Source organism: Rhodopseudomonas sp. G2_2311, from assembly GCF_047501505.1.
GTDB lineage: Bacteria > Pseudomonadota > Alphaproteobacteria > Rhizobiales > Xanthobacteraceae > Rhodopseudomonas > Rhodopseudomonas palustris_H.
Map to the genome: position 1 here is coordinate 63,738 of NZ_JAZDRK010000016.1, position 56,467 is coordinate 120,204.

A 56,467-nucleotide genomic window follows, 5' to 3' on the forward strand; every position below is an offset into this window, starting at 1 on the left:
GATGTCCATCGCGTCCTGATCGACAAACTGCGCGAGCATTCCCGTCTGTCGGCCGATGACCTCACCGCAATCCGCAATTTGAGTTTTACGCTGCGGGAGCTCGAGAGCAGCGAGGATCTGATCCGCCAAGGCGAAACGCCGAAGGGCGCCGCACTCGTCGTCGAAGGCATGGTCGGACGGTACCATTTGCAGCGAAACGGCCGCCGCCAATTCCTGTCGTTTCACATGGTCGGCGACCTGCCGGATGCGCAGGGGGTTTTTTTGGAGCGGATGGATCATTCGCTGTGTGCGATTGGGCACGCGGTGACGGCGATCATCCCGCATCGGGAGATCCTGCGGATGTTCGAAGCCCGGCCCGGTCTCGGCTTTGCGATCTGGCGCGAAACCCTCGTGGACGCGGCGATTTTCCGCGAAGCGATCACCAACAATTCGGCCCGGACGATGAAGGCGCGGATGGCGCATCTGTTCTGCGAATTGTTCTACCGTGCCGAGGTCTCGAAGCTGACCGACGGTAACTCGATGCAGCTCCCGATCAGCCTCGCCCAACTCGGCGACACGCTGGGCATGGCGATCGCCACCGTCAATCGCACGATCTCGTCGCTGCGGGCGTCGAAGACGATGGACTTCCGCTATGGGGTGCTGACGATCCGCAACTGGCAGGGGCTCGCCAAGATCGGCGAATTCGATCCCGGCTACCTGCACCTGAAGCGCGCACCGGCGCGCTGAAGCTCTCCGAAAGCTACGCGGCAGCGTCGTCCGGCTCGGGATAGACCCCGCGCAGCACCACGTCGAAGTGCTCCTTCACCGCATCATTGCAGCGGCAGGCCCGCGACCGCAGCTTGTCGGCATCGTCGACGATCAGGGCGCCGCGCCGCGTCGTGAGAATGCCCTCCTGGCGAAATGCCTGCAGCACGCGGCTGGTGTAGCTGCGGCCGACGCCCATCATCGCGGCGAGCTGTTCATGGGTGAGCGGCACCATGCTGTCGCCGGTGCGGTCCATCGCCGCCGCGATCCACTTCGCGGTGCGCTGCTCGATCGAATGGATCGCGTTGCACGCGGTCGATTGAAACATCTGCGCCATCAGACAGTCGGCGTAACGCGCGAAAAAGGCCTTGAAGCTCGGCGACCGATCCTTGGCGGCCTGAATGTTGAGGATCGGCATGCGGACGAACGGGCCCTCGAACTTGACGACGATCAGGCAATACGCCGGCAGGAAACCGGAGCTGACGATGCCGCCGACCGCGCCTTCGCGCCCAACCAGCACCGTCTCGACGCCGCGGCCGTCGCCGTCGGTCACCTCATAGGAGACGAGGCTCGGCCCGCACGGGAAGAACGCGCTGCCGACGTGATCGCCGGGGCGATACAACAGATCGCCGGCGGCCCGGGTCTCGCACCTCAGATGCGGACGCACCAGCTCGAAATCGCTCGGGCTCAGTGCTCGCAACAAGTTGTTGTTCGGTCGCTCAGAAGAGGCGATCACGGCTGTTCCTCTGTCTACTAGTGAACGGAACAAATAATGCGCTGCGGCTACATTGGTTCCAGCGTCCAAGCGAGGCACGTTGCGAGTGTCTCCAGCCTTAGCCCGGTGGACGGCTTGTCAGCTCGCCCCTCCCCACACCGTAAGGCACCCATTGGCTGTAGGCGCAACGATCCTATCGACGACGGCTTCTGCTCATCGCTCAAATGAGATCAGGTGTGTAGCAACGTGCGCCGCGACGACGCGGAGGGCACGCCGTGCCGCATAAGGTCGATCTCACCTCTTGCGATCGCGAGCCGATCCATATTCCCGGCAGCATTCAGCCGCGCGGCTGCCTGCTGGCGTGCGACTCGCAAGCGGTACGGATCACGCGCATCTCGGAGAACGCCGGCGCGATCCTGGGCCGCGAGACGCCGCGGGTCGGCGAGCTGCTGGCCGATTACTTCGGCGAGACCGAAGCCCATACGCTACGCAACGCGCTGGCGCAGGCCTCCGATCCGAAGCGGCCGGCGCTGATCTTCGGCTGGCGCGACGGCGGCACCGGACGCACCTTCGACGTCTCGCTGCATCATCACGACGGCACCTCGATCATCGAATTCGAGCCCGCGGCCGCCGACCAGGCCGACAACCCGCTACGGCTGACGCGGCAGATCATCGCACGCACCAAGGAGCTGAAGTCGCTCGACGAGATGGCGGCGCGGGTGCCGCGCTATCTGCAGGCGATGCTCGGCTATCACCGGGTGATGATGTATCGCTTCGCGGCCGACGGATCCGGCAAGGTGATCGGGGAGGCCAAGCGCAGCGACCTCGAGAGCTTTCTCGGCCAGCACTTCCCGGCCTCCGACATCCCGCAGCAGGCGCGACTGCTGTATCTAAAGAACGCGATCCGCGTGATCTCGGATTCGCGCGGCGACAGCAGCCGGATCGTGCCGGAGCGCGATGCTTCCGGCGCCGCGCTCGATCTGTCGTTCGCGCACCTGCGCAGCGTCTCGCCGATCCATCTCGAATATCTGCGCAACATGGGCGTCAGCGCCTCGATGTCGCTGTCGATCATCATCGACGGCACGCTGTGGGGGCTGATCGCCTGCCATCACTACGAACCGCGTGTAGTGCCGATGGCCCAGCGCGTCGCCGCCGAAATGTTCGCCGATTTCTTCTCGCTGCATTTCACCGCGGTCCATCACCAGCGCCGTTTCCAGTCGTCGCTGCGCACCCGCCGGACGCTCGATGCGCTGACCAGCCAGATGTCGTTCGATGCCTCGGTCGACGACTTCCTGCGTGCGAATCTCCCGCGCATTGCCGACCTGATTCCGAGCGACGGCGTCGGGCTGTGGATGAACGGCGTCTGGACCGCGCATGGCTCGACGCCGCCGGCGAATGCGCTGCCGTCGATCATGTATCTGCTCACCGGCCGGGCCGGCAACGAGATCGTCGCCACCCATGCCCTCGCCGATCGGATCGTGGCGGCGACCGACTATACGGGTGCGGCCGCCGGCATGCTGGCTATCCCGTTGTCGCAGACCGCCGGCGATTACTTGCTGTTTTTCCGCAAGGAGCAGGTGCAGACGCTGAACTGGGCGGGCGATCCGAACAAAACTTACGACACTGGGCCACTGGGCGACCGGCTGACGCCGCGTAAGAGTTTCTCGATCTGGAAAGAGCAGGTCGAAGGCCAGTCGATCCCGTGGAGCGCGGATGATCGCGACACTGCGGCCACCGTCCAGGTCGGCTTGCGCGAAGTGCTGCTGCGGCAGAGCGAAATTCTCTCGGCCGAGCGCAAGAAGGCCGAAGTGCGCCAGCGCGTGCTCAACGAGGAGCTGAACCACCGCGTCAAGAACATCCTGGCGCTGATCAAATCGCTGGTGAACCAGCCGGCCGGCGAAGGCAAATCGCTAGAGGAGTTCGCCTCGGCCTTGCGCGGGCGGATCATGGCGCTGTCGTTCGCGCACGATCAGGTGGTGCGGTCCGACGGCGGCGGGGCGCTGCTCGATCTGATCCGCGCCGAACTATCGCCCTACCCGGCCACGCAGATCACGCTGGATGGTCCCGACGTCGGCCTGGATTCCCGCGCCTATTCGGTGCTGGCGCTGGTGCTGCACGAGTTGGCCACCAATGCGGCGAAGTACGGTGCGCTGTCGCGATCATCGGGCCGGCTGCGGGTGAGCTGGTCGGTGCGCGACGACGGCCGCTGCGACATCGAATGGACCGAGAGCGGCGGCCCGCCGGTCCGGCCGCCGACCCGGCATGGCTTCGGCACGGTGCTGCTGAGCCGCAGCATTCCGTTTGATCTCGGCGGCTGGAGCGAGATCGACTACACGCCGGGCGGTGTTGTGGCGCGGCTCGGTATTCCCGGCCAGTTCGTCACCGAGTCGCTGCAGCGGCAGTCGAGCCCGCAGCCGAACAATGCGAGCGTCGACAGCAGTTCGTTGAATATCGCCAATGCGGCGATCCTGCTGGTCGAAGATCAGCTCGTGATTGCGCTCGATGCCGAGGAAATGCTCGGGGCGATCGGTGCGAAGTCGGTGATCTCGGTCGCGTCCGCCGAAGAGGCGCTGCTGACGATCGCGCAGCGGCCGCCGACGCTGGCGATCCTCGACGTCAATCTCGGCAGCGGCAGCTCCCTGCCGGTCGCCGACGAGCTGGAGCGACTCGGAATCCCATTCATGTTCGCGACCGGCTACGGCGACACCGCGATGATCCCGGAGCGGATGCGCGACCTGCCGATCGTGCGCAAGCCATATTCGATCGAGTCGCTGCGCGGCGCCCTGTCGGCGATGCTCGACGCCCGCGGCTGACGAGCTCCCCGCCCCGGCCTCAGCCGATACCGACACCGAGCAGGCGGTCGGCCAATTCCCGATCGGCCCTGAACTCCGCCGCCTGGCCACGCCAGACGATCCGGCCGCGCTCGACCACCAGCACGTCGTCGGCGAAGTCGAGCGCGCGCTCGATCTGCTGTTCGACCAGCACCACGGTCATCTCGCCGGACTGTGCCAGCCCGACGATGGTCTCCATCAGCTGATCGCAGATCACCGGCGCGAGGCCTTCGAGTGGCTCATCGAGCAGCAGCACGGTCGGCTTGCCGAGCAGCGTGCGCGCCAGCGACAGCATCTGCTGCTCGCCGCCGGAGAGCTGCATGCCGCCGTGGTTGCGGCGCTCCGCAAGCCGCGGAAACATCGCGTAGACCGAGTCGAGTTCGGACCGCGGCCGGCCCTTCAGTCCGGTGAACAGATTTTCCTCGACGGTGAGCGAGCGAAACACGTCGCGAGTCTGCGGCACGTAGCCGAGGCCCGCGGCAGCCCGCGCATAGGTCTTCAGCCCCGTCACCTCGCGTTCGCCGACCCGAACCGCCCCACCTTTGTGGGTGGTCAGTCCCATCAGCGTCGCCAGCAGCGTGGTCTTGCCGACGCCGTTGCGGCCGAGCACGGTCAGCCGCCCGCCTGCCGGCACCGCAAAGCTGATGTCGCTCAGGATGCTCACCGAGCCGTAGCCCGCCGCGAGACCTTGAACCTCAAGACGTGCGGCGGGCATCGGCATAGTTTCCCAGATAGGCCGCACGGACGGCGTCGTTTTCCTTCACCTCGGCAGGCGTGCCTTCGAAGATCAGCGCGCCATTCGCCAGCACCAGCACGCGCCTCGCAAATTTGAACACCAGATCCATGTCGTGCTCGATCATCAGGATCGCGATCTCCGGCGACATCCGGCCGATCGCCTCGAGAATCCGCGGCGACTCGTCGTGCGGCACGCCGGCCGCCGGCTCATCCAGCACCAGCACCCGCGGCTTCATGGCGAGACCGATCGCCAGGTCGAGCAGCCGCTGCTGGCCGTAAGCCAGCTTGGTCACCGGCGTCGCGGCCAGATGGCCGATGCCGAGCAGGCTCAGCACACTCTGCCACTCGTCGCGGACGTCGGCCTTATCCATCACCGAGGAGAACATCCGCCTGGTCAGGCCGCGGCGCTGCATCACCGCCAGCGCGACGTTCTCGGCGACCGTGAGGCTGGTGAACAGCCGCGTCACCTGGAAGGTGCGTACCAAGCCGCCGCGGACGCGCTCGGGGATTGACGCGGTTGTGACGTCCTGGCCCGCCAGCAGGATACGGCCGTCGGACGGCGCCAAATCTCCGGAGAGCTGATTGACCAGCGTGGTCTTGCCGGCACCGTTCGGACCGATCAGCGCGACCCGGTCGCCGCTCGACAGCGAGAAGGAGACGTCGTCGGTGACGCGCAAGCCACCGAACGATTTCGACAGGTGCTGGACTTCGAGCAAGGTCGTCATCGCGCCGCCCTCGCCTGCCTGAAATCGCTGATCCGCCGGGTCACTTCGTTGACCAGCCCCTTGGGGAAGAACAGCACCACCACGATCAGCAACACGCCGACCAGGATCATCCAGTGGAACGGGCTGGCGGTCGAGACGTAGTGGTGAAACAGCTCGAACAGGATCGCGCCGATCAACGCGCCCCACAGATTGCCGGCGCCGCCGAGGATCAGCATGATCAGGGCTTCGGCGGAGCGTTCGAAGCCGACGCTGTCGAGCCCGACCACGCCGGTATTGATCGCCGTCAGCGCACCGCCGAGACCCGCGACTGCGCCGGCGACGCAGTACATCACCACCAGCCGTGGATACACCGAGACGCCGATCATCCGCGTCCGTAGCGTGTCGTCCTTGATGGCACGGCACATCAGCGCGAACGGCGAGCGCGCGAACCGCAGCAGCGTTACCATCGTGACCAGCAGCACGATCACCGAGAAGACGTAGCCGGTGCGACCGAACATATCGAAGTTGAAGATGCCGAATACCGGGCTCGGCGAGATGCCGGCCAGGCCGTCGCTGCCGCCGGTGATCGACGACAGCTTGTTGGCGAGCGCGGCGACGAGCTGGCCGAACGCGATCGACAGCACGAGCTGGGGCAGACCTCGGAAGCGCGTGACCAGCAGGCCCGAGACCAGCCCGGTGGCCGTGCCGGCCAGCGCGCCGATCAGCAGCATCAGGATCGGATCGGTGACGCCGGCAAGACAGAAATTCCCGGCCGCATAGGCCCCGACGCCGAACAGCGCCGCATGGCCGAGCGTGGCGACGCCGCAATAGCCGGTGACGAGATCCAGCGAGATCACCAGGAATGCGAGGCCGATCACCCGGATCAGGAAGGCGAGGTCGTCGGGATAGACGAAATACCCGATCGTCCCGAGCACGGCGATCACCGCGGCGGCGATCAGGTCGTTGCGAAGACCGGCCCAGGCCGACGGCGCAGCGGTGACGGACAAGGTCGCCATCTTAGTGCGCCTTTCCGAACAGGCCGTGCGGGAACACGTAAACGATCACGATCACCGCGACATAGAAGAAGAACTCACCAAACTCCGGCGCCAGATATTTGCCCGTAGTGTCGGCGAGGCCGAGCAGCAGCGATGCCGCCATCGCACCGGTCACGGAGCCGGCGCCGCCCACAGAGACCACAACCAGGAACGTCACCATGTAGCGCAGCGCATAGAACGGCTCGACCGGCAGCAGCTCGGCGCCGACCACGCCGCCGAATGCCGCTAGCCCGACGGCGAGCGCGAAGGTTGCCGAATAGACGATCTGGGTGCGGATACCGAGCGCCTCGGCCATGTCACCGTTGTCGACCGCCGCGCGCAGCCTGACGCCGAATTCGGTCTTCTCGATCATCAGCCACAACGCCACCGCAGTGACGACACCGCAGCCGATCACGAACAGCCGGTGCGCCGGGATCATGCGAAAGCCGAGATCGAACGGTCCCTTCAGCATCTCCGGCAGCGGGATCGGCTTCGAGGTCGGACCGAAAATGTAGTTGGCGATGCCGACGATGAAGAAGGTGATGCCGATCGTCAGCAGGATCTGGGTCAGTTCATCGGAGCGACGATAGATCCGCCGGTACAGCAGAAACTCGAACGGCACCGAGATGATCACGGCACCGATCACCGCGATCAGGATGGCGATCGGATAGGATACGCCGAGCGAGGTCAGCGCGAACGAGGCGAGGTAACCGCCGATCATCGCGAACGCGCCGTGTGCGAGATTGACCACCCGCATCAGGCCCATCATGATCGACAGGCCGATCGAGATCGTGAACAGCACCATGCCGTAGGCCAGTGCGTCCGGCAGGATTCCGAGAATCGTCCTCATCACAGGGCCGCTGGCGCGGACGCCGCCGATTGCGTTCGATTGGATCCAGCCTTCACAATCTCACTCCCGACTCACTGGGCGCGCTAACCGTTGAACGTCAGGCGCTTTCTTCAAGAGGACCACGATCCGCTTTGTTCGAAAACGCTATAGTCGACCGGAGCCCTCCGCGCCAAGTCACGAACGAAGGCGCGAAGGGCTCAAAGTTTCGGCTTACTGCTTAACAAGTCCCCAGTCCGGCTGATCCTTGAAGGTCTCGATCTCCTTATTGATCAGCTTGCCGTCCTTCTTTTCCACTTCGCGCAGATACACGCTCTGGGTGATGTGGCGGGTGGTCGGATCGATCGACACCGGGCCGCGCGGGCTGGTCCACTTCATGCCTTCGACAGCCTTGACCGCCTTCTCGGGTTCCTGCTTGCCGCCGGTAGCCTCGATCATCTTGTAGATCAGACGGGCACCGTCATAGGCCGCAACCGAGGTCATGGTGACGTCGCTGAGCTTGGCGCCACCCTTTTCGAGCTGGGCCAGGAACGCCTTGTTCTCGGGCGAGTCGTGCGACACCGCGTAGTGGTAGGTCGACAGGATGCCGATGCCGGAATCGCCGATATTCGGCAGATCGGGCTCGGTCACCACGTCACCGGTCGACATCAACTTGACGCCGCCCGCCTTGAGGCCGTTGTCGATGTAGGCCTTGACGAAGCCGAGGGTCGGCGGACCGGCCGGCAGGAAGGTGAAGATCATGTCGGCGCCGGAATCCTTGATCCGCTGCATGATCGGACCGAAGTCGGTGGTGGCGAGCGGCATCCGGATCGCCTCGACGACGCTGCCGCCTTCGGCCTCGAAGGTCTTCTTGAACGCGGTCTCGGCGTCGATACCCGGACCGTAATCGCTGACCGCGATCGCAACCTTCTTGGCGCCCTTCTGCTTGGCGACCTTGGCGGCCGGCACCGTGTTCTGGAACATCGTGAAGGAGGTGCGGACGATGTAGGGGCTCTTTTCGGTGATCGAGGAGGTCGCCGCGTTCAGCACCACCATCGGCACCTTGGCTTCCTGCAGCAGCGGCGCCACCGCCATCGCGTTCGGCGTGAAGTACAGGCCGGCGATATACTGCACCTTCTCCTTGACGATCAGCTCCTGCGCCAGCGCCTTGGACTGCGCCGGATTAGGCGAGACCTCATCGCGATAGACGAACTCGACGGTGTGGCCGCCGACCTTGTTGCCGTGCTCGGCGACCCAGGCATCGATGCCCATCTTGAAGTTCTGGCCGAACAGCGCGTACGGCCCGGACATGGTGCCGATCACGCCGACCTTGATGGTGTCGGCGTGGGCGCCTGCCGCGACGAACGACAAGGCCGCAGCCGCGCAGACCGATCGAAGTCCCTTCATGTTGTGCTTCCTCTCCTCTGGCTGACGAAATTGGTGCCGCTGATCGCTAGAACATCTCGAAATATTCGCGCTGCTCCCACTCGGTGACTTCCGCCTGGAAACGCTCGATCTCGGCATTCTTGATGAAGGTGTAGTAGTCGATGAACCCGTCGCCCATCGTGGTGCGGAAGAACGGATCGTCGCGCAGCGCGAAGATCGCCTCGCGCAGCGACTTCGGCAGCAGGTCCGCCTGGGTCTCGTAGGGCGTGTCCGCCGACGGACCCGGATCGAGCTTGCGATCGACGCCGTCGAGGCCGGACAGGATTTGCGAGGCCATATACAGATACGGATTGGCCGCCGGCTCGCCGACCCGGTTCTCCATCCGGGTGGCGCGGTCGCCGGGACCGCCGAGGACGCGGATCATCACGCCGCGATTGTCGCGGCCCCAGATCGCCCGGTCCGGCGCCAGCGAATACGAGCGATAACGCTTGTAGCCGTTGATCGTGGGCGTAGTGAACACCGTAGCGGCGCGGGCATGATGCAACAGACCGGCGAGATAGTGCCTGCCGAGATCGGACAGCACCTCGGTCTGCGACACAAAGGCGTTGCTGCCGTCGGTGCGCGACACCAGCGACTGATGCAGATGCCAGCCGGACGACACCACGTTGGGAATCTTCGGCCGGCACATGAAGGTGGCGTGATAACCATGGCGCCGGCAGATCTGCTTCACGGCGCTGCGGAACAGCACCATCAGGTCGGCAGGCATCAGCCCGACGGTGGGCTGGAAGGTGAATTCGCACTGGCTCGGCCCGAACTCGACTTCCATCGAGCGCAGCGGCAGGCCGAGCGCCATCACGTCGTGACGGATCAGGTCGAGCACCGGCTCGATCTGATCGTAGCGCTGCTCGGTGAGATACTGATAGCCGTGCGACAGCAGGCTGACGGCCGGCGGCTCGCCGGGCTGCCCGGCATGTTCCGGCGACATCATCACGTCGTCGAGCTTGAAGACGTGGAATTCGACTTCGAGCCCGGCCATGTAATCGTAGCCGCGATCGGCGAGTTGCTTCAGCACCGACCGGTAAAGGCCCCGCGTTGCGAACGGCACCGGCTGACCATTGCCGAAATACAGATCGCACAGCACCCAGCCGGTCTTCGGCGCCCAGGGCAGGACACGGAAGGTGGTCGGATCAGGCAGCATGATGGCGTCGGCGCCGCCTTCCATCTCCTTGATGCCGAAGCCGCCGCCGGCCTTGAACACCGGGAACACGGTGCGGTGCGAGGTGTCCTTGCACAGCATCGTGGTGGTGATCGAAGCGCCGCTGTCGAGACAGCTCAGCGCTTCGGCGGCGATCAACGTCTTGCCGCGCAGGATGCCGTGCTGATCGGGGAACGAGAACCGAATGGTCTCGAGCCCCTGTTCTTCGGCGATCCGCCGTACCCGCGCCGCTGCTTCGATCTGCTCGTCGGACCAGAGGCCGTACTTCTCAACCAGACTCAACGTTCGATCCTCGATCCGTTGCCGCGCCGTCTCATTCCGCTGCCGTCAGATGCGGCACCTTGGCCGCAATCTCGGACGGCACTGGCGCAGCCCACGGCGCGCCGCGGCGACGCTTGACGTCGACCTCCATCCAATAGGTTTCCCAGCCGCGGCTCGGGCCGATGCCGTCCATCGTGGCCGGCCCTTGGATCGCGCGGGCCGCAGCCTCGTCGAGCGCCAATAGCGGCTTGGCGCCGGAGGCGGCCTTTTCGATCTCCTGTCGCAGCAGCCGGCGATACTGAATGATCGCCTTGTCGCTTTGTCCGAGATGTTCGCGGGTGCGATCCTGGATCGCCCCCATCGACTCCACCGCCCACTGGTCGTGAACGTTGATATCGAGACCCATGCCGGTGTAGGTCGCGGTCGCCTGCTCGTGCGGATCGAAACCGTAATCGTTGGTCTTGTTGCGGCGCGACTTGTAGTCCGGCAGTTCGTACAGTTCGAGGCGCTGATCGCGCATCTTCACCTTGTCGACCGGCGCGGCGTAGCTGGTGAAAATCGCGTACCAATAGCAGTGGGTGTCGTCGACCGGGACGTGCCACTGCGTGATCGTCATCTCGGTGCTCATCGGGATGACGAAGCCGTGCGGGAACAGCTGATTGGTGACGCGAACGTGGGTGCGTTCGTCGTCGATCTCGCGCAGCGCGATCAGCCGCAGGCCGTATTCGGTGTGCTCGACATTGATGATCGGGCGATCGTATTCGCGCAGCACCTTGGTCATCGGCAGATCGCTGCCGGCGGATGCGCCGCGGAATTGCTTGCCGTAGGCCTGCGAGGTGTCCTCATCCTCGAAGAAGCGATGCAAGAACGAGGCGTGCGCCGGATCGATGCCGACCTCCAGCGCCTGCAGCCAATTGCATTCCATCAGCCCCTTGAATGCGAACACATGGGTGTCGGGCGCGATGAAGCAATCGATCTCCGGAAACGCCGGCGGCTCGCCCGCGCCGAGATAGGCCCACAGGATGCCGCCCTTGGCGACCACCGGAAACGCACGCTGCTTGATGTTCTTGCACAGCGGCGAGCCGGCCGGCTCGGCGGGGGTGTCGATGCAGTTGCCGTCGACGTCGAACAGCCAGCCGTGGAAGGCGCAGCGCAGGCCGCCGTTCTCCAGCCGGCCGAACGCGAGATCGGCGCCGCGATGCGGGCAGTCGCGATCGATCAGGCCGTAGCGGCCGGTCTCGTCCTTGAACAACACGAAGTCTTCGCCGAGCAGTCGTACCGGCTTGATCGGCCGCTCGCCCTCCAGCTCGTCGACCAGCGCCGCCGGCTGCCAATAGGCGCGCATCAGCTTGCCGCAAGGCGTCCCCGGTCCGACCCGGGTGATCAGATCATTCTGTTCCTGGCTCATCATGGCGTTGGCCTCCTTCGCGCAGCCTCGGCGGGCCGCTTGTTGTGAGCGCAGGAGCGATCGCGGGTCAGCGAGCGCAGCAGCTGGCCGGTGCCATAGCCGCTCGAATTGATCCTGACCATCATCCGCCCTGCGCGACAAAACGTTCAATAGACGAACATTCGTTCGTTTAGAATGAAACTGCCTCTAAAGAGCATTTCAGGCAAGAACAAATTCTCCGCGTTACGTGCCTATGAGGATGGCAGCCGCCTAAGTCGCCGGCGAACTTGTGTTCGTTGAGCGAACAATCGTATAGCTCAGCGCTCAAAGGTCGCGGCGCCTGCCGTTAGCGCCTCGCCCCATCCCCATACCGAAGTACCCGCATGCCCAAACTGAAACGAACTGCCGACGATGCGCCAAGCGAGGGTGCCGAGTTCATCGAAAGCCTGTCGCGCGGCCTGCGGGTGATCGAGGCGTTCGGTTCCGAGAAGCGGCCGATGACGCTGAGCGATGTCGCCAAGGCGTGCGGCCTGCCGCGCGCGACGGCGCGGCGCATCCTGCTGACGCTGCAGAGCGCCGGCTATGTCAGCAGCGACGACCGGCTGTTTGCGCTGACGCCGCGCGTGCTTGGTCTCGCGTCGGCGTATCTGGCATCGAACCAGATCAGCGCGGTGCTGCAGCCGCTGATGGATCGGGTGTCGGCCAGCGCCAAGGAAGTTTGCTCGCTGGCGATTCTCGACGGCGACGACGCGGTGTTCGTGGCGCGGGCCAGCCCGGCGCGGGTGTTCTCGGCCGGCATCGATCTCGGCTATCGGCTGCCGCTGTTCTGCACCTCGGTCGGACGCGTGCTGCTCAGCCGGCTTGATAATAACGAGCTGACTGCAACGATCAACGCGATGACGCTGACCAAGCAGACCGAAGACACCATCACCGACAAGCAGACGGTGATCGCCACCATCATCGCCGATCGCACCAAAGGCTACTCGCTGGTCGATCGCGAAGCCGAGCCCGGCTTCCGTTCGGTCGCGGTGCCGATCCGGCGCTACGACGGCACGATCGTCGCCGCCGCCAATATCGGCGCCCATGTCGACCGCATCACCACCGGTGAGATGATCGACCGCTTCCTGCCGCTGCTGCAGGCGATGGCTGAAAAAGCCAAGCCGCTGATGATGTGAGGACGCCGACCGCGTATTTGTATCATCCGGTCGGCCGCGTCCGGCGCTCGGAAATCGCCCGCCGCAGCACGCGCGAGATCGCCTCGACTGAATACGGCTTCTGCACCAGTTCGAAGCCCTGATGCGCGTTCTCGGCGAGCACGCTGCTGTAACCGCTGGTCAGCACCACCGGCAGGCCGGGATAACGCTCGCGGATGATGGTCGCAAGTTCGACGCCGTTCTTGCCGGGCATGATCACGTCCGAGAACACCAGGTCGAACGCGAACTCATCCTCGGCCAGCGCCGCCAGCGCTTCGTCGGCGGATTTCGCCCATTTGATGGTGTAGCCGAGATCCTGCAGCAGCTCGGTCGAGAACTTCCCGACCTCGACATTGTCCTCCACCACCAGGATACGATGGCCGAGCCCGCCGGCCGGATCGGCGCGCGACAGCGTCGCCGCCGCGGTCTGCTCCGGGGCCTGCGCCTGCGGCAGGTAGATGGTGAACGTCGCGCCCTCGCCCAGCGTACTGTGCACGCTGATCTCGCCGCCGGACTGTTTGGCGAAACCGAATGCCTGGCTGAGACCAAGCCCGGTGCCGCGACCGACTTCCTTGGTCGTAAAAAAAGGCTCGAAGATCACATCGAGATTGCTCGGCGCGATGCCGCTGCCGCTGTCGGTGACCGAGATCGCCACGAACTCGCCGGGCCGCGTCGGTTGCGACCGCACCGGCGGAATCTCGTCGACGCGGCGGAGCGCGATCGACAGCCGGCCCTCGCCATTCATCGCGTCGCGGCCGTTGACGGCGAGATTGACCAGCGCCGTCTCGAACTGGCCGACGTCGGCGATGGCGTAGTTCGGCCCCGATCCGGTGTCGACGTCGATCTCGACCCGGCTGCCGACCAGCGGGCGGATCAGATTAGCGATGCTCTGGATCTGCGCCGCGACGTCGAACACCACCGGCGACAGCGGCTGCCGCCGCGCAAACGCCAGCAACTGCCCGGTCAGCTTCGAGGCGCGATCGGCCGTATCCGAGATCGCATCGACATAGCGGCGGCGGCGCTCCTCGGGCAGATCACGCCGGCGCAGGAAGTCGACTGCGGAGCGGATGATGGTGAGCAGGTTGTTGAAGTCGTGCGCGACGCCGCCGGTGAGCTGCCCGACCGCCTCCATCTTCTGCGCCTGCCGCAGCGCCTCTTCGTTGCGCCGGCGTTCGGTGGAGTCGATGCCTTCCGCCAGCACCGCCATCACGCCGCCTTGCTCATCCGACACCGGTCGCAGCGAGAAATCGATGTGCCGCGGCCCGGCCGGAAGCTGCAGCTCCAGATCGAGCTTGACGATCTCGCCCGCCCGCGCCGCGCGGAACGCTCGTTCGATCACCACCGGCGCTTCGGGCGTCGCATCGAACCACGGTGTGTTCCAGAACAGCGCACCCAGCACCTGCGCCGGCTCGGCCCCGATGCCGGCGAGCGCGGTGCCGTTGACGTAGAGCAGCCGGCCCTTGAGATCGAGCAGGCCCTGATACTGGTTGGTGGTCTCCAGGATCGCGCGGAGTTGCGACTCGCTGGAATGCAGTTGCGCGGTGCGCTGCGCGATCAATCGCTCCAGCACGTCGTTGACATTGCGCAGATCGATTTCCGCCTGCTTGGCGCTGGTGATGTCATGAGCGACGCCGATGAAGCCGATGTGGCGGCCGGCCGGATCCCAGCGCGGCTGAGACTCCGACCTGATCCACCGCCATTTTCCGTCGGCGCGGCGGTAGCGGCCCTCGAGCACGAACGGCTGCAGCGAGGCTTCCCCGGCGACGCTGTTACGGACCACTTCGGCGACATCGTCGGGATGGATGATGCTGCGCCAGTCGAACACCAGAGCTTCCTCGTAGGGCAGCCCGATGAAGTCGCAATAGGCACGGTTGGCGAAGCTGCGGGTGCGGTCGAGCCGCGTCACCCAGATCGGCACCGGCGCGCTGTCGGCGATCAGCTTGAAGCGCTGCTCGCTCTCGCGCAGCATCTCGCGGGCGACGGCGCGATCGGTGATGTCGATATGCGCACCGACCATCCGCACCGCGCGCCCCGACGCATCGCGCTCGATCCGGCCCTCGGCCGCGATCCAGCGCACCTCGCCGTCGTTCGGGCGAATGATGCGATACTCGGCCGAGTAGCGCTCGGAGGTGCTGTTGACCAGATCGAGAAACTGCCGCTCGGCGCGCTCGCGATCCTCCGGGTGCAGTCGGCGCACCCAATCTTCATGCGTCTCGTTGACGGCCTCGGGCGGCAGGCCGTGGATCGCCAGATACTCCGGCGAGCGGTGATTGCGGAACCCGGCGGTCAGATCCACCACCACACCGCCGACTTTGGCGATGCGCTGAACCTCCGCGAGTTCCCTTTCCCGATCGATGAGCGCCTGCTCGGACGCCGACAGCTTGTTGGTCACCTGCAGCCTCTTGGGGCCTTGTTGCGCCAAACCTAGCGCAATCATCGGTGACGAGTCGACCTGGGGACGCTCCAATCGCGATGGAACTGATCGGTTCCATCGCGCAGCTCACGGCGCAGGTAGCATCAGGGTGAAGACCGCGCCGCCACCGCTGCGGTTCGCTGCTGCCAGCGTGCCGCCATGTTCGCGCGCGATGCCGTAGCTGATCCACAAGCCGAGCCCGGTACCTTCACCGACCGGCTTGGTGGTGAAGAACGGCTCGAAGATCTTGTCGATCAAACCGTCCGGCAGACCGGCTCCGTTATCCGAGATGGTGATGACGATCTGGTCGCCGTCGCGGCGCGCGACGATCTCGATCCGCGGCGCGGCCTGGCCGCGCACCGCGTCGAGCGCGTTGTCGATCAGATTGACGATAATCTGGTGGAACTGGCCTTCATTGCCGAGGATCTGCAGCTCCGGCGCGATATCGAAAGCGAAGTCGACGTGATGCGGCTTGGCACGCGCCGCCCAGCGCACCGCGGTGCGCACCACGCGATCGACATCGACGCGCAGGCTCTCGCCGCTCTTCGGGAAGCTGAGCCGCCGCAGATTCTTGACGACGTCGGCAACCCGCATCGCGCCTTCCAGCGTGCCTTCGATCAGCGAGCCGTAATCAGCCAGCAGCGCGTCGATCTTCAAGTCGCGGCGCAGCCGTTCGATCTCCGCAGGATCGGCGCCACGATGGATCGCGCCGAGATACGCCGACATCCGGTCGCGATAACGATCGAGCGTATGGATGTTGCCGTAGATGAAGCTGATCGGATTGTTGAGTTCGTGCGCGACGCCGGCGACCAGCCGGCCGAGGCCCGCCATCTTTTCTTGCTCGACGAGCTGGCGCTGCGCGTGCTGCAGCTCGCTGTGCGCGGCATGCAGCGCCTCGTAGGCGCGGCGCAGCTCGCCGATCGGCCGCCCGGTCAGCACCGCACCGAGCCGGTGCCCCGCCGGATCGCAGCGGGTGGCGCCGTTGATCGCATAGAGATCGGATAGCCCGCGCTCGGTGACGAAGCGGATTTCGAGGTTGCTGATTTCGCTCGGACACTGCGCCTGCAACAGCGCATCGATCCGGCCACGATCGGCGGGGTCGACGAGATCCGTGAGCGACCGATGCAGCAGCGTGCCGGTGCTGTCGCCGAGCAGCCGCACCGCCGCCGGATTGACCTGCAGGATGCTGCCGTGGCGGTCGCAGACGATCAAAATGTCCGACACCGACTCGATCACGCTGGAGATGAACGCCTGCGCTTCCTCCAGCGCTGCGTTCTTCTCTTCCAGATCGGTCTCGTAGCGCAGCAGGTCGGCGTAGACCTCGTCCATCTTGCGGATCACTTCGATCCAGGCCGCCTCCTGGTCGCCAGCAAACGGCGACGGCAGTTGCGAGCCGACCCGGTCGATCAGACTCTCGCGACCGCCGCGATCAGACCTCATCGGCGAGGCCCTTGCGCAGATCGTAGCGGCCGAGCTTGTTGCGCAGCCCGACGCGCGACAGCCCGAGTTCGCCGGCGACGCGGCTGATGTTGCCGCCATGGCGATCGAGCGCCTCGGCGATCATGTGCCGCTCGAGCGCTTCGATGTTGGTCTTCAGCGTCGCGCAGCCGTTGCGCACCGGTTTGAGCTGGATCGGCTCGCCGCCCTGCCGCACCCGCGGCGACAGATCGCCTTCCTGCAGCCGATCCTCGGTCGCCAGCACCACCATGCGCTGGATTTCGTTCTGCAGTTCGCGCACGTTGCCCGGCCAGTCGTAGTGCCGCATCCGGTTGAGCGCCGCTGGCGCGAAGCCTGCGACGTTGCGGCCGTAGGACTTGGCGACGTCGGCCAGCACCTTGGCGGCGATCAGCGGAATGTCCATCGGCCGCTCGCGCAGCGCTGGCATATGCAGCGGGAACGCCGCCAGCCGGTAGTACAGATCGCGCCGGAAACGGCCGGCGCGCACTTCGGCTTCCAGATCGCGGTTGGTCGCCGCGACGACGCGAACGTCGACCTTGCGGACCCGCTGCGCGCCGAGCGGACGGATCTCGCTCTCCTGCAGCACGCGCAGCAACTTCACCTGAAATGCCGGCGAAGTCTCGCCGATCTCGTCGAGGAAGATCGTGCCGCCATCGGCCACTTCAAACAGACCGATGCGGTCCTGATACGCGCCGGTGAACGCACCCTTCTTGCAGCCGAACAGTTCACTTTCGAGCAGCTCATCCGGCAGCGCTCCGCAGTTCTCGACCACGAACGCCTTGCCGGCTCGCGCCGAACCGTAATGGATCGCGCGCGCCAGCAGCTCCTTGCCGGTGCCGCTCTCGCCGGTGATCAGCACCGAAATGTCGAACTCGGCAGCGCGCTTGCCGAGCTCGATGACCTCGCTCAGCGGACTGTCCGGCGCATGCACGATGCGGTCGAACTCGTACAGCTTGCGGGCGGCACCGCGCTTTTCGGTGACGACGCGCTGCGCCCGCTCCGGCGTCAGCTTGATGTCGATGCCGGCGGTCTCGGTTTCCTTCTGCAGCATAAATAGCTGCACCGCGCCGCGGACGATATCGAGCAGCCGGTCCGGGTGCCACGGCTTGGCGATGTACTGATAGATCCCGGCTTCGTTGATGCCGGCGATGATGTCTTCGCTGTCGGAATAGCCGGAGATGATCATCCGCACCGGGTCGGGCCAGGTTTTGCGCACGTCCTTGAGAAAGTCGACGCCGGTCTCGTACTGCATCCGCTGATCGCACAGGATGGCGTGAACGATCTCGCTTTCCAGCACCCGCCGCGCCTCACCGGCATCGCGCGCGCAGATCACTTCAAACTCGTCGCACAGCACCCGCTTCAGCGATTCGAGCGACCGGATCTCGTCGTCGACCACCAGCACTGTCGCCTGTCCACTCATCCCCGTCGTCCCGTCACGCAACGAATTGAACCAAACACCATCAACAAATCCGCGGCAACTGCTCACCGGCCAGCCAATCGACGATCCGGCCGCCGCCGAACGCCGTGGTCATCTGCACAAAATGATGATCGTCCTCGATCACCTCGCCGATGATCGCGGCATCGCGCCCGAGCGGATGCGTCTGCATCGCGCCGAGTAACGCATCGGCCGCCTCGGGCGCCGCAACCGCCACCAGCTTGCCCTCGTTGGCGACGTACAGCGGATCGAGCCCGAGCAGTTCGCACGCCGCCGCCACTTCGGGCCGCACCGGCACTGCATCCTCATCGAGCCGGAAGCCCACTGCGGATTGCTGCGCCAATTCGTTCAGGGTCGCAGCGAGCCCGCCGCGGGTCGGATCGCGCATCACCCGCAGGCCCTGCGGTGCAGCCGCCACCATCGCGGCGACCAGCCCGTGCAGCGCGGCGCTGTCCGATTGGATTGACGTTTCGAACGCGAGGTTCTGCCGCTGCGACATCACCGCGACGCCGTGGTCGCCGATGAAGCCCGACAGCAGCACCTTGTCGCCCGGCCGGGCCTGTTCGGCGGACAGCACCAGGTCGCGCGGCGCGATGCCGACGCCGGTGGTGGTGATGAACACGCCATCGGCCTTGCCGCGCTCCACCACCTTGGTGTCGCCGGTGACGATCGGCACACCGGCTGCGCGCGAGGCGGCCGCCATGCTGTCGGCGATCCGCTTGAGGTCGGCGAACGCAAAGCCCTCCTCGATGATGAAGCCGGCGGACAGATACAGCGGCCTCGCGCCAGCCATCGCGACATCGTTGATGGTGCCGTGGACGGCGAGCGAGCCGATGTCGCCGCCCGGGAAGAACAACGGCGACACCACATAGCCGTCGGTGGTCATCACCATCCGCCCGGCCGCGACTTCGAACGCTGCCTGGTCGTTGCCGGCGCGCAGCATCGGGTTGTCGAAGGCGGCGTGGAAGATCTCGCTGATCAGATGCGCCATCGCGCGGCCGCCGGCGCCGTGCGAGAGGTCGACGCGGCCGTGGGCGAGATCGAGTTTGCGCCGCCTGATCCGATCGCTCATGCCACGGCCCTCCGTGCGTGGTCGCGGAAGCGACCATAGGTCCAATGCGCCGCGCAGGCGCCTTCCGACGACACCATGCACGATCCCATCGGCGTTTCCGGCGTGCACAGCGTGCCGAACAATTTGCAGTCAGTCGGACGCTTGATGCCGCGCAGGATCGCGCCGCAGTCGCAGGCCGGATTGTCGGCGGCGGAGATCTCAGTCATCGCGAAGCGGCGCTCGGCGTCGAAGGCTGCGTAAGCTTCGCGCAACTGAAGGCCGCTCGCCGGCACGCGGCCAAAGCCGCGCCATTCGAAGCTGTCGCGCAGATCGAAGATCGCCGCGACTTCGGCCTGCGCGATGCGGTTGCCCGCCGGCGTCACCGCGCGGATGTACTGGTTCTCGACCACGTGGCGACCTTCGTTAACCTGCTGCACAAGCATCAGGATCGACTGCAGCACATCGAGCGGCTCGAAGCCGGCGACCACCACAGGCTTGGCAAAATCACGCGCGAACTCGGCAAATGCATCGGCACCGATCACCGCGCTGACATGCGCGGGACCGATGAAGCCGTCGAGGCGCGGCCCCGGCTGGCCGTCGAGATCGGGATGTTCGAGGATGCCGCGGATTGCCGGCGGCGTCAGCACGTGATTGCAGAACACGCTGAAATTGCTGAGCCGCTTGGTGGCCGCGAGCTTGATCGCCAGCGCGGTCGGCGGCGTCGTGGTTTCGAAACCGATGGCGAAAAACACCACTTCGCGGGTCGGCTCCGCCTCGGCGATCGCGACCGCATCCAGCGTCGAATACACCATCCGGATGTCGGCGCCGGCCGCCTTGGCGCGCAGCAGCGAAGTGCCGTGCGAACCCGGCACCCGCATCAGGTCGCCATAGGTGCACAGCGTCACCTCCGGGCGTTGCGCCAGCCGGATCGCCATGTCGATCCGTCCGACCGGCAGCACGCAGACCGGACAGCCGGGGCCGTGCACCATCCGGACGTTCGGCGGCAACAGGTCTTCCAGGCCATAGCGCGAGATCGCGTGGGTATGGCCGCCGCAGAACTCCATGAAGTGATAGCTGCGCGACGGATCGGCCGCCTGCGCGATTCCCGCCGCGATCTGCCGCGCCACCTTGCCGTCGCGATATTCGTCCACGTATTTCATCGCGCCGCCTCCGCCGATTGGCTCATCTCCGCGAGCAGCGCCAGCGTCTGTTTCGCCTCGTCCGGGTCGATCCGCGTCAGCGCGAAACCGACATGCACCACGACGTAGTCGCCGACCGCCACGCCTTCGACCAGCGCGACCGACACCACCTTGCTCACGCCGTCGAGCGACACCCGCGCCATCTGCTCGGGCAGCAATTCCACCACTTCGGCCGGAATGGCGAGACACATCAGTGCGGCTCCTTGCTGGCAGTAAGATGTTGTCCGGCGATCCAGGCCTGACCAAGGCTGAGACCGCCATCATTCGGCGGCACCTGCCGGGCAAGTAGCGGCATCAGCCCCCGCGCCCGCAGCCGCACCGCCAGATCTTCGCTCAGCACGCGATTGAGAAAACAGCCGCCGCCGAGCGCGATAGTGGCGAGTCCGCTCTGCTCCGCAGCCTGCACGGCCCACTCGGTCAGCGCGGCCGCGAGCGTGCCGTGGAACAGTTCGGCGCCGTCCCGCGGATCGATCCGCGACGTCGCCAGATGGGCGAGCAGCGGCGAGAGATCGAGCGTGCCGGCGCCGATCTCCCAGCCGCCGCCCAGCACGCGCGGGATTTGCACCAGCGCTTCGAGCTGCATGGCCGCCTGGCCTTCGTAGCTTTGCACGGCGCAGACGCCGAGCAGGCCGGCGGCGGCATCGAACAGTCGGCCGGCGCTGGTGGTGGTGGCGCAGCCATGATTGACGAGCATCGCGGCGAGCGCAGCGGCGCGAGGGTGATCGACGAAGCGCGATGCGATCTCGTCGTCGCGCCCCAGCGCGTGCAGCGCAGCCGCCGCCATCCGCCACGGCTCGCGTGCCGCCGCATCGCCGCCCGGCAGCGCCAATGGTTTCAGATGGCCCAGCCGGGTGAACCGCGCGCCGTCGACGCGCAGCAGCTCGCCGCCCCAATTGCCGCCGTCGCTGCCGAGGCCGTGACCGTCGAGCACCAAACCGAGCAGCGGCGTGTCGATGCCGTGCTCGGCGGCGATCGAAGCGATATGGGCGTGGTGATGCTGTACGGCGATCAGCGGCAGGCACAGATGCTCGGCGGCGAGGCTCTCGGCAAACCGGGTCGAGGCGAAGTCGGCGTGCAGATCGTGCGCGATCGCGGCCGGCTTCACGCCGATGAGACGCATCAGGTGGGCCGCCGTCTCTTCAAAGAACCGCACGGTTTCGGCGGTCGCGAGATCGCCGACATGCTGTGACACGAACGCTTCGCGGCCGCGGGTCAGCGTAAGGGTGGTCTTCAAGTAAGCGCCGACCGCCAGCACCGGCGGCGTCTCGCGCGGCAATGTGATCGGGCGCGGCGTGAACCCGCGTGCGCGGCGGATGAATGACGGCGCCCCGTCGATCACCCGCGTAACGCTGTCGTCGGCACGCACGACGATGCCGCGATCATGGCTGACGATCAGATCGGCGATAGAGGCCAGCTGCCGCTGCGCATCCTCGGTCACGATCGGATCGCCGCCGAGATTGGCGCTGGTGGCGACCAGCACCAGATCGACCGGCGCACGCTGCCATGCGCGCCCCGCCGGCGCGCCGCTTGCGGCATGGAAGATCAGATGATGCAGCGGCGTATAGGGCAGCATCACGCCGACCGCATCCAACGCGGGCGCGACCGATGGGGCCAGTTCGCCGCGATCGCGCATCAGCACGATCGGCCGCTCGACCGACGACACCAACGTGCGCTCCGCCTCGGTCGCGATGACGATGCGATCGAGCGAAGCTTCGGAGGCAACCATTACGGCGAACGGCTTGGCGTCGCGGCCCTTGCGCCGGCGCAGCTCGGCGACGGCGGTTTCGTTGGTGGCGTCACACAGCAGATGATAGCCGCCGAGGCTCTTCAGCGCGACGATCCGACCAGCGCGCAAGCAAGCCGCGATCTCTTCGATCGGATGGCTGAGCCTCGGGCCGCAGCGCGGACAGGCGATCGGCTCGGCGTGAAAGCGGCGGTTGTGCGGATCCTGATAGTCGCGGCGGCAATCCTCGCACATCGTGAATCCGGCCATCGAGGTATTGGCGCGGTCGTACGGCAGGCCGCGCGTCAGCGTGTAGCGCGGGCCGCAATGGGTGCAGTTGACGAACGGATAGAGATGAAACCGGCTCGCCGGATCGAACAGTTCGTCGAGGCATGCCTCGCAGGTTGCCGAATCCGCTCCAATCTGCGTGGTCACCACCCCACCGCGGCTCTCAGCGATGCCGAAGTCCCGCTCGCCGCGCGCCCGAACCGTTTCAGTTTCGATGGTGTCGACCCGCGCCAGCGGCGGCGCTTCGCGGCGGAGCGCAACCAGGAACTCGGGCAGCGCCGCACCTTCGACCTCGATCAGCACGCCGTCCGCATCGTTGGCGACGAAGCCACCGAGTTGGTAGCGCTGTGCGAGATGGTACACGAACGGCCTGAAGCCGACGCCCTGCACCGCGCCGCGCACGCGCACCCGGGCGCGTTCGGCGGCGGCGGTGAGCGGCACGGCCGGCTGCATGGCGCTACTCGGCGGCGTTGGCGGCGGCCCGCACCGCGGCCGCACGCTTGCCAATCCAGGCGTAGAACGCGGCCAAGCCTTCGCCGGTCTTCGCCGACACCGTCAGCACTTCAATGGTCGGGTTGACGCGCCGCGCATATTCGATGGTCGCGGCAAGATCGAAATCGAGATGCGGCAGCAGGTCGATCTTGTTCAGCAGCAGCAGCTTCGCAGCGGCGAACATGTGCGGATATTTCAGCGGCTTGTCTTCACCTTCGGTGATCGACAGCACCACCACCTTGTGCGCCTCGCCGAGATCGAAACCGGCCGGACAGACGAGATTGCCGACGTTCTCGATGAACAGCAGTCCGCCCTCCTGGCGCGGCAACTGATCGAGGGCGTGGCCAACCATGTGGGCATCGAGGTGGCAGCCCTTGCCGGTGTTGATCTGAATCGCCGGCGCGCCGGTGGCGCGGATGCGCTCGGCATCGTTGGCGGTCTGCTGATCGCCTTCGACCACCGCGATCGGATATTGATCCTTCAGATCCGAAATCGTTTTCACCAGCAGCGACGTCTTGCCCGAGCCCGGGCTGGAGACGAAGTTGAGCGCGAAGGTGCCGCTCGCCGCCAGCCTGGCGCGGTTTTCCGCCGCGTAAGTGTCGTTCTTGGACAGGATATCGCGCTCGATCTGCACGATCCGCGGCTGCGACAGGCCGGGGATATGCACGCCGGCGAGCCCGGCCCCAAAATCGATGCTGCCACCAGCCGGCGCATGCACGTGACCGTGGTCGTGCCCGTGATCATGGTGATGATCATGGCCGTGGTTGTGATCATGCGTGTGAGGATGCGCGTGATCATGATCGTGGTGATGGTGATGATGTCCGTGGCCGTCGCCGTGAGAATGGCCATGGCCGTGTGGATGGTCGTGACCATGACCCGGATCCGCACTGGCATCGCCGCATCCGCAAACCGTACACATCAGTCGACCTCCAATTCCCTGATCCGCAATTCTTCGCCGGCGGTGATCTGCAAGTGATGGCCGCCGCAATCCGGACACGGCGCGTCACGCTGCGCGATCGTCACCGTCTTGGCGCAGTCCATGCACCAGGCGGCGCCGGGCATTTCGAGAATTTCAAGCCGCGCATCGGCCGCGATGCCGCCATGCGCGACCGCCGAGAAACAGAACCGCATCGCCTCCGGGTCGACATGACCCAGCGCGCCGATCTCCAGCCACACCGCGCGCACCCGGGAAAACTGCTGCTCGCGCGCCTCGCGCTCGATAATTTCGATCATGCTCTCGCACAGCGCCATCTCATGCATCGGCGGCCTCGCGGAAACGAACATCGAAGCCGACGCAGGGATCGAACGCCGCGACCAGCGGCTCGACCCGGCGGCGATCGGCTTCGCTGGCTTGCAGCGTCGTCCCGACCAGCGCGCGGGCGAGCGGCCCCTCGGGATGGAAGTTCCACTCGGTCGGAGCCAGGATCTCGAACTGCCGGATCGCTCCTTCGGCATCGAGCGCCATCAGGTGATACAGCCGGCCGCGGGCGCATTCGACGGCGGCAAGGCCGGTGCCATCGCCCAGTCTCATGCTCTGCACAACTGCAGCGGCGTCCGCATCTCCAGACCGAACGGCGCGTAGTTGCTCGGGCGTCGCGGCGATCTCGATCAGCCGCGGGAGCAGCCGGCCGAACAGGCCGGAGCCGAACGCGGCGACCACCGGGTGATGCACATTGCGGGCGAAAGCGCCGGTCTCTGGCACGCGGCCCGCCAGATCAGGACGCACCGCGAAGGACGGCCCCAACGCGATTAGTCGCTCGCCGATTGCGGCATCATCCGCCGCGGTGAGGGGATCGACCGCCGCCGCACCGAACTCAGCTTCGGCCACGAGCGGCCGGTGAAGCTCAGCGAGCAGCGACTCCGAGCCGAGCCAGCGCCGGCAGGCGGCGACATCCGCAAACGCACGCGGCGTCAGACCGAGTGCTTCGAGTCCCTGCGCGATGCGCGCGATCGCGCCGTCGTCGAGCGGAGCGGCCGGATTAATCGGCCGCGCGGCAATCATCAGATCGCGCAGCTGATGAGTGAGAGCGGGCGATGCGCCGCCACCGAGCAGCAGCATGGTGCCGCGCAGCAGCTCGATCATGCGCTCCGCCAGCACCGTGCTGGCCTGCGCCGCAATGACCGCCGGCGCCGGCGAAATGCCGCGTGCCGCCGCGAGCGCTTGGGCCGCCGCTACGCCCTGCGCCGACGCGCACAGCGCAAACAGCCGCGGTACCAGCGCGACGACCGTCTCGCCGGATTTGCCTTGCGCCAGCCGGCCGATGCCGATCGGCCGCCGCGCCGTGATGTCGAGCCGAACGACGCGATCGCCGCGGCGGACGATTCCGACCTCGATGCGATCCTCGCCCGGCGCCGCGGTCATGGCCGCCGCTCCATCCAGGCGCCACGCAGCAGGCCGCGGCGGTCGAGCGTGGTTGCCATCTTGCCCGGAGCCTGAGACGGCGAGGTCTCGTCAGCTCCCTGCTCGGGGTCGAGCACCGCGGCGAGCGCGGCCGCCGCAGCCGCTTCCGCCGCCGCCTGGTCGGCGAAGTCGAACATCGGCGAGAACAGCGAGCAGCTTTCGATTCCGCCGATGCCGTCGAGTTGCCCCGCGGTGAACTCCAGCGCGCCGACCGGCAGCACGCGCGTCACCACCTCGCCCTGGCGGCGTTCGGCAGCAGTGGCGGAGTCGAGCGGCAGCCGGACCAAATTCATGAACCACGGCGTGACGATCACGCCGAACGCATGATCGTCCAGCGCGCGGAAGCCGATCGCCGCGACATCGAGCGCGGGATTGAACACCGGCAGATCGCGCATCGCCGGCACCGCCGCGCGGTAGATCGCCGCCACCGCCTCGCCGGCGGCGCGCGCTTCGGCATCACGAGACGCTGCGACCTCAGCGGTCATCGTCCAGCCTCAGGAATTTGGCCGGTGGTGCATCGCAGGTCGGGCAGCACCAATCGTCCGGCAGTGCCGCGAACGGCGTGCCCGGCGCAGCGCGGCCGAGCGGATCGCCTTCGGCCGGGTCGTACACGGTCCAGCACACGCCGCATTCCATCCGGGTGCGCGGATCGGTTTCGCTGTCGTGCGAGGTGGCGAACTCGGTCATCGGAAATACGCCTCGATGATTTCGCCGAGGCGTTCGGCGGAGTCCTGGAAGTCCTCATCGGCGGCCCGCACCGCGGCCGGCACGTCGCCGATCTCGATGGTGTCGAGGATCGGCGCGTCCATCGCGTTGAGGAACTGCACCGACCAGACGGAGCGCGCGCCGGTCGCCAGCACGCGGCAGCTACCGTAGCCGCGCGACCATAGCTGGATCGCACCATTGCCGAGCGTCGTGGCGAGGTGATCCATGTCGGCTTCGTTCATCGGCAGCAGCGTGAAGTTGATCACATGCGACGGCTGGCCGATCTGGTGCGACGCCATCCGCTCGCGGATCTCGGCCAGCACCGGCTGCACGTTCATCGCGCCGGCCGGCGGCGCGGTGATCTCGATGTCCGGCGCCGGGAAATCCTGCGCGGCACGGCTGACGATCGCGGGGATCGAGCCGATCTCCAGGTAATCGCGCGCCGGTCCGTCGGCGTCGCCCTCGATCCGCACCCGCCACAGCCCGGCGAGCACCGATTCCTGCACCTGCGCGACGCGGCGATCGGGCAGCGCGACGATGCCGGAGACCTCGCCTTCGCCAAGGATGTCGTCGAGCAGGCTGCGCTCGGCCTCCGACAGATGGTCGATCGATAGCAGCGTGGTCGGTGCTTCGACGCGCTTCGCGGCGAGCGCTTCGGCAAGCTGCGTCAGCGTGCCGGCAAGCAGCGGGCATTGCCGCGTCAGTTCCTCGCCGCCGCGGGTCGCCAACGCGACGATCGCGCCGGCACCGGTGACGCCGAACCGCCCTGCATCGCCCGCCCCGATCGGCAGCAACGTCATTTCAATGTCGTCGCTGTCCGGCTTGGTCCAGTAGCCCACTCTCATGACTGCAACTCCGCATCACCGCGCTGATCGACCTCGGCCAGCATCGCGCCGATCTGCGCCAGATAGCTGGACCAATCCTGGATCTTGGCGATCACGCCGAGCGTGCGCCCCGGCTGCACCACCGCCAGGCTCGGACACACCGCAACGCCGAACTTAGCCATCAGGCCGCGCTCGGCCTCGGCGGCGACTTCGGCCGCGACCAGCCGGCCCGGAAACGCATTGATCAGTTCAGGCAGCACCACCGCGAGATCCGCGGCTTCGGGAAAGCGTGCGGCATCGCCGCGGAAGAACAGCACGACGATCTTGCCGGAGCAGGCGATGAAGTCGTCGACGTTGGCTTCGTCCACCAAGGTCGGTGCATTTGGCCGCGCAGCCGCGCGCGCGAGCGAACCGCTCATGTTTCCTCCACTGCCGTTCCGGCGCTTGTTGTTATCGTCGCCGCTAATTCAGCAAGCGACGTGCCAGCCGGTAATTGCCTCGAATTGGCAGCAAACTAACCATTTTGCGATCGGTTCTGACCAATCGCCCGCTGCCGAGGCTACACCATGGAAACATAGTAGACGGCAGGTGGGAAGTAGACTTGTAGATAACGCGCGTTGATGCGCGAACACCTCGCAACTACTGCGGGTCGCGGCGCAGATGCTCGGGCAGCTCCGGTTCGCGATCGATCAGATCGGCGAACAGATGCTCGAACGGCTTGCCCTCCAGCGCGGCGGCAACGCCGTCCAGCGCATCGTCGATCAGCCGCGCCTCTTCGGCATCGAGCCGGCGGATGGCGCTGTCGATGAACACCAGAAGCTGATCACCCGGGGCGACCTCGCCGATCAGCATGGTTGAGACACTGCGATGCTCGCCGCGGCGCACGCACAGCGCGGTGCCTTCCTCGGTCGAAATCACCGTCATCGGCAGGCCGACGCACATCGCAGCAATCTCGCCCGTGGTTACAGCGGCAAAGCGAGGGCGACACCGGCCACCGCGATCGCGCCTCCAGCAAGGCGGAGCGACGGCGCCGGCGCAAACCGCGGCAGCGTCGCGCCGAGCGCAAGGCCGAGCCCGTGCAGCAGCGCGGTTGCGGCGACGAAGCCGGCGCCATAACCGAGCGGCTGCGCCAGCGCCGGCATCTCGGCGCCGTGGGCGAAACCATGAAACAGGCCGAACAGCGCCACTGCCGCGACGGCAGCGATCGTCGGCACCCGCACCGACAGCGCCACCAGCACGCCGAGCGCGATCACCGACAGCGCGATCATCGGCTCGACCGCCGGCAGCGAGACGCCGGACGCGCCGAGCGTCGCGCCAATGGCCAGCAGCGCCACGAAGCTCGCCGGCACGATCCAACGCGCCGCGCCGCCGAGCGACCACGCCCACAGGCCGACCGCCACCATCGCCAGCAGGTGATCGAGGCCGCTGAACGGATGCACGAAGCCGGCGGCGAACCCGTCCGCCACCATCAGGTGAGCGCCGGTGTGGGCCTCGGCGAGGCCGGACAGGCCGAGCAGCGCAATCAGGGCGGTGCCGGCGCGGAGCAGATGGGTCATGAGGTTTCCTCGCTCAGATCGTGGAAGATGCGGCGGCTTCGCGCCGTTCGTAATGGTCGTGGTCGATATCATTGGCCAGCAGCGCGGCGCCTTCGGGCAACGGTTCAGCGCGCGGCGCCACCGGCACGCCCCATTCGGCCAGAATCGCGCAGGCCATCGCCAGTGATTCAGCGATACGGCCACGCACCGGCTCGGTCAGCGCTCCGCCCCAATCTTCCAAGTCGAGCGGCTGACAGCCGATCAGCGCCAGCTCGCGCGGCGCGGCGCCGAGCAGATCCGCGGCGCTCAGCACCTCCTGAAACCCGGTCTGATGCAGGCTCATCTTCTTGGCGCCGGTGAATTTCGGCACTTCATCGCCGCGCACCAGCTTCAGCGTGCCGGGCTCGAGCCCGTAGTCGATGGCGTCGAACACCAGCAGGTGGTCGTGGTCCTGCAGGAAGTTGACGAGGTACAGGCCCTGGGTGCCGCCATCCAGCACGGTGACGTTGGCCGGCACATCATAGGCGCGGTGAAACGCTTCGACCGCACGCACGCCGAAGCCTTCGTCGGCCCACAGAATGTTGCCGATGCCGAGGATCAGGACGCGGGGCGCATCTGTCATGGAGTTCTCACGGTTCAATGCGTGCGAGGAGCGAAGCGACGAAGCAATCCAGCTCGGTGCATCGCACCTCTGGATTGCTTCGCTGCGCTCGCAATGATGGGGAGAAACCCACTTCAACCAACCTCAATCCGGCAGATCGTCGCGGAACAGGCGTTCGCCGGAGACGATCGACGAGATCATGCTCTGACGGCTGAGGATGTCCTCGCGCACCGCGGCGTAGATGTGCACGATCACGAACACCACGATCGCCCACATTCCGAGATGATGGACGGTGTGCAGATCCTGGCTGTTCGGGAAGATCGAGAACATGAAGCCGAACATCTTGTACTGCCAGCTATCGATGCCCTGGCCTTCGGCATACAGCGCCATGCCGCTGCACATCATGAAGATCATGAACAGCATGAAGGTGAACATCGCCACGTGCGCGAGCGGATTGTGGCCGATGTACTTCTTCGGATCCTTCACCAGGAAGGCGTACCATTTAAACTCGTAAATCATGCCCCACCACCAGGTCCGGTTGGTGATCGGCATGTAGAACAGCTGCTTGGAGTATTTATTGCCGACGATCGCCCAGTAGGCCCGCAGGATGAAGAACACGATCAGCGTCTGGCCTGCCGCGAAGTGGATGAAGCGGATATAGCCCATCTGGAAGCTGGCGCTGGCCTCGCCGGGCACCGAAGGCGGCGGCGAGCCGATCAGATAGCCGGTGACGCACAGCGCCACGATCAACAGCGCGTTGACCCAGTGCCACAGCCGCACCGGCGCCTGATAGACATAGACCGTCTGCAACGACCGGGCGCGCTCACCTGCCGAGTCGATGGCGCCCTGGACCCGTGCGATTTCCGTGGTCATCGTCGCCTCCCTGCGTCAGCTGACCTTGACCTGTGCCATTTCCTGACCGTCCTCACTCATCACGTGGGTCGAGCAGGCCAGGCACGGATCGAACGAATGCAGCGTGCGGATGATCTCCAGCGGTTGGTTCGGATCGGCCATCGGAGTGTCGAGCAGCGCCGCCTCGAACGCACCGATATTGCCTTGCGGATCGCGCGGGCTGCCGTTCCAGGTGGTCGGCACCACGCACTGATAGTTGTCGATCCGGGTGTCCTTGATCTTGACCCAGTGCGCCAGCGCGCCGCGCGGCGCCTCGGTGAAGCCGACGCCCTTGACGTCCTTCGGCCAGCTCGACGGGTGCCATTTGTCGGTGTTGGCGGTGGACAGATCGCCGGCCTTGATGCTGGCCATCAGCTTGTCCTGCGCCGCGCGCAGCTTGCGCGCCGCCCACTGGCATTCCAGCCCGCGCGCCGCAGTGCGGCCCAGCGTCGAAAACAGCGCAGTGACCGGCACGTCGAGCGTCTTCAGGAGCTTTTCGGTCGGCTCCTTGAACTCCGGTTTGCCCTGGGCGTAGCCGATGATGTAGCGCGCCAGCGGACCGACCTCGACCGCGTGGCCCTTCCAGCGCGGCGCCTTGAGGAACGAGTATTTGGCGGACTCGTCCAGCGCCTCGATGTTGGTGCGGGTGCCCTTGGCGTTGGGGCCGAGCACGAAGTTCGGCTCGGTGACGCCGTCATACGGATGCAAGCCCTTGCCCTCGTCGGCATATTTGTACCACGAGTGGGTGACGAACTCCTGGATCTGGTCCGGGGCACTCAGATCGACCGGCAGCACCTCGTTGAGATTGCCGTTGATGATCACACCGCGCGGCAGCATCAGGCTCTTGTCGGAATAGTCGTTGGCGTATTCCGGCAGATCGCCGTAGGACATCACCGACTTCGACGACAGCCCGCCGCCATACAGCCAGTCCTTATAGAACCCGGCAATCGCCACCAGATCCGGCACGTAGACCTGCTCGACGAAGGCAACAGTCTGGTCGATGATCGACGACACCAGGTTGAGCCGCTCGATGTTGATCGCACCGACCGCGCCGGTGCCATCGACGTTGATCGAGCACGGCACGCCGCCGACCAGCCAGTTCGGATGCGGGTTCTTGCCGCCGTAGATGGTGTGGATCTTGACGATCTCCTTCTGGAAATCGAGGGCCTCCAAATAGTGCGCCACCGCCATCAGATTGGCTTCAGGCGGCAGCTTGTAGGCGGGATGGCCCCAATAGCCGTTCTTGAACGGGCCGAGCTGGCCGCTCTCGACAAACTTCGTCAAGCGGATCTGCAGATCCTTGAAGTAACCGGGCGACGACATCGGCCACGGCGAGATCGACTGTGCCAGCGCCGAGGTGGCTTTCGGATCGGCCTTCAGAGCCGATACCACGTCGACCCAGTCGAGCGCGTGCAGATGATAGAAGTGGACCAGATGGTCGTGCACATACAGCGCGAGCTGCATGATGTTGCGGATGGTGTTGGCGTTCTCCGGCACGTTGATCTTCAGCGCGTTCTCGACCGCGCGCACCGACGTGAGAGCGTGAGTGCCGGTGCAGACGCCGCAGATCCGCTGGGTGAACGCCCAGGCGTCGCGTGGGTCGCGGCCCTTGAGGATCACCTCGATGCCGCGCCACATCGTGCCAGTCGACACCGCATTGCGGATGACATTGTTGCTGTCGACATTGACCTCGACGCGCAGGTGCCCCTCGATCCGGGTCACCGGATCGACGACGACGCGGCGGCCGGCATTGTCGAGCTTGAAGCCGTTGGGAGTCGTGACGTTGGTCATGATGCTGCGTCCTGGGCCTTAAGCCGACTTGCCGTTGGATGTGCCGTTGCCGTTCGGGACTTCCTTGCGGCGCGACAGATTGCGCACGGTGGTCACCGCGGCGTGCGCGGCGATCGCCGTGCCGACGACGCCGGCGACCGTGGCGCCGATCTTGTCGGCGTTGGCCTCGATACCGAACTGATTGATGGTGGTGAGCCGGTCGTAGAACGAGCCCTTGTCCCAGAACGCGTCTTCCGAGCAGCCGATGCAGCCATGGCCCGACTGGATCGGGAACGACACGCCGCCGTTCCAGCGCACCGTCGAACAGGCGTTGTAGGTGGTCGGGCCTTTGCAGCCCATCTTGTAAAGGCAATAGCCCTTACGCGCGCCGTCATCGTCCCATTCCTCGACGAACTGACCGGCGTCGAAATGCGGCCGGCGATAGCATTTGTCGTGGATGCGCTGGGAGTAGAACATCTTCGGCCGGCCCTGGCGGTCGAGTTCGGGCAGCCGTCCGAAGGTGATGATGTAGGAGACGACGCCGGTCATCACCTCGGCGATCGGCGGGCAGCCCGGCACTTTGATCACCGGCTTGTTGCGGATCACCTTGTCGATCGGGGTCGCGTTGGTCGGGTTCGGCTTGGCGGCCTGCACGCAGCCCCAGGAGGCGCAGCTGCCCCAGGCGATCACCGCCATCGAGTCCTCGGCCATTTCCTTCAGCTTCTCGACGAAGGGGCGGCCGCCGTCGATGCAGAACATGCCGTCTTCGTTCAGCGGCGGATTGCCTTCCACCGCCAGCACGTACTGGCCTTTGTACTTCTTGCGAGTCTCTTCGAGGATCGCATCGGCCTGATGGCCGGCCGCCGCCATGATGGTGTCGTCGTAATCGAGCGAGATCATCGACAGCACCGCATCCTTCACCAGAGGATGCGCCGAGCGAATGAAGCTTTCAGAGCAGCAGGTGCATTCCAGCCCGTGCATCCAGATCACCGGGACGCGCGGCTTGGTCTCCAGCGCGTGCGCGATCTGGGTGGCGCCGATCGGCCCGAGGCCGAGACTGGTGGCCGTGAGACTGCAGAACTTCACGAAGCTGCGCCGCGTGATCCCCTGCCGCCTGATCACCTCGTAAAAGGTTTCCGTCACTGCACCCATGATGGCTCCCGGTGTCCCGCCCTCTCGAAGTCTCGTTCCGGACTTCGCAACTTCACGAGAGATCGCAAGAACCATGCCAGCGACGCGAAGGAATGATGCGGTGCATCAAGTGCTTGATACGAACGGTAAAGCGCGGCGCGCTCGGGTGAGGCCCGTGAGCTTCGGGAAACGACGAGGTGATAAGCCGGTTGCGGCGCTGACAACCGAGTGACCGCAGCTGCGATCAGCCAAGCAGTTAGTGTGCAGTGCACACCATGCAGGGATCGAACGAACGCACGACGTGCTGGATGGTGACCGCACGCGCGCCTGCGTCGCCGACCGGCGTGCCGACCAGCGCTTGTTCGAGCGGGCCGGGAACGCCGTCGCGATCACGCGGCGAAAAATTCCAGCTGGTCGGGGCGATGATCTGATAGCGACGAATGCTGTCGCCGCGCAGTTCGATCCAATGGCCGAGGCTGCCACGGGCAGCTTCGACGAGGCCGATGCCGGTCCCGTCGCGGCCACGCTCGCCCCGCTCCAAAAATGGTTCGGCAAGATCGAGCTGCCGTGCCCACTGGTGCATCGCCAGCGCCAGCCGGGCCGTCTCGCGCAATCGCGCGATAACGCGGGTCGTGACGCAGGGACCGAAACGGGCGAGACAATCCCGGATCAGCGGATCGCCGTCGACCGCCTGCCGCGCCAGGGCCCCGACTTCGGCCGGGCCACCGGCGAGCCGGGGTGCCTTGCACCAGCTATAACCGGCCGGCTTGTCGGCATCAGGATCGGTGTCGGCCTCTAGCGGCGACAATGAAGTGTCGCGCATCCAGGCGTGAGCCACATCCTCAGTGATCTTGGCGGGATCGAACGACGTCCGCTCCGCACTGGAAGGATCGAGCACGCCGGCTGCAAACAGAGCTGCCTCCTCGCCCTGATAGGCGCCGAAGCTCATCAGCGGCAGCGCGATCCGGCCGAGCTGGTGAAGCGCAAGATCATCGGCAATGCCGAGAAAGCCGGCGAAATCGCTGCCGCGACCGTCCCGCCATGCTTCGAGGGTCGCCACGCTGTCGATCGCCAGCACGTTGTCGAGACTGTCGCCGAACACGGTGCGTTCGAGAAAGTCGCGGAAGTCGCCGATGATCGACAGCAGCTGAACCCGCTCGCCGAGATCGATCGCGCAGGTGGTGCCGCCCGGCTGAAACGCCAGGCTGTGCGGCCATTTGCCGGCGATCAGGCCCATGATCTGCAACAACCGCGCCCGCGCCGGCAGCATCGCCTGCGCTGCACTGCCCTGCACCGCCTTGAACCGGGCCGCGATCTCAGGATGCCACGGCCGCGCCCCGTAAGCGTCGCGGGCGAAGTCCGGCATGAAGAACAGATAGAAGTGGGTCAGGTGATCGGCTGCGTTCTCGGCGGCGTGCGCCAGATTGGCGGCGAGCACGCCGTTGCGCGCCGGCCGCACCCCGCCGACGGCCCGCAGCGCCGCCACCGCGGCCATCGACTGCGACACTGAGCAGATGCCGCAGATCCGCGGCACCAGCGTCAGCGCATCCATCGCCGATCGGCCGCGCAGGATCTGCTCGAAGCCGCGATACAAAGGCGCGGTGACTTCGGCCGAGCGAACGACGCCGTCGTCGAGATCGAGCCGCACTTCCAGATCGCCCTCGACGCGGTTGAACGGGCCGACCGTGATCCGCCGCGTCATGGCCGCCGGCCGGGGTCGCTGCGCGGCGGCACGACAATATGATCCGCCGCCGCATTGGCGCGAACCCGCTTCGGCGTCGCCGATTTCGATAGCGCCGCCAGCGCGACGAACCACGCTTTCGGCATGTCGAGCGGCAGGCCGACCGGAATGCCGGCGAGCTTGGCGGTTTCCATGAAGCCCTGCGAGGTCTCGAAGCCCGGCGAGGTGCAGGCAATGCAGGCATAGCCGCCGCTGGTGCAGGAGCCGCTGCCGTTCCAGCCGCGCTGATTGCAGTCGCCGACCGCCTGGGTCGCCTTGCAGCCGAGGTGCTCCATCAGGCAGCCCTGTTGCGACAGCTCCTCGGCGCTGGCCTTGAACTCGTAGTACTCGTTACGGGCGCAGCCGTGATGCGCCAGATGATCGGCAAAGAACCGCGGCCGGCCGAACGCATCGAGCGCAGCTGTGTCGACACCGCCGAGCGCCAGCGCGGCGAGTGTTTCGGAAATCCAGCCCGGATGCGGCGCGCAGCCGGCGATGTTGATCACCGGCAGCCCGGCGCGGGAGCGGAAGCCGGCGCCGAGCACGCCGCCAGCCTCGGCCGCCGCATATTGCAGGCCGCTGGCATCGGTCGGATTGCTACCGGCCATCGGCACGCCGCCGAACGCCGCGCAGCTTCCAGCCGCAACCACATAATCGGCGCGCGGCGCCAGCGTCGTCACCCAATGCAGCATCGAACGGCCGGTGCCGCCGAGCATGTTGAACCGGCCACTGCCATTCGGCCCACGCAGCACCGCGCCTTCCAGCACCAGCGCGCCGAGCCGCTGCCCACCGGACGCAATGCGTTCAAAGATCGCCACCGCCTCGTCGGCGGTCGCCTCGCTGACCGACGGATGCCACAGCAGATTGATCCCGAACCGCTTCAGCTCGGCAAACCAGCCGGAATGCCCGCCCTCCAGCGCCGCCATTGTGCAGCCGCCGCAACTGGCTCCTTGCAGCCAAAGGATGTCGAAGGAGTCCATCGCCGCCGGCCTCCCAACCAGCTCTGTGGCCAGCGACTATGCGGGAGTTCGCGCGACCGCCGCAAGGCGGATGTCCGACACGCGCGCATCGAGATGCGCCGGCACACCTGAGCTAAGCTGCTGAAATGATTGGCTGGGGCGGGAGGGATCGAACCTCCGCATGGGGGAATCAAAATCCCCTGCCTTACCGCTTGGCTACGCCCCAACAGCCGGTTCCGTGCCGCGCAGGGGCGGCCGGATGGCGGATTCGCTTCGGCCCCGCCGGTCTATCGACACCCAAGCGGCATTTCAACCGCCGAAAGCGTCGTGCGCCGGGTGTGGGCGGCCCGGCTGCAGAGCCGGCGCGACGCGACGGACGGTTGAGGGGAATGGGTTTTCGTGGAAAAAGGCCGGCATTCCTTCCGTCAGCCGGGACTTCAACATGACCTATCGCGCTCCGATCGACGACATCCTTCTTTCCCTGAACCACGGTGCAGGATTGCAGGCCGCCGTCGCCGCCGGCCATTTGGGCGACTACGACAGCGAGATCACTGCGCAAGTCCTGGACGAGGCGGGCAAATTCGCCAGCGACATCCTGGCGCCGCTGAACCGGGTCGGCGACAAGCACGGCATCAAGCTCGAGCATGGCAAGGTCACCACCGCGCCGGGCTGGCCGGACGCCTATCAGCGCTGGATCGCCGCCGGCTGGAACGCGGTGTCGGGGCCTGAAGATTTTGGCGGCCAGGGGCTGCCGATGGCGGTCAACGCCGCCTGCACCGAGATCTGGGCGTCGTCCAACATGGCGTTCGGGCTGTGCCCGCTGTTGACCCTGTCGGCGATCGACGCCCTGCATACGCACGGCAGCGACGCGCTGAAGCAGGTCTATCTCGGCAAGCTGATCTCCGGTGAATGGACCGGCACGATGCAGCTCACCGAGCCGCAGGCCGGCTCCGACGTCGGCGCGCTGCGCACCCGCGCCGAGCGCGCTGCCGACGGCAGCTACAAGGTCTTCGGCAGCAAGATCTTCATCACCTATGGCGATCACGACATGACCGATAACATCGTGCATTTCGTGCTCGCGCGGCTGCCGGATGCGCCGGCCGGCACCAAAGGCATCTCGCTGTTCCTGGTGCCGAAATTCCTGGTCAACGCCGACGGCTCGCTGGGTGCCCGCAACGACATTTATCCGAGCGGCGTCGAGCACAAGCTCGGCATCCATGCCTCGCCGACCTGCACCATGACGATGGGCGATCACGGCGGCGCCATCGGCTATCTGATCGGCGAAGAAAACCGCGGCATGCAGTGCATGTTCACGATGATGAACCAGGCCCGTCTCGCGGTCGGTCTCGAAGGCGTCGGCATTGCAGACCGCGCCTATCAGCAGGCGCTGGCCTATGCGCAGGAGCGCAAGCAGGGCCGCGCGGTCGGCAGCGCCGGCCCGGGTTCGGATCCGATCATCAAGCATCCCGACGTCAAGCGCACGCTGCTGACGATGCGCGCGCTGATCGGCGCCGCGCGTACGATTTGCTACTCGACCGCGGTCGCGCTCGACATTGCGGCGCGCAGCACCGATCCGAAGGTCAAGGCCTCCGCGGCGGCGCGCGGCGCGCTGCTGACGCCGATCGCCAAGGCGTTCTCCACCGACATCGGCATCGAGGTCGCCTCGCTCGGCGTGCAGATCCACGGCGGCATGGGCTTCATCGAAGAGACCGGCGCCGCGCAGCACTATCGCGACGCGCGGATTGCGCCGATCTACGAAGGCACCAACGGCATCCAGGCGATCGACCTCGTCACCCGCAAGCTCGGCGCGAACGGCGGCGCCTCGGTGTTCGCGCTGCTCGACGAGCTGACGCTGATCGTCAAGGATGTCGAAGCGTCGAACGATCCGGGCTTCGGCCTGACCGGCCTGCGGCTCCGCGAAGCGCTGGAAGCGCTCGACCGCACCAGCCGCTATCTGCTCGACAAACTCGGCAGCGCCACCAACGATGCGCTGGCCGGTGCCACGCCCTATCTGCGTCTGTTCGGCGCCACGCTGGGCGGCTGCGCGCTGGCGGCCGAAGCGCTCGCGGCGCGCGATCTCGAGGGCATCAACGATCCGTCGCGCTACGTCGCGCTGGCGCGGTTCTTCGCCGAAACCGTCGCGGTGCAGGCGCCTGCGCTGGAGCGCAGCGTGGTCGACAGCGCCGCGTCGGTGGCCGGTGCCGAGGCGGTGCTGACCGCCTAAGTTGATCCTTCGGCTTACGAAGAACTCCGGGGTGGCTGCATTGCAGCCACCCTTTACTTTATGCGCATCGCAATGGGCGTGCGCTTCGACAGAAATTCATCGCGGACGGCGGGGCCGTCAGCTGACGTCACGGACGAACGTGATACTGTGCGTATCGAGGAGCGCTCCGCTTGAGGCGGGGACGCCGGGTCTTAGGGGGAAATGCCATGACGGAGCATCTGATCGTCACGGATGAAGATGGCACGCGCGTGATCACCATGCGCCGGCCGGAAAAGAAGAACGCGCTGACGCAGGACATGTATCGCGAGATGAGCCACGCGATCGACACTGCGCAGAACAATCCCAATATCCGTTGCCTGATCATCACCGGCGGCTCCGGCGTGTTCACCGCCGGCAACGATCTCGACGATTTCCTCAAAGCCGGCACCGATACCAGCGGCGCGGCGCGCGTCACCAACGCCACCAAGTTTCTGTATTCGCTGGCTCACAATGTGAAGCCGATCATCGCGGCCGTCGACGGCATTGCGATCGGCATCGGCACCACGATGCTGTTTCACTGTGACTACGTGCTGGCCTCGACCACGGCGACGTTCTCGACGCCGTTCATCCAGCTCGGGCTGGTGCCGGAGGGCGCGTCCAGCCTGCTGATGCCACGCACCATGGGCTATCAGCGCGCCTTCGCCACGCTGGTAATGGGCCACACCATGACGGCCGAGAACGCCCGCGTCGCCGGTTTCGTCAACGTCGTGGTGGCGCCCGGCCAGACCGAGATGGAAGCCAAAAAAGCCGCGCGGGAAATCTGCGCGCTGCCGGCCGAAGCGGTGGCGATCTCGCGCAAGCTGCTGCGGCTGGCGCCCGATGAGATCACCCGGCGGATCGATCAGGAAACGCATCTGTTCGGCGAGCGGATGAAGTCGCCCGAAGCCGTCAACGCCTTCATGCGCTTCTTCCAGCGGAAGAAGAGCTGAGATGACGGCTGCGGCACCCGGCGGGCGCCGCAGCCGGACCGATTACTTTTTCCCGGGCGCGAAATTCTGATCGCTGAACGGGTTCGACGCCGGCGTCCGCAGTTGGACGAAGCCGAGCTTGAGCTCGCGGTGGCACGAATTGCAGCCGGCGGTGAGGTCATCATAGGCCCGGGCGAATTCGCGGGCGTCCTTGGCGGCGATCGCCGCCGACACTGCATCAAGCGGCTTGGCCATCGTGGTCACATCGTTGACCGGCAGGCTCTGATAGAGTTGGGCGGCATCTTCGAGCCTCGCCTTGAGCTGCTTGGTCTCGTAAGTCGCAAGCCCCCAATTGCCGGCCTTGCCGGCGTACCAAAGCTTGATGTGCGCGACCTGCGCGCCCTGCATTAGATCGGAAAGGCGCGGCTGGGGTCGTTCGGCTCCCCGCGGCTGCTGCGCGACGGCCAGCGACATCGTGCCGGCGAACGCCATCGCACCGATAACAACGGCTGCGGGCCCAGCGAGCGAAAACCTCTTCATGCGTCATCCCCGGTCTTGTACGAGCATCGCGACTCGCGGTCCGTCGCGCGATTGAGTGCCATCAGTAACGCCGCGCCGCCGTGAAGTTCAATCGGCACGTCGGCAAGGTTGGTATTCGGCGGCGCATTCGCGTCGTCCTGCGGCAAACCGACGCCACTTGCATTCGCGCGCGCGGCAGGCGATGCGAAGCGTGAAAAAAGCTCTGCTCGGATCACCGATGATCAAGCTCCGCTCTCGCCTGCCCCTGCTCGCCACCGCCGCCGCGCTCACTGTCGCATCCGTGTCCGCCCCGCGCGCGGCCGAATTGCTGCCTCCACCGGTCGATCTGCGGATTCTGGCGATCAACGATTTCCACGGCAATCTGCAGCCGCCGCCCGGCGGCATCGCGATCGACGACCCGGCCGATCGAACCAAGAAGATTCATGTCCCCGCCGGCGGCGCCGAACACATGGCGACGCTGGTCAAAGCGCTGCGCAAGGATCATCCCAACGCGATCTTCGTTGCGGCAGGCGACCTGATCGGCGCCAGCCCGTTTCTGTCGGCGATGTTTCACGACGAGCCGACCATCGAGTCGCTGTCGTTGATGGGGCTGGCGCTGTCCTCGGTCGGCAATCACGAGTTCGACGAGGGCAAGACGGAGCTGCTCCGGATGCAGAACGGCGGCTGCCATCCGGTCGACGGCTGCCAGGGGCCGCATCCGTTCAAGGGCGCGGCGTTCAACTATCTGGCCGCCTCCACGGTCGAGACCGCGACCGGCAAGACGGTGTTTCCTCCCTACGCAATCCGCAAGTTCGACGGCGTGCCGGTGGCGTTCATCGGGCTGACGCTGAAGAACACGCCCAACATGGTGTCACCGCCGGGTGTCGCCGGCCTGTCGTTCAGGGACGAGGCCGAGACCGTCAACGCCCTGATCCCGGAGCTGAAGGCCAAGGGCGTCGAGGCGATCGTGGTGCTAATCCATGAAGGTGGTTTTCCGACCGGCGACTACAACGAATGCCCGGGTATCTCCGGCCCGATCGTCGAGATCGTCAACAAGCTCGACCGCGCCGTCGACGTGGTGATCAGCGGTCATACTCACCGCGCCTATACCTGCCGGATCGACGGCCGCCTCGTCACCAGCGGCGACAAATACGGCACCATCGTCACCGCGATCGACCTCAAGCTCGATCCCACCACCCGCGACGTGATCAGCGCGGCGGCCAATAACACGATCGTCCGGACCGACGCGCTGGCCAAGGATCCGGCGCAGACCGCACTGATCGCCGCCTACGACAAACTGGCCGGCCCGATCGCGGCACGGCCGGCGGGTTCGGTGACATCGGCGCTGTCGCGGATGCCGAATGCGGCGGGCGAGAGCGTGCTCGGCGACGTCGTCGCCGATGCCCAGCTCGCCGCGACATCGGACAAAGACAAAGGCGGCGCCGAGATTGCGCTGACCAACCCGGGCGGCGTCCGCTCCGATATTCTCGGCGGCGAAGGCGGCGCGGTCACGTTTGGCCAAGTGTTCGCCGCGCAGCCGTTCCGCAATCAGCTGGTAACCATGACGCTGACCGGCACCCAGCTCAAGGCGGCGCTCGAACAGCAATGGGCGGAGCCGGCGCGGCCGCGAATTCTGCAGGTGTCGAAGGGCTTTCACTTCGCCTGGGATGCGGCGGGGGCCTCGGGTGCGCGAATTCCGCCGGACAGGATGACGTTGAACGGAGCGCCGATCGATCCGAACCGCGCCTACCGGGTGACGCTGAACGCCTATCTGGCGGCGGGCGGCGACGGCTTCACCGTGTTCAAGGACGGTGCTGCACCGCAAACCGGCGTGTACGACGTCGACGCGCTGTTCGCCTATTTCAAGACGCACAGTCCGGTGGTGCCGCCGCCGACCGACCGGGTGACGCGCTTGAATTGAGCGAGCTCTAGTTGTTTGTTTTGATGCGTTTTCTTCGAGCGGAGCAGTTTCCATGTCGCTCGAAAACGCTCTAAGCCTTAAGCGGCCCTTTCGCTGGCCGCAGCGAGTAACTACATTCATTCGAATATAATACAGACACAGATCGGCGCCCGGGCACTTCTGAATGACCACGCTTTTTCTGACCCATTCCGCGTGCCTCGACCATCACACGCCGGAAGGACATCCTGAGCGCGCTGCGCGCCTCGCCGCCATCAACAAGACGCTGGGCGAAGAACGCTTTGCACCGCTGGCGCGCGCGGAGTCGCCGATCGGCTCGCTCGAGCACATCGCGCTGTGCCACACCGATCACCACATCGTCGAGCTGCGCCACATGTCGCCGTCCACCGGCATCGTCTATGTCGACGGCGACACCTCGATGTCGCCAGGCACATTCGAAGCCGCGCTACGCGGCGTCGGCGGTTCGGTCGCGGCGGTGGATGCGGTGATGAAGGGCGAGGCCGCCAACGCCTTCGTCGCCACCCGTCCGCCGGGTCACCATGCCGAAATCACCAAGCCGATGGGGTTCTGCTTCTTCGGCAATGCCGCGATCGCCGCGCGCTACGCCCAGCGCCAATATGGCATCGAGCGCGCCGCGGTGGTGGATTTCGACGTCCACCACGGTAACGGCACCCAGGACATCTTCTGGGGCGACCGAACCGTGATGTATTGCTCTACCCACCAGATGCCGCTGTTCCCGGGTACCGGCTCGCAGGGCGAGCGCGGCGAATATGACAATATCGTCAACGCGCCCCTGGCTTCCGAAGATGGGGGGACTGAGTTCCGGTTCGCGTTCGAGCAGCTGATCCTGCCCCAACTCAAGCGGTTTTCGCCGGAATTGATTGTGATTTCGGCCGGTTTCGACGCCCATTACCGCGATCCGCTGGCCAGCCTGAACCTGCGCGCCGAAGATTTCGGCTGGGTCACCGAACGGCTGATGGAGGTCGCGGCCCACACCGCCGGAGGCCGCATTGTCTCAGTGCTCGAGGGGGGATATGACCTCCAGGGCCTGAGTGAATCGGTGGCTGCGCATGTGGGCGCCCTGATGGGCGCTTGAACCAGCCGCCCCGCCAGGCGACCAAGAACAACAACCAAAACAATGCTGCCGCGCCCCTGCGCGGTGCAGCCGGGAATGCGAAATGGCCGAAGCCGCAACCGCCGATGTGAAGAAGCTCAGCTTCGAGCGCGCCCTCGAGGAACTTGAGACCATCGTCAAGCGGCTCGAAGACGGCAAGGTGCCGCTCGAGGAGTCGGTCACGATTTATGAACGCGGTGAAGCTTTGAAGCGCCGCTGTGAGGATCTGCTGCGGCAGGCCGAAGCCCGCGTAGACAAGATTACCACCGACGCGCAGGGCGCCCCGACCGGCACCGAACCGCTGGACGTGCAATAACCCCGACATCCGCAAAGGTAATTGCTTGCGCCGCCCTCCGGCCACGACCGTGTTTGCGGCGCAACACTGGAGTTCCGAAACTACCCCCATCAACCCTGTTGGCCGAAAGTTTACGCAGCCTGACCAAGCCTTGGGCGGCCGATGGTTGGATTTAATGACGGGTTTGTGTAAAGGTATGAGCTTATGCGCCGCGCTTGACACTCGCCGGGATGGCACTGTCAAGTTCGGTGGACGTGTGCAGCCGCAATAAGTGATCGAGGTCACTTCGACGATCGGGAGCGCACACTACGCTTCGATCGTTGATTTCTCCTGAAGTAGGAGTGCGGGAGCCGGGTGAGGCTCACGCAGACTGGACACTCGGACCATTCGTCGAGGGACTCACCACCCTATAGTTATAAGACTGGAATATCGCCGTGACCGAATTTAGCAAAACGCCGCTTCTCGACACCATTCGTACACCGGAAGATCTGCGCAAGCTGCGGGTCGATCAGGTTCGGCAGGTCGCCGACGAATTGCGATTGGAGACGATCGACGCGGTATCGGTAACCGGCGGGCATTTCGGCGCCGGTCTCGGCGTGGTCGAGCTGACTACCGCACTGCACTATGTGTTCGATACCCCGCGCGACCGCCTGATCTGGGACGTCGGCCACCAGGCCTATCCGCATAAGATCCTGACCGGCCGCCGCGACCGCATCCGCACGCTGCGGACGCCGGGCGGCCTGTCCGGCTTCACCAAGCGCACCGAGAGCGATCACGACCCGTTCGGCGCCGGCCATTCCTCGACCTCGATCTCGGCCGGCCTCGGTATGGCGGTGGCCAGCGAGCTGTCGGGCATCAAGAACAACGTCATCGCGGTGATCGGCGACGGCTCGATCTCGGCCGGCATGGCCTATGAGGCGATGAACAACGCCGGCGCTATGAACTCGCGGCTGATCGTGATCCTCAATGACAACAACATGTCGATCGCTCCGCCGGTCGGCGCGATGTCGTCGTATCTGTCGCGGCTGTATTCGGGCAAGACCTACCGGTCGCTGCGCGAGGCCGGCAAGCAGATCGGCAAGCACCTGCCCAAGCTGATCGCCGATCGTGCCGCCCGCGCCGAGGAATATTCCCGCGGCTTCATGATGGGCGGCGGCACCCTGTTCGAAGAACTCGGCTTCTACTATGTCGGCCCGGTCGACGGTCACAATCTCGACCACCTGCTGCCGATCCTGCAGAACGTCCGCGATGCCGACACCGGCCCGTTCCTGATCCACGTCGTCACCCAGAAGGGCAAGGGTTACGGCCCGGCCGAAGCGGCGGCCGACAAGTATCACGCGGTGGTCAAGTTCGACATCGCCACCGGCGCCCAGGCCAAGGCCAAGTCGAACGCGCCGTCCTACCAGAACGTGTTCGGCCAGAGCCTGGTCAAGGAAGCCCAGAAGGACGACAAGATCGTCGGCATCACCGCGGCGATGCCGTCGGGCACCGGCATCGACATCTTCGAGAAGGCCTTCCCGAAGCGCACCTTCGATGTCGGCATCGCCGAACAGCACGCCGTGACCTTCGCGGCCGGCCTCGCCACCGAGGGCTACAAGCCGTTCTGTGCGATCTACTCGACCTTCCTGCAGCGCGCTTACGATCAGATCGTCCACGACGTCGCGATCCAGAAGCTGCCGGTGCGCTTTGCGATCGACCGCGCCGGACTGGTCGGTGCCGACGGCGCCACCCACGCCGGTTCGTTCGACAACGCCTATCTCGGCTGCCTGCCCAACATGGTGATCATGGCTGCAGCGGACGAAGCCGAGCTGGTGCACATGGTCGCCACTCAGGTGGCGATCGACGACCGTCCGAGCGCGGTGCGCTATCCGCGCGGCGAAGGCCGCGGCGTCGAGATGCCGGAAGTCGGCGTTCCGCTGGAAATCGGTAAGGGCCGCGTCATCCGCCAGGGCAACAAGGTCGCGCTGCTGTCGTTCGGCACCCGCCTCGCGGAGGCCGAGAAGGCCGCCGACGAACTCGCCACCCTCGGCCTCTCCACCACCGTCGCCGACGCGCGCTTCATGAAGCCGCTCGACGTCGAGCTGGTGCTGAAGCTCGCCCGCGACCACGAAGTGCTGCTCACCATCGAAGAAGGTTCGATCGGCGGCTTCGGCAGCCACGTGATGCAGACGCTGGCCGAGCACGGCATGCTCGACGGCGAAGTGAAGATGCGCGCGCTGGTGCTGCCCGACGTGTTCCTGGATCACGACAACCCGACCGCGATGTACGCCCGCGCCGGCCTCGACGCCAAGGCGATCGTCAAGAAGGTGTTCGACGTGCTCGGCAAGGACGCCAAGGCCGACACCGTGAAGCTGGCCTGATCCGGCTGCTTTCGCTAATTCATCAGGACGGCGGCACGGGCGACCGTGTCGCCGTTTTGTTTTAGGCGCCCATGAAGATCTACCTCGCCGGCCCCGACGTGTTTCTGCCCGATGCGCTGCAGATCGGCCGGCGCAAGGCCGAGCTGTGCGCGGACCACGGCTTTGCCGGGCTGTTTCCGCTCGACAATGCGGTCGCGCTTGCCGCGCACGACGCGTCGCTGCAGATCTTCCGCGGCAACGAAGCGATGATGAATGAAGCCGACGCCATCATCGCCAATCTGACGCCGTTCCGCGGTCCCAGTGCCGACGCCGGCACGGTGTACGAACTCGGCTACATGGCCGGACGCGGCAAGCTGGTGCTCGGCTATTCGAACGACCCGGCGAACTACGTCGCGCGGGTCAAGCAGTTCGAAACCGTCGAGAGCCGCGACGGCCTGCTGATCGGTGCCGACGGCCTGGCGGTCGAAGACTTCGGCCTCGCCGACAATCTGATGCTGATCCACTGCCTCGATCTGCACGGCGCGCCGCTGGTGACGCCGCGCGAGATGCCGGCCGATCCATGGCACGACCTCGCCAGCTTCACCGCCTGCGTCCGGATCGCGGCGGAGCGGCTGCGGCCGCATCGGGCGCGCTGACCATGGCGAAGCCACCAGAGTCTACGCCGCGCAAACGCGCCGATGTCGTGCTGGTCGAGCGCGGCCTGTTCGATAGCCGTGCGCGGGCGCAGGCGGCGATCGTGGCCGGGCTCGTAGTTGCGGACGGCAAGCCGGTCACCAAGGTCTCCGAACCGATCGCGCTTGACGCACAGCTTGAAGCGCAGCCGGCGCATCCCTGGGTATCGCGCGGCGGCGTCAAGCTCGCCGGCGCGCTGGAGCATTATCCGATCGAGATCGAGGATCACGTCTGCCTCGATGTCGGCTCCTCCACCGGCGGCTTCACCGAGGTGCTGCTGGCGCACGGCGCCGCGCTGGTGTTCGCCGTCGATGTCGGCCGCGATCAGCTCCACGCTTCACTGCGCGGCCATCCCAAGATCGTGTCGATGGAAGAGACCGACATCCGCAAGCTCGAGGGCACGCGGCTGCCGCAGCGGCCGGACGTCGTGGTGATCGATGCCAGCTTCATTTCGCTGAAGCAGGTGCTGCCCGCGGCGCTGTCGCTTGCCGCATCGCCGATGAGTCTGCTGGCGCTGATCAAGCCGCAGTTCGAGGCGCCCTCGAAGCGCGGCATCGTGCGCGACGCCAAGGTGCATCGCGCGGTGTGCGACGACGCGATCGCCCTCGCCGCCTCGCTCGGCTGCCGCGACATCGAGGTCTTTGCGTCCTCGATCGCCGGCGGTGACGGCAACGTCGAATTCTTCCTCGGCGCAAAGCGCGGCTAAGGGCTTTCAAGGCGCGACGTCTTGGCCGGAACCAAAGTCTTACTCCGGCCGCAACTTCGGTTATGGTGCGCGCCATGACCGTACCTGGTTCCAACATCGCCGCCGGCGCGCTTGCGCCGGCGAAATCGTCTGCGTGGCGGACAGAGCTGATCGAAACGCTGTGGCTCGCGTGGCCGATGGCGCTGACGCAGCTCGGCCAGATCGCGATGATGACCACCGATCTGGCGCTGATCGGCCGGCTCGGCGACACCGCCGTGGCGGCGGCTGCGCTCGCGCATATCGTACTGTTCTCGACCTTCACGATGGGCCTTGGGCTGGTCTCCGCAGTGACGCCGCTGGCGGCGCAGGCGTTCGGCGCGCGCGCGCCGCGACAGGTGCGTGCGTCGCTGCGCGTCGGGCTGTGGGCGGGCGTGATCGCCGGCGTGCCGCTCACGCTTGGCCAGCTCTATGGCGAAGAGCTGCTGGTCGCGCTCGGCCAGAATCCTGAGACCTCGCGCCTCGCCGGCGATTATCTCGACGGACTGGCATGGTCGCTGGTGCCCGGCTGGCTGTTCATCGCGCTGCGCGGCTTGATGGGCGCGGTGAATCGGCCCGAGCCGGCGCTGTGGATCATGCTGACCGCGATCCCGATCAATCTCGGCCTCGCTTACGTGCTGATCCACGGTTCGTTCGGCCTGCCGCGGCTGGAAATCTTCGGCGCCGGCCTTGCCACCAGCATCGTGTCGTGGGCGATGTGCATCGCCGCCGCATTGGTGTGCGTGACGATGCGCCCGTTCCGGAAGTACCAGGTATTCGGCGAGTTGTTCCGGTTCGACGGCGAGCTGATGCGCCGGCTGCTGCAGCTCGGCCTGCCGATCTCCGGCGCTTCCGTGCTGGAATACGGCGTGTTCGGCGCCGCGGCGCTGCTGATGGGCAAGTTCGGCACCACCGCGCTCGCCGCGCATCAGATCGCCCTGCAGGTCGCCGCGATCATGTTCATGGTGCCGATGGGGATATCGGTCGCCGCCACGGTGCGGGTCGGCCATGCGGTCGGCCGCGGCGATCCGCCGTCGGCGCGACGCGCCGGCTTTGCGGCGATCGGCCTCGGCTTCATATTTATGGCCGCGATGACGCTGCTGGTCGCGCTGACGCGGCATCAGATCCCGCAGCTATTCCTCGGCGATTCCGACACCTCAATCGAAACCGCGACGCTGACCGCGGCGCTGCTGATCGTCGGCGCGAGCTTCTTCATTGCCGACGGCCTCCAGGTCGTCGCCAACGGCGCGCTGCGCGGCCGCAACGACACCAAGGTGCCACTGCTGTTCGCGGTGCTCGGATTCTGGCTGATCGGTTTTCCGTTCTGCTGGGTGCTCGGCTTCCACACCGACCTCGGCCCGTTCGGTGTCTGGATCGGGCTGGCGATCGGCCTGACCGTCTATGCGGCGCTGCTGGTGTGGCGGTTTCACCGGCTGACGCGCGACGCAATGGCAGCGGCCGTCGCCGCCTGATCACTTCCGGCTTTACGGCCTGCCGGCCGGGGACTATCGCATCGCCATGATCCAGACCCTGACGATCGATCAGCTCGGCCACCGCGGCGACGGCGTCAGCCTGTCGCCAGGCGGCGCGACTTACGTGCCATTCGCGCTGCCTGGCGAAACCGTCGAGGCCGAACCGGTGCAGGGCCATCCCGACCGCCGCAAACTGCTGCGCGTCGAGGTCCCCAGCCCCGACCGGGTGGCACCGTTCTGTCCGCATTTCGGCGTGTGCGGCGGCTGCGCGATCCAACATTTGCGCGACGAGCCGTATCGGACGTGGAAGCGCAACCTGGTGATCGAGACGCTGGCGCAGGCGGGGATCGACGTTCCGGTCGATCCGCTGATCGATGCCCACGGCGCCGGTCGCCGCCGCGTCACGCTGCATGGACGCCGCGGCACGCACGACATTCTCAAGGTCGGCTTCAGCGCCACCGCAAGCCACGACATCATCGCCATCGATCACTGCCCGATCCTCGATCCGGCGCTGAGCGGCGCGCTGGAAGCGGCCTGGGCGCTGGCCGAAGCGCTGACGCCGGTCGGCAAGCCGCTCGATATTCAAGTTACCGCGACCGAGAACGGCCTCGATATCGACGTGCGCGGCTCGGGCCCGCTGCCGCCGAAGATGATCACCTCGCTGTCGCAGCTCGCCGATAAGCACAAGCTCGCCCGGCTGACGCGCCACGGTGAATTAGTTCTGCTACGCCGGCCGCCGGTGGTGGCGATCGGCAAGGCCAAGGTGACCTTGCCGCCGGGCGCGTTCCTGCAGGCGACGGCGCTCGGCGAACAAACGCTGGCAGAGCTGGCGATGGCTCATCTCGGCCGCGCCAAGCAGGTCGCGGATCTGTTCTGCGGCGTCGGCCCGTTCGCGCTGCGCCTCGCCGAGAAGGCGCGGGTGTTCGCCTGTGACAGCGACGCGCCGGCCGTCACGGCGCTGCAGAAGGCCGCGCCGGCGACGCCGGGGCTGAAGCCGGTGAAGGCCGAAGCGCGCGATCTGTTCCGTCGCCCGCTGGCGCCGCCCGAACTGCGCGATTACGACGCCGTACTGTTCGATCCCCCGCGCCAGGGCGCGCAGGCGCAGGCCACGCAGCTCGCAGCCAGCCGGGTGCCGCTGGTACTCGCCGTCTCCTGCAACGCCACCACCTTCGCCCGCGACGCGAAGCTGCTGATCGATGGCGGCTACAAACTCGAACGCGTGATCCCGGTCGATCAGTTCAAGTACACACCGCATGTCGAGCTGGTGGCGGTGTTGCGGAAGTAACAACAGCTCTGTGCTGCAATCACAACCTCTCCCCGTCATTCCGGGGCGCGCGCAGCGCGAGCCCGGAATCCATATCCCCTGTCGTCACAGTTAAGGACTGCATCTCCGCTGCAGTGTTTCACCGCGATTCCAGGGGATATGGATTCCGGGCCTGCGCGCAAGGGCGCGCATCCCGGAATGACAAACGATAGTGTCCCCGGCATTGCGCGCTGTAAGGAAGAAACAAGACTACCCGATCGCGATGCCGCCGCCGATGGTGCGGTTGAGGACCTGGGTGGTGCGCTCGATGCGTTCGGCGGCGCTGTTGAGCGCGGCGGCGACGGCGCGGTTGGTCGACACGGTGCGATCGAGCGAAGCGGCGCGGTCGTTGCGCAAAGCATCGACTTCCTGCTGCAGCGAGGCGATGCGGCCGTGGGCGTCGAGGAGTTCGTCGGCCATCATCAGCGCCGCCATCACGGTGAGCCGCGCGTCGCCGATCTCGCCGAACCGGCCGCGCAGGCTCTGAATCCGCGTCTCGAGATTTTCAGCGAGCCCGAGCAGCTGCGGCTCCTGGCCCGGCTCGCAGGCCATTCGGTATTGCCGGCCATTGATGGTGACGCTGACATGGTTGGCGGACCCAGCGGAGTCGCTCGAGCTCATGACTCCTCCTCGGCCGGCTGTGGATCGCCCGCTTCCGTGTCGAGCACGTGGCGAATGGTGTCGATGGCGGAGTCGAGCCGCTGCGCGATCTCGCGATTGACCCGCTCGAGCTTGCGGCTGCGCACCAGCGCACCGTCGAGTTCGTCGGCGAGTCGCGACCGATCGGCGCCGAGCGCCTGGATTCGCGAGGCCAGCTCGTCTTCGTCGCGGTCGGCCTCGGCACGCCGTTCCACCGCGCTTTCCAGCGCTTCAAGCGCCGCTGCAAGGCGGCGAGCCGCCGCGACGATCTCGGCCGGTGCCTGATCGGCAGCGATGGAACCGTGGGCAGGACGATCCGTCATGCTCGTTGCGCGACCCCTCGCAAGCTCCCACACCCCGAGGTCTCTGGGGACCCCCACAAAAGCCACGATTGAACAAGCCTTTAGAGCATGAAATTTACGTGGCGCAGAAGCCCAGCGCAACGCTGCCGCTGCACTATGCACTGCAAAGCACCCGCCAAAGCGCCGGTTCCGGGCCAAAATGTTGGCCCTAGCGGTATCGGGTGCTATGCCGAACTGGCTTCCCCGGCTGTCCAGCCCCATCTGTTCTGTTCATCGCCCTGCCATGGAGGCAGGGCACGTTCCGATTCTACCGGAACAACCGCAACCCTCATTTTCAGGCGAGATCCATCATGGCGCAGGTCGATCATTCCCGCATGGCAAACGCAATCCGGGCGCTGGCGATGGATGCGGTGGAGAAGGCCAAATCCGGCCATCCCGGGCTGCCGATGGGGGCCGCCGATGTCGCGACCGTGCTGTGGTCGCAGTTTCTGAAATTCGATGCCGCCGATCCGCACTGGCCGGACCGCGACCGTTTCATCCTCTCGGCCGGTCACGGCTCGATGCTGCTCTACGCGCTGCTGTATCTGACCGGCAACGAGGAAGTGACGCTCGATCAGATCAAGAATTTCCGCCAGCTCGACTCCAAGACGCCGGGCCATCCGGAGAACTGCATCACCTCGTCGGTCGAGACCACCACCGGCCCGCTCGGCCAGGGCGTCGCCTCGTCGGTCGGCACGGCGCTGGCGGAGCGGCTGCTGCAGGCGGAATTCGGCGACATCGTCGATCACTACACCTACGTGCTGTGCTCGGACGGCGACCTGATGGAAGGCGTCAGTCACGAGGCGATCGCGCTCGCCGGGCACCTCAAGCTGTCGAAGCTGATCTTCCTGTACGACGACAACGGCATCTCGATCGACGGGCCGCTGTCGCTCACCGACAATGTCGACCAGGTCGCGCGCTTCCAGGCGCATGGCTGGAATTCATTCCGGATCGACGGTCACGACCACAAGGCGATCGCCGACGCGATCCGCAAAGCCCAGGCCTCCGACCGGCCGACCATGATCGCCTGCAAGACCACCATCGGCTTCGGCGCGCCGCATAAGGCCGGCACCTCGAAGGCGCATGGCGAACCGCTCGGAGCCGAAGAGCTTGCCGGCGCCAAGAAGGCGCTCGGCTGGGACTACGGCCCGTTCGAGATTCCGGACGACGTGCTCGGTGCCTGGCGCAATGTCGGCAAGCAGGGCGCCTCCGCCCGCGCCGACTGGCTGACCCGGTTCGACGCGCTGCCGGCGGACAAGCGCGACGATTTCAAACGCCGGGTGATCGACCGTAAGCGGCCGGCGGCGATTGCGGATGCGATCCGTGCGCTCAAGGACAAACTGGTCGCCGAACCGCAGACCATCGCCACCCGCAAGGCCAGCGAACTGGCGCTGGAAGCGCTGACGCCGGTGGTGCCCGAGCTGCTGCTCGGCTCCGCCGACCTGACGCCCTCCAACAACACCCGCGTCAAGCAGGCCAAGGACGTGACGCCAGACGATTTCTCCGGCCGCTACATCCATTACGGCATCCGCGAGATGGGGATGGCGGCTGCAATGAACGGCCTGGCGCTGCACGGCGGGTTCGCGCCCGCGGGCGGCACATTCCTGTGCTTCACCGACTACGCGCGCCCGTCGATGCGGGTCGCGGCGCTGTCGCATGTGCCGGTTGTCTACATCATGACCCACGATTCGATCGGGCTCGGCGAAGACGGCCCGACGCATCAGCCGGTCGAACACCTCGCCGCTCTGCGGGCGATGCCGAACATGCGGGTATTCCGCCCGGCCGACGCGGTGGAAACCGCCGAATGCTGGCAGCTCGCGCTGGAGAACACCAATGGGCCGACCGTGCTGGCGCTGTCGCGGCAGAACCTCGCTCAGGTCCGCACCGCAACCTCCGAGGCCAACCTCTGCGCCACCGGCGGCTATGAGCTGATCCCAGCGCCGGGCAAGGCCCAGGTGTCGATCTTCGCCACCGGCTCCGAGGTCGAGATCGCGGTCGCGGCGCAGAAGTTGCTCGAGGTGCAGGGCGTCGCCGCCCGCGTCGTCTCGGTGCCGTCGCTCGATCTGCTGCTGGCGCAGGACGACGCCACCCGCGCCGCGATCATCGGCGATGCGCCGGTCAAGGTCGCGGTCGAGGCCGCAGTGCGGTTCGGCTGGGACGCGGTGATCGGTCCGGACGGCGGCTTCGTCGGCATGACCGGGTTCGGCGCCAGCGCGCCGGCCAAGGACCTCTACAAACACTTCGGAATTACCGCCGAGGCCGTGGCGGACGCCGCTAAGCGTCGGCTCGCCGCCTAATATCGCGGCGCCCGCACGCGGGCGATTAAGGATCGCGCAATTATTCGGGCGCGGCAGTTCACCGCATCAGGTGGGCCGCGCCTGCGGTAAGTCTTTGATCTGAATCATGAACGAGCGGATTGCAACCGCTCGGTATTTTGGGCATGAAACCGCGCAAGAGTACGGGGAGCGCCCCGTCGTAGAATTGAAAATCATCTGCAGCGAGGAGAAGTTGGATGGCAGTTCGGGTCGCGATCAATGGGTTTGGCCGCATCGGCCGCAACGTTATGCGGGCGATCTACGAGTCCGGCCGTAAGGACATCGAAGTCGTTGCGATCAACGATCTCGGCCCGGTCGAGACCAATGCCCATCTGCTGCGCTTCGACTCCGTCCACGGCCGCTTTCCGCACGAAGTCAAGGTCGACGGCGACACCATCGATGCCGGCCGCGGCAAGATCAAGGTGACGGCGATCAAGGATCCGTCGGCGCTGCCGTACAAGGAAGTCGGCGTCGACATCGCGCTGGAATGCACCGGCATCTTCACCGCGCGCGACAAGGCCGCGGCGCTGCTGACCGCCGGCGCCAAGCGCGTTCTGGTTTCGGCCCCGTCGGACGGCGCTGATGCGACCATCGTGTATGGCGTCAACCACGAGACCCTGTCGAAGGACCACATGGTGGTGTCGAACGGCTCGTGCACCACGAACTGCCTGGCTCCGGTCGCCAAGGTGCTCAACGACACCGTCGGCATCGAAACCGGCTTCATGACTACGATCCATGCCTACACCGGCGACCAGCCGACGCTGGACACCATGCACAAGGATCTCTACCGCGGCCGCGCTGCAGCGATGTCGATGATCCCGACCTCGACCGGCGCCGCCAAGGCGATCGGCCTGGTGCTGCCCGAGCTGAAGGGCAAGCTGGATGGCGTCGCGATCCGCGTGCCGACCCCGAACGTCTCGGTGGTCGACCTCAAGATCATCGCCAAGAAGGCCACCACCAAGGAAGAGATCAACGACGCGATCAAGCGCGCCGCCGAGCAGGAGCTGAAGGGCATCCTCGGCTACACCAACGCGCCGAACGTTTCGATCGACTTCAACCACGATCCGCACTCGTCCACCTTCCACATGGACCAGACCAAGGTGCAGAACGGCACGCTGGTGCGCGTGATGTCGTGGTACGACAACGAGTGGGGCTTCTCCAACCGCATGGCCGACACCGCCGTCGCGATGGGCAAGCTGATCTAATCGACCAAGTCTCGATCTAATCGACTGAGCCGCTCAGCGGTGAGTCGACGACGACACGGCGCCTCATGGACCAAGTTCGGGTTATCACCCGCTTCTGCCATGAGGCGCCGCATTCGACGCGCCGAAGCTGTTCTTCGTGCGCCCATCATCCTCCCTCATCCTGAGGAGCCGAGCGCAGCGAGGCGTCTCGAAGGATGACACCCAAGGCACCGGGTTCATCATGACAAAGACATTCCGCACCCTCGACGACGTCGATGTGAAGGGCAAGCGCGTGCTGCTGCGCGTCGATCTCAACGTGCCGATGGACGCCGGCAAGGTGACCGACAACACCCGACTCGAGCGCGTGATGCCGACCATCACCGAGCTGTCGAGCAAGGGCGCCAAGGTGATCCTGCTGGCGCATTTCGGCCGGCCGAAGGGCCGCGACGACAAGAACTCGCTCAAGCCGGTCGCCGCCGCGCTGGCCGACGTCATCAAGAAGCCGGTCGGCTTTGCTGATGACTGCATCGGCGAGCCCGCCGCCAAGGCGATCGCCGCGATGGCCGACGGCGACATCCTGTGCCTGGAAAACACCCGCTTCCATCCCGAGGAAGAGAAGAACGATCCGGCGTTCGTCGACAAGCTCGCCGAGCTCGGCGACATCTGGGTCAACGACGCGTTCTCGGCCGCGCACCGCGCCCACGCCACCACCGAAGGCCTCGGCCACAAGCTGCCGGCCTATGCGGGCCGCACCATGCAGGCCGAATTGGTCGCGCTGAACAAGGCGCTGGAAGCGCCGGTGAAGCCGGTGATCGCGATCGTCGGCGGCGCCAAGGTGTCGACCAAGATCGACCTGCTCGAAAACCTGGTCACCAAGGTGCAGGCGCTGGTGATCGGCGGCGGCATGGCCAACACCTTCCTGCACGCCCAGGGCGTCAAGGTCGGCAAGTCGCTGTGCGAGAAGGACCTGGCTCCGACCGCGCTGCGCATCCTCGATAAGGCCGAAGCTGCCAACTGCGCCATCATCCTCCCGGTCGACGCCACCGTGGCGTATCACTTCGAGGCCAACGCCCCGTCGTTCGCCTACGGCCTCGACGCGATCCCGCCGGACAGCATGATCCTCGACGTCGGCCCGCGCTCGATCGAGCGCATCCACGCCGCGATCGACGATGCCGCCACCCTGGTGTGGAACGGCCCGGTCGGCGCGTTCGAGCTGACGCCGTTCGACAAGGGCACCGTCGAAGCCGCCAAGCATGCCGCCAAACGCACCAAGGCCGGCAAGCTGGTGTCGGTGGCGGGCGGCGGCGACACCGTCGCGGCGCTCAACCACGCCGGCGTCGCCGACGACTTCACCTACATCTCGACCGCCGGCGGCGCCTTCCTGGAATGGATGGAAGGCAAGCCGCTGCCGGGCGTGGAAGTGCTCCAGGTCAAGTGAGCCCTACGGCCGGCGCCCCCCCCCCCGCGGCGCCGGCTTGCGACCGCCTCCACCGGAGCCTATCTTGCGTTACATGTAACGCTCCGGTCGGAGGAGGCCTGCGATGGACCAGCCGGTCGACAAGCCCGCCAAGGGCAAGCGCGCTGCCGCTGCCGGCGGAGCTTCGAAGCCGCGCAGCGCCAGCGCGGAACGGGTCCGCCGTCACCGCGACAAGATGAAGGCCATGGGCCTGAAGCCGGTAACTCTCTGGGTTCCGGAGAACTACAACTCGCAGGAATACAAGGCCGAGATCAGGCGGCAGTGCCTGCAGCTCAAGAACGATCCCCACGAACAACAGATTCTTGCCGAAACTGAAGACTGGTTCGATTCAGAAGGCTGGAAGTGACCCGAGGCGACGTCGTGCTGGTCGCTATGCAGGGCGACTACGGCAAGCCGAGGCCTGCCGTCGTCGTGCAGGTCGACGACTTCGAGGAGGTCCCCTCCCTCGCAGTTTTGCCCCTCACAACTTAACTGCGCGATATCCCGGCGATCCGCCTTGTCGTCGAGCCGACCCCGGACAATGGCCTGCTGCAACGGTCGCAGATCATGGTGGACAAGATCACGGCGGTCGCGCGGCGCCGGGTTGGCCAACGGATCGGTTCCCTCTCCACTGGCGACATGGCCGCGGTCAATCGCGCCCTCGCCATCTTCCTCGGCATTGTCTAAGACCCTGTCCGAACGGCTTCCCAAACCAACAAGAACAGCCAAAGGAGAGACGCGATGAACCTCGCTGACTTGAACCAGATCGCTCGCGCCATGGTCGCACCCGGCAAGGGCATTCTCGCTGCCGACGAGTCGTCGGGGACGATCAAGAAGCGGTTCGACGTGATCGGGGTGGAGTCGACCGAGACCAACCGCCGCGACTATCGCGAGATGCTGTTCCGCTCCAAGGAGGCGATGAGCGACTACGTCTCCGGCGTGATCCTGTACGACGAGACGATCTGGCAGAACGCCGCCGACGGCACTCCGCTGGTGAAGCTGATCGAGCAGGCCGGCAGCATCCCCGGCATCAAGGTCGACGAGGGCACCCAGCCGCTGCCGAACTGCCCGGGCGAGACCATCACGGTCGGCCTCGACAAGCTCGCCGAGCGGCTCGCCAAGTACTACAAGCAGGGCGCCCGCTTCGCGAAGTGGCGCGCCGTGATCGACATCGACACCGCCCGCGGCGTGCCGACCCACACCGCGATCATGACCAACGCCCATGCGCTGGCGCGCTACGCAGCGCTGTGCCAGCAGGCCCAGATCGTGCCGATCGTCGAGCCCGAAGTACTGATGGACGGCGCCCACGACATCGACACCTGCTACAACGTCACCGAATGGGTGCTGAAGGAAACCTTC

At 66.1% G+C, this 56,467-nt stretch carries 52 protein-coding genes, 1 tRNA gene and 1 pseudogene (2 of these 54 only partly in view); 19 read left to right on the forward strand and 35 right to left on the reverse strand.

Annotated elements, in window-relative coordinates:
• Positions 1 to 726 carry the 3' portion of a Crp/Fnr family transcriptional regulator gene (locus VRZ08_RS18805; RefSeq protein ID WP_346296553.1) on the forward strand. Its footprint begins 6 nt before the window's first position, so 726 of the gene's 732 nt are visible here — the last part of the coding sequence; its start codon lies off the left edge, out of view; its stop codon occupies positions 724 to 726.
• A gap of 13 nt (positions 727 to 739) precedes the next feature.
• Here the strand turns inward: VRZ08_RS18805 and VRZ08_RS18810 are convergent, their stop codons facing one another.
• The gene (locus tag VRZ08_RS18810) at positions 740 to 1,480 is read right to left on the reverse strand and encodes a Crp/Fnr family transcriptional regulator (protein ID WP_107354402.1); all 741 of its coding nucleotides are present in this window, start codon (positions 1,478 to 1,480) and stop codon (positions 740 to 742) included.
• A gap of 254 nt (positions 1,481 to 1,734) precedes the next feature.
• On the opposite strand from VRZ08_RS18810, the gene VRZ08_RS18815 reads away from it, so the two are divergent.
• Entirely contained in the window at positions 1,735 to 4,272 is a 2,538-nt protein-coding gene (locus VRZ08_RS18815; protein WP_414533499.1) for an HWE histidine kinase domain-containing protein, read from the forward strand.
• 19 nt (positions 4,273 to 4,291) lie between these two features.
• Here the strand turns inward: VRZ08_RS18815 and VRZ08_RS18820 are convergent, their stop codons facing one another.
• From VRZ08_RS18820 to VRZ08_RS18850, 7 genes are all read right to left on the reverse strand, one after another.
• Entirely contained in the window at positions 4,292 to 5,005 is a 714-nt protein-coding gene (locus tag VRZ08_RS18820) for an ABC transporter ATP-binding protein (RefSeq protein WP_414533500.1), read from the reverse strand.
• Positions 4,986 to 5,750, reverse strand: a complete 765-nt coding sequence (locus VRZ08_RS18825; RefSeq protein ID WP_263990717.1) for an ABC transporter ATP-binding protein — start codon at positions 5,748 to 5,750, stop codon at positions 4,986 to 4,988. Before VRZ08_RS18825 ends, VRZ08_RS18820 begins: the two co-directional genes overlap by 20 nt.
• Entirely contained in the window at positions 5,747 to 6,745 is a 999-nt protein-coding gene (locus tag VRZ08_RS18830; RefSeq protein ID WP_414533501.1) for a branched-chain amino acid ABC transporter permease, read from the reverse strand. The genes VRZ08_RS18825 and VRZ08_RS18830 overlap by 4 nt, the downstream gene beginning before the upstream one ends.
• Position 6,746: 1 nt before the next feature.
• Positions 6,747 to 7,613 (reverse strand): branched-chain amino acid ABC transporter permease, encoded by an 867-nt coding sequence (locus tag VRZ08_RS18835; RefSeq protein WP_107343157.1) that lies wholly within the window; start codon positions 7,611 to 7,613, stop codon positions 6,747 to 6,749.
• Between the two features lie 210 nt (positions 7,614 to 7,823).
• Positions 7,824 to 8,996, reverse strand: coding sequence for an ABC transporter substrate-binding protein (locus VRZ08_RS18840; RefSeq protein ID WP_414533502.1), 1,173 nt, complete (start codon positions 8,994 to 8,996; stop codon positions 7,824 to 7,826).
• Positions 8,997 to 9,042: 46 nt separating this feature from the next.
• Positions 9,043 to 10,473: a glutamine synthetase family protein gene (locus VRZ08_RS18845; RefSeq protein ID WP_107354398.1), complete on the reverse strand. Its 1,431-nt coding sequence runs from the start codon at positions 10,471 to 10,473 to the stop codon at positions 9,043 to 9,045.
• A gap of 31 nt (positions 10,474 to 10,504) precedes the next feature.
• Positions 10,505 to 11,863, reverse strand: coding sequence for an aromatic ring-hydroxylating dioxygenase subunit alpha (locus tag VRZ08_RS18850; RefSeq protein WP_107354397.1), 1,359 nt, complete (start codon positions 11,861 to 11,863; stop codon positions 10,505 to 10,507).
• 359 nt (positions 11,864 to 12,222) lie between these two features.
• Between VRZ08_RS18850 and VRZ08_RS18855 the strand changes: the two genes are divergently transcribed.
• Entirely contained in the window at positions 12,223 to 13,014 is a 792-nt protein-coding gene (locus VRZ08_RS18855) for an IclR family transcriptional regulator (protein ID WP_414533503.1), read from the forward strand.
• 22 nt (positions 13,015 to 13,036) lie between these two features.
• On the opposite strand, the gene VRZ08_RS18860 is transcribed toward VRZ08_RS18855, so the two are convergent.
• The 23 genes from VRZ08_RS18860 to VRZ08_RS18970 form a co-directional block, all read right to left on the reverse strand.
• Positions 13,037 to 15,424, reverse strand: a complete 2,388-nt coding sequence (locus tag VRZ08_RS18860) for a PAS domain S-box protein (protein ID WP_414533504.1) — start codon at positions 15,422 to 15,424, stop codon at positions 13,037 to 13,039.
• Between the two features lie 108 nt (positions 15,425 to 15,532).
• A complete protein-coding gene (locus VRZ08_RS18865) occupies positions 15,533 to 16,885 on the reverse strand; it encodes a sensor histidine kinase (RefSeq protein ID WP_414533505.1) in 1,353 nt (450 codons plus the stop codon).
• Positions 16,875 to 18,323, reverse strand: coding sequence for a sigma-54-dependent transcriptional regulator (locus VRZ08_RS18870; RefSeq protein WP_107354394.1), 1,449 nt, complete (start codon positions 18,321 to 18,323; stop codon positions 16,875 to 16,877). The genes VRZ08_RS18865 and VRZ08_RS18870 overlap by 11 nt, the downstream gene beginning before the upstream one ends.
• A 40-nt stretch (positions 18,324 to 18,363) precedes the next feature.
• Positions 18,364 to 19,410 (reverse strand): hydrogenase expression/formation protein HypE, encoded by a 1,047-nt coding sequence (gene hypE / locus VRZ08_RS18875; RefSeq protein ID WP_414533506.1) that lies wholly within the window; start codon positions 19,408 to 19,410, stop codon positions 18,364 to 18,366.
• Positions 19,407 to 20,549, reverse strand: a complete 1,143-nt coding sequence (hypD, locus tag VRZ08_RS18880; protein WP_414533507.1) for a hydrogenase formation protein HypD — start codon at positions 20,547 to 20,549, stop codon at positions 19,407 to 19,409. The genes hypE and hypD overlap by 4 nt, the downstream gene beginning before the upstream one ends.
• The gene (locus tag VRZ08_RS18885) at positions 20,546 to 20,779 is read right to left on the reverse strand and encodes a HypC/HybG/HupF family hydrogenase formation chaperone (protein WP_107354391.1); all 234 of its coding nucleotides are present in this window, start codon (positions 20,777 to 20,779) and stop codon (positions 20,546 to 20,548) included. Before VRZ08_RS18885 ends, hypD begins: the two co-directional genes overlap by 4 nt.
• Positions 20,779 to 23,052 (reverse strand): carbamoyltransferase HypF, encoded by a 2,274-nt coding sequence (gene hypF / locus VRZ08_RS18890; protein WP_414533508.1) that lies wholly within the window; start codon positions 23,050 to 23,052, stop codon positions 20,779 to 20,781. The genes VRZ08_RS18885 and hypF overlap by 1 nt, the downstream gene beginning before the upstream one ends.
• A 4-nt stretch (positions 23,053 to 23,056) precedes the next feature.
• Positions 23,057 to 24,010, reverse strand: coding sequence for a hydrogenase nickel incorporation protein HypB (gene hypB, locus VRZ08_RS18895; RefSeq protein ID WP_414533509.1), 954 nt, complete (start codon positions 24,008 to 24,010; stop codon positions 23,057 to 23,059).
• Entirely contained in the window at positions 24,010 to 24,351 is a 342-nt protein-coding gene (hypA, locus tag VRZ08_RS18900; protein ID WP_011156506.1) for a hydrogenase maturation nickel metallochaperone HypA, read from the reverse strand. The genes hypB and hypA overlap by 1 nt, the downstream gene beginning before the upstream one ends.
• Positions 24,344 to 25,453: a nickel-dependent hydrogenase large subunit gene (locus tag VRZ08_RS18905; protein WP_414533510.1), complete on the reverse strand. Its 1,110-nt coding sequence runs from the start codon at positions 25,451 to 25,453 to the stop codon at positions 24,344 to 24,346. Before VRZ08_RS18905 ends, hypA begins: the two co-directional genes overlap by 8 nt.
• Positions 25,450 to 25,977, reverse strand: a complete 528-nt coding sequence (gene hybE / locus VRZ08_RS18910; RefSeq protein ID WP_414533511.1) for a [NiFe]-hydrogenase assembly chaperone HybE — start codon at positions 25,975 to 25,977, stop codon at positions 25,450 to 25,452. Before hybE ends, VRZ08_RS18905 begins: the two co-directional genes overlap by 4 nt.
• Complete coding sequence (locus tag VRZ08_RS18915) at positions 25,967 to 26,179, reverse strand: rubredoxin (RefSeq protein WP_107343143.1); 213 nt, start codon at positions 26,177 to 26,179, stop codon at positions 25,967 to 25,969. The genes hybE and VRZ08_RS18915 overlap by 11 nt, the downstream gene beginning before the upstream one ends.
• Entirely contained in the window at positions 26,176 to 27,042 is an 867-nt protein-coding gene (locus tag VRZ08_RS18920) for a hydrogenase expression/formation C-terminal domain-containing protein (RefSeq protein ID WP_414533512.1), read from the reverse strand. The genes VRZ08_RS18915 and VRZ08_RS18920 overlap by 4 nt, the downstream gene beginning before the upstream one ends.
• The gene (locus VRZ08_RS18925) at positions 27,039 to 27,440 is read right to left on the reverse strand and encodes a hydrogenase accessory protein (protein WP_414533513.1); all 402 of its coding nucleotides are present in this window, start codon (positions 27,438 to 27,440) and stop codon (positions 27,039 to 27,041) included. The genes VRZ08_RS18920 and VRZ08_RS18925 overlap by 4 nt, the downstream gene beginning before the upstream one ends.
• A gap of 220 nt (positions 27,441 to 27,660) precedes the next feature.
• Entirely contained in the window at positions 27,661 to 27,963 is a 303-nt protein-coding gene (locus VRZ08_RS18930) for a HypC/HybG/HupF family hydrogenase formation chaperone (RefSeq protein WP_107343140.1), read from the reverse strand.
• A 20-nt stretch (positions 27,964 to 27,983) separates the two neighbouring features.
• Positions 27,984 to 28,577: a HupE/UreJ family protein gene (locus tag VRZ08_RS18935; protein ID WP_414533514.1), complete on the reverse strand. Its 594-nt coding sequence runs from the start codon at positions 28,575 to 28,577 to the stop codon at positions 27,984 to 27,986.
• A 13-nt stretch (positions 28,578 to 28,590) separates the two neighbouring features.
• Positions 28,591 to 29,178: a HyaD/HybD family hydrogenase maturation endopeptidase gene (locus VRZ08_RS18940; protein WP_408017562.1), complete on the reverse strand. Its 588-nt coding sequence runs from the start codon at positions 29,176 to 29,178 to the stop codon at positions 28,591 to 28,593.
• A 123-nt stretch (positions 29,179 to 29,301) separates the two neighbouring features.
• A complete protein-coding gene (gene cybH, locus VRZ08_RS18945; protein WP_107354382.1) occupies positions 29,302 to 30,030 on the reverse strand; it encodes a Ni/Fe-hydrogenase, b-type cytochrome subunit in 729 nt (242 codons plus the stop codon).
• 15 nt (positions 30,031 to 30,045) lie between these two features.
• A complete protein-coding gene (locus VRZ08_RS18950) occupies positions 30,046 to 31,839 on the reverse strand; it encodes a nickel-dependent hydrogenase large subunit (protein ID WP_011156496.1) in 1,794 nt (597 codons plus the stop codon).
• An 18-nt stretch (positions 31,840 to 31,857) separates the two neighbouring features.
• Entirely contained in the window at positions 31,858 to 32,970 is a 1,113-nt protein-coding gene (locus VRZ08_RS18955; protein ID WP_011156495.1) for a hydrogenase small subunit, read from the reverse strand.
• 235 nt (positions 32,971 to 33,205) lie between these two features.
• Positions 33,206 to 34,651 (reverse strand): nickel-dependent hydrogenase large subunit, encoded by a 1,446-nt coding sequence (locus VRZ08_RS18960; protein ID WP_414533515.1) that lies wholly within the window; start codon positions 34,649 to 34,651, stop codon positions 33,206 to 33,208.
• Positions 34,648 to 35,649 (reverse strand): HupU protein, encoded by a 1,002-nt coding sequence (locus VRZ08_RS18965; RefSeq protein WP_414533516.1) that lies wholly within the window; start codon positions 35,647 to 35,649, stop codon positions 34,648 to 34,650. The genes VRZ08_RS18960 and VRZ08_RS18965 overlap by 4 nt, the downstream gene beginning before the upstream one ends.
• A 130-nt stretch (positions 35,650 to 35,779) precedes the next feature.
• Positions 35,780 to 35,854: transfer RNA gene (locus VRZ08_RS18970), tRNA-Gln, on the reverse strand.
• A 216-nt stretch (positions 35,855 to 36,070) separates the two neighbouring features.
• Here VRZ08_RS18970 and VRZ08_RS18975 point away from each other — a divergent pair.
• Together VRZ08_RS18975 and VRZ08_RS18980 are read left to right on the forward strand one after the other, a co-directional pair.
• Complete coding sequence (locus VRZ08_RS18975) at positions 36,071 to 37,852, forward strand: acyl-CoA dehydrogenase (RefSeq protein WP_414533517.1); 1,782 nt, start codon at positions 36,071 to 36,073, stop codon at positions 37,850 to 37,852.
• Positions 37,853 to 38,058: 206 nt separating this feature from the next.
• Positions 38,059 to 38,820, forward strand: coding sequence for a crotonase/enoyl-CoA hydratase family protein (locus VRZ08_RS18980; RefSeq protein ID WP_107354378.1), 762 nt, complete (start codon positions 38,059 to 38,061; stop codon positions 38,818 to 38,820).
• Between the two features lie 42 nt (positions 38,821 to 38,862).
• Here VRZ08_RS18980 and VRZ08_RS18985 read toward each other — a convergent pair whose 3' ends face one another.
• Positions 38,863 to 39,339, reverse strand: coding sequence for a hypothetical protein (locus VRZ08_RS18985; RefSeq protein ID WP_107354377.1), 477 nt, complete (start codon positions 39,337 to 39,339; stop codon positions 38,863 to 38,865).
• Complete coding sequence (locus VRZ08_RS18990; RefSeq protein WP_159059312.1) at positions 39,336 to 39,554, reverse strand: hypothetical protein; 219 nt, start codon at positions 39,552 to 39,554, stop codon at positions 39,336 to 39,338. The genes VRZ08_RS18985 and VRZ08_RS18990 overlap by 4 nt, the downstream gene beginning before the upstream one ends.
• A gap of 2 nt (positions 39,555 to 39,556) precedes the next feature.
• Here VRZ08_RS18990 and VRZ08_RS18995 point away from each other — a divergent pair, with 2 nt between their 5' ends.
• From VRZ08_RS18995 to VRZ08_RS19030, 8 genes are all read left to right on the forward strand, one after another.
• Entirely contained in the window at positions 39,557 to 41,239 is a 1,683-nt protein-coding gene (locus tag VRZ08_RS18995; RefSeq protein WP_414533518.1) for a bifunctional metallophosphatase/5'-nucleotidase, read from the forward strand.
• A 163-nt stretch (positions 41,240 to 41,402) separates the two neighbouring features.
• A complete protein-coding gene (locus tag VRZ08_RS19000; RefSeq protein WP_107354375.1) occupies positions 41,403 to 42,332 on the forward strand; it encodes a histone deacetylase family protein in 930 nt (309 codons plus the stop codon).
• A gap of 82 nt (positions 42,333 to 42,414) precedes the next feature.
• Positions 42,415 to 42,666: an exodeoxyribonuclease VII small subunit gene (locus tag VRZ08_RS19005; protein ID WP_107343103.1), complete on the forward strand. Its 252-nt coding sequence runs from the start codon at positions 42,415 to 42,417 to the stop codon at positions 42,664 to 42,666.
• Positions 42,667 to 43,079: 413 nt separating this feature from the next.
• Positions 43,080 to 45,005 (forward strand): 1-deoxy-D-xylulose-5-phosphate synthase, encoded by a 1,926-nt coding sequence (gene dxs / locus VRZ08_RS19010; RefSeq protein WP_263990694.1) that lies wholly within the window; start codon positions 43,080 to 43,082, stop codon positions 45,003 to 45,005.
• 71 nt (positions 45,006 to 45,076) lie between these two features.
• Complete coding sequence (locus VRZ08_RS19015; protein WP_414533519.1) at positions 45,077 to 45,640, forward strand: nucleoside 2-deoxyribosyltransferase; 564 nt, start codon at positions 45,077 to 45,079, stop codon at positions 45,638 to 45,640.
• A gap of 2 nt (positions 45,641 to 45,642) precedes the next feature.
• Positions 45,643 to 46,383: a TlyA family RNA methyltransferase gene (locus VRZ08_RS19020; RefSeq protein WP_414533520.1), complete on the forward strand. Its 741-nt coding sequence runs from the start codon at positions 45,643 to 45,645 to the stop codon at positions 46,381 to 46,383.
• Positions 46,384 to 46,445: 62 nt separating this feature from the next.
• Positions 46,446 to 47,870, forward strand: a complete 1,425-nt coding sequence (locus tag VRZ08_RS19025; RefSeq protein WP_107354371.1) for an MATE family efflux transporter — start codon at positions 46,446 to 46,448, stop codon at positions 47,868 to 47,870.
• A 46-nt stretch (positions 47,871 to 47,916) separates the two neighbouring features.
• Positions 47,917 to 49,155 (forward strand): class I SAM-dependent RNA methyltransferase, encoded by a 1,239-nt coding sequence (locus VRZ08_RS19030; RefSeq protein WP_414533521.1) that lies wholly within the window; start codon positions 47,917 to 47,919, stop codon positions 49,153 to 49,155.
• 228 nt (positions 49,156 to 49,383) lie between these two features.
• Here VRZ08_RS19030 and VRZ08_RS19035 read toward each other — a convergent pair whose 3' ends face one another.
• Together VRZ08_RS19035 and VRZ08_RS19040 are read right to left on the reverse strand one after the other, a co-directional pair.
• The gene (locus VRZ08_RS19035) at positions 49,384 to 49,794 is read right to left on the reverse strand and encodes a cell division protein ZapA (RefSeq protein ID WP_107343097.1); all 411 of its coding nucleotides are present in this window, start codon (positions 49,792 to 49,794) and stop codon (positions 49,384 to 49,386) included.
• Positions 49,791 to 50,135: a DUF4164 domain-containing protein gene (locus VRZ08_RS19040; protein WP_107343096.1), complete on the reverse strand. Its 345-nt coding sequence runs from the start codon at positions 50,133 to 50,135 to the stop codon at positions 49,791 to 49,793. The genes VRZ08_RS19035 and VRZ08_RS19040 overlap by 4 nt, the downstream gene beginning before the upstream one ends.
• A 329-nt stretch (positions 50,136 to 50,464) precedes the next feature.
• On the opposite strand from VRZ08_RS19040, the gene tkt reads away from it, so the two are divergent.
• From tkt to VRZ08_RS19070, 6 genes and pseudogenes are all read left to right on the forward strand, one after another.
• Positions 50,465 to 52,450 (forward strand): transketolase, encoded by a 1,986-nt coding sequence (gene tkt, locus VRZ08_RS19045; RefSeq protein WP_414533522.1) that lies wholly within the window; start codon positions 50,465 to 50,467, stop codon positions 52,448 to 52,450.
• A gap of 215 nt (positions 52,451 to 52,665) precedes the next feature.
• Positions 52,666 to 53,673: a type I glyceraldehyde-3-phosphate dehydrogenase gene (gene gap, locus VRZ08_RS19050; protein ID WP_264054377.1), complete on the forward strand. Its 1,008-nt coding sequence runs from the start codon at positions 52,666 to 52,668 to the stop codon at positions 53,671 to 53,673.
• Positions 53,674 to 53,893: 220 nt separating this feature from the next.
• On the forward strand, positions 53,894 to 55,090 hold the full coding sequence (locus tag VRZ08_RS19055) for a phosphoglycerate kinase (RefSeq protein ID WP_414533523.1): 1,197 nt from the start codon (positions 53,894 to 53,896) through the stop codon (positions 55,088 to 55,090).
• Positions 55,091 to 55,193: 103 nt separating this feature from the next.
• Positions 55,194 to 55,475 (forward strand): antitoxin MazE family protein, encoded by a 282-nt coding sequence (locus VRZ08_RS19060; RefSeq protein WP_107354365.1) that lies wholly within the window; start codon positions 55,194 to 55,196, stop codon positions 55,473 to 55,475.
• 14 nt (positions 55,476 to 55,489) lie between these two features.
• Positions 55,490 to 55,795 (forward strand): annotated as a pseudogene (locus VRZ08_RS19065) (type II toxin-antitoxin system PemK/MazF family toxin).
• Between the two features lie 54 nt (positions 55,796 to 55,849).
• Positions 55,850 to 56,467, forward strand: partial view of a class I fructose-bisphosphate aldolase gene (locus VRZ08_RS19070; protein ID WP_107354363.1) — the 5' portion only. It continues 417 nt past the right edge of the window; only the first 618 of its 1,035 coding nucleotides appear in the window; it begins with the start codon at positions 55,850 to 55,852; its stop codon lies beyond the right edge, outside the window.

Excerpts from the sequence above, each read along its gene's own strand:
- VRZ08_RS18820 (WP_414533500.1), bottom strand. The coding sequence starts at position 5,005 with ATGCCCGCCGCACGTCTTGAGGTTCAAGGTCTCGCGGCGGGCTACGGC.
- VRZ08_RS18825 (WP_263990717.1), bottom strand. The coding sequence starts at position 5,750 with ATGACGACCTTGCTCGAAGTCCAGCACCTGTCGAAATCGTTCGGTGGC.
- VRZ08_RS18830 (WP_414533501.1), bottom strand. The coding sequence starts at position 6,745 with ATGGCGACCTTGTCCGTCACCGCTGCGCCGTCGGCCTGGGCCGGTCTT.
- VRZ08_RS18835 (WP_107343157.1), bottom strand. The coding sequence starts at position 7,613 with ATGAGGACGATTCTCGGAATCCTGCCGGACGCACTGGCCTACGGCATG.
- VRZ08_RS18840 (WP_414533502.1), bottom strand. The coding sequence starts at position 8,996 with ATGAAGGGACTTCGATCGGTCTGCGCGGCTGCGGCCTTGTCGTTCGTC.
- VRZ08_RS18850 (WP_107354397.1), bottom strand. The coding sequence starts at position 11,863 with ATGATGAGCCAGGAACAGAATGATCTGATCACCCGGGTCGGACCGGGG.
- VRZ08_RS18855 (WP_414533503.1), top strand. The coding sequence starts at position 12,223 with ATGCCCAAACTGAAACGAACTGCCGACGATGCGCCAAGCGAGGGTGCC.
- VRZ08_RS18865 (WP_414533505.1), bottom strand. The coding sequence starts at position 16,885 with ATGAGGTCTGATCGCGGCGGTCGCGAGAGTCTGATCGACCGGGTCGGC.
- VRZ08_RS18870 (WP_107354394.1), bottom strand. The coding sequence starts at position 18,323 with ATGAGTGGACAGGCGACAGTGCTGGTGGTCGACGACGAGATCCGGTCG.
- hypE (WP_414533506.1), bottom strand. The coding sequence starts at position 19,410 with ATGAGCGATCGGATCAGGCGGCGCAAACTCGATCTCGCCCACGGCCGC.
- hypD (WP_414533507.1), bottom strand. The coding sequence starts at position 20,549 with ATGAAATACGTGGACGAATATCGCGACGGCAAGGTGGCGCGGCAGATC.
- VRZ08_RS18885 (WP_107354391.1), bottom strand. The coding sequence starts at position 20,779 with ATGTGTCTCGCCATTCCGGCCGAAGTGGTGGAATTGCTGCCCGAGCAG.
- hypF (WP_414533508.1), bottom strand. The coding sequence starts at position 23,052 with ATGCAGCCGGCCGTGCCGCTCACCGCCGCCGCCGAACGCGCCCGGGTG.
- hypB (WP_414533509.1), bottom strand. The coding sequence starts at position 24,010 with ATGTGTACGGTTTGCGGATGCGGCGATGCCAGTGCGGATCCGGGTCAT.
- hypA (WP_011156506.1), bottom strand. The coding sequence starts at position 24,351 with ATGCATGAGATGGCGCTGTGCGAGAGCATGATCGAAATTATCGAGCGC.
- VRZ08_RS18905 (WP_414533510.1), bottom strand. The coding sequence starts at position 25,453 with ATGACCGCGGCGCCGGGCGAGGATCGCATCGAGGTCGGAATCGTCCGC.
- hybE (WP_414533511.1), bottom strand. The coding sequence starts at position 25,977 with ATGACCGCTGAGGTCGCAGCGTCTCGTGATGCCGAAGCGCGCGCCGCC.
- VRZ08_RS18915 (WP_107343143.1), bottom strand. The coding sequence starts at position 26,179 with ATGACCGAGTTCGCCACCTCGCACGACAGCGAAACCGATCCGCGCACC.
- VRZ08_RS18920 (WP_414533512.1), bottom strand. The coding sequence starts at position 27,042 with ATGAGAGTGGGCTACTGGACCAAGCCGGACAGCGACGACATTGAAATG.
- VRZ08_RS18925 (WP_414533513.1), bottom strand. The coding sequence starts at position 27,440 with ATGAGCGGTTCGCTCGCGCGCGCGGCTGCGCGGCCAAATGCACCGACC.
- VRZ08_RS18930 (WP_107343140.1), bottom strand. The coding sequence starts at position 27,963 with ATGTGCGTCGGCCTGCCGATGACGGTGATTTCGACCGAGGAAGGCACC.
- VRZ08_RS18935 (WP_414533514.1), bottom strand. The coding sequence starts at position 28,577 with ATGACCCATCTGCTCCGCGCCGGCACCGCCCTGATTGCGCTGCTCGGC.
- VRZ08_RS18940 (WP_408017562.1), bottom strand. The coding sequence starts at position 29,178 with ATGACAGATGCGCCCCGCGTCCTGATCCTCGGCATCGGCAACATTCTG.
- cybH (WP_107354382.1), bottom strand. The coding sequence starts at position 30,030 with ATGACCACGGAAATCGCACGGGTCCAGGGCGCCATCGACTCGGCAGGT.
- VRZ08_RS18950 (WP_011156496.1), bottom strand. The coding sequence starts at position 31,839 with ATGACCAACGTCACGACTCCCAACGGCTTCAAGCTCGACAATGCCGGC.
- VRZ08_RS18955 (WP_011156495.1), bottom strand. The coding sequence starts at position 32,970 with ATGGGTGCAGTGACGGAAACCTTTTACGAGGTGATCAGGCGGCAGGGG.
- VRZ08_RS18960 (WP_414533515.1), bottom strand. The coding sequence starts at position 34,651 with ATGACGCGGCGGATCACGGTCGGCCCGTTCAACCGCGTCGAGGGCGAT.
- VRZ08_RS18965 (WP_414533516.1), bottom strand. The coding sequence starts at position 35,649 with ATGGACTCCTTCGACATCCTTTGGCTGCAAGGAGCCAGTTGCGGCGGC.
- VRZ08_RS18975 (WP_414533517.1), top strand. The coding sequence starts at position 36,071 with ATGACCTATCGCGCTCCGATCGACGACATCCTTCTTTCCCTGAACCAC.
- VRZ08_RS18980 (WP_107354378.1), top strand. The coding sequence starts at position 38,059 with ATGACGGAGCATCTGATCGTCACGGATGAAGATGGCACGCGCGTGATC.
- VRZ08_RS18985 (WP_107354377.1), bottom strand. The coding sequence starts at position 39,339 with ATGAAGAGGTTTTCGCTCGCTGGGCCCGCAGCCGTTGTTATCGGTGCG.
- VRZ08_RS18995 (WP_414533518.1), top strand. The coding sequence starts at position 39,557 with ATGATCAAGCTCCGCTCTCGCCTGCCCCTGCTCGCCACCGCCGCCGCG.
- VRZ08_RS19000 (WP_107354375.1), top strand. The coding sequence starts at position 41,403 with ATGACCACGCTTTTTCTGACCCATTCCGCGTGCCTCGACCATCACACG.
- VRZ08_RS19005 (WP_107343103.1), top strand. The coding sequence starts at position 42,415 with ATGGCCGAAGCCGCAACCGCCGATGTGAAGAAGCTCAGCTTCGAGCGC.
- VRZ08_RS19015 (WP_414533519.1), top strand. The coding sequence starts at position 45,077 with ATGAAGATCTACCTCGCCGGCCCCGACGTGTTTCTGCCCGATGCGCTG.
- VRZ08_RS19020 (WP_414533520.1), top strand. The coding sequence starts at position 45,643 with ATGGCGAAGCCACCAGAGTCTACGCCGCGCAAACGCGCCGATGTCGTG.
- VRZ08_RS19025 (WP_107354371.1), top strand. The coding sequence starts at position 46,446 with ATGGTGCGCGCCATGACCGTACCTGGTTCCAACATCGCCGCCGGCGCG.
- VRZ08_RS19030 (WP_414533521.1), top strand. The coding sequence starts at position 47,917 with ATGATCCAGACCCTGACGATCGATCAGCTCGGCCACCGCGGCGACGGC.
- VRZ08_RS19035 (WP_107343097.1), bottom strand. The coding sequence starts at position 49,794 with ATGAGCTCGAGCGACTCCGCTGGGTCCGCCAACCATGTCAGCGTCACC.
- VRZ08_RS19040 (WP_107343096.1), bottom strand. The coding sequence starts at position 50,135 with ATGACGGATCGTCCTGCCCACGGTTCCATCGCTGCCGATCAGGCACCG.
- tkt (WP_414533522.1), top strand. The coding sequence starts at position 50,465 with ATGGCGCAGGTCGATCATTCCCGCATGGCAAACGCAATCCGGGCGCTG.
- gap (WP_264054377.1), top strand. The coding sequence starts at position 52,666 with ATGGCAGTTCGGGTCGCGATCAATGGGTTTGGCCGCATCGGCCGCAAC.
- VRZ08_RS19055 (WP_414533523.1), top strand. The coding sequence starts at position 53,894 with ATGACAAAGACATTCCGCACCCTCGACGACGTCGATGTGAAGGGCAAG.
- VRZ08_RS19060 (WP_107354365.1), top strand. The coding sequence starts at position 55,194 with ATGGACCAGCCGGTCGACAAGCCCGCCAAGGGCAAGCGCGCTGCCGCT.